Origin of the sequence: Anaerocolumna sp. MB42-C2 (genome assembly GCF_030913705.1) — a bacterium.
Classification (GTDB): domain Bacteria; phylum Bacillota; class Clostridia; order Lachnospirales; family Lachnospiraceae; genus Anaerocolumna.
Window position 1 is genome coordinate 2,672,843 of record NZ_CP133190.1, and the last position, 57,671, is coordinate 2,730,513.

At 38.1% G+C, this 57,671-nt stretch carries 47 protein-coding genes and 1 other annotated feature (2 of these 48 running past the window's edge); of the genes, 15 read left to right on the plus strand and 32 right to left on the minus strand.

The features are described 5' to 3' along the window. The 6 genes from thrS to sfsA form a co-directional block, all read right to left on the minus strand. On the minus strand, positions 1-1,909 hold the 5' portion of the coding sequence (thrS, locus tag RBU59_RS11695; protein WP_308148043.1) for a threonine--tRNA ligase. Its footprint begins 44 nt before the window's first position; 1,909 of the gene's 1,953 nt are visible here — the first part of the coding sequence; the start codon lies at positions 1,907-1,909; its stop codon lies off the left edge, out of view. A 208-nt stretch (positions 1,910-2,117) separates the two neighbouring features. Continuing rightward, positions 2,118-2,340 (minus strand) — a binding site (T-box leader). Positions 2,341-2,781: 441 nt separating this feature from the next. After that, a complete protein-coding gene (locus RBU59_RS11700) occupies positions 2,782-3,312 on the minus strand; it encodes a GNAT family N-acetyltransferase (protein WP_308148044.1) in 531 nt (176 codons plus the stop codon). Between the two features lie 15 nt (positions 3,313-3,327). Beyond that, positions 3,328-4,083, minus strand: coding sequence for a YdcF family protein (locus tag RBU59_RS11705; protein ID WP_308148045.1), 756 nt, complete (start codon positions 4,081-4,083; stop codon positions 3,328-3,330). A 15-nt stretch (positions 4,084-4,098) separates the two neighbouring features. Then, positions 4,099-5,319: a glycosyltransferase family 4 protein gene (locus tag RBU59_RS11710; protein WP_308148046.1), complete on the minus strand. Its 1,221-nt coding sequence runs from the start codon at positions 5,317-5,319 to the stop codon at positions 4,099-4,101. Between the two features lie 149 nt (positions 5,320-5,468). Further along, positions 5,469-5,861, minus strand: a complete 393-nt coding sequence (locus RBU59_RS11715) for a bacteriohemerythrin (RefSeq protein WP_308148047.1) — start codon at positions 5,859-5,861, stop codon at positions 5,469-5,471. Positions 5,862-6,030: 169 nt separating this feature from the next. Next, positions 6,031-6,714 (minus strand): DNA/RNA nuclease SfsA, encoded by a 684-nt coding sequence (gene sfsA / locus RBU59_RS11720; protein WP_308148048.1) that lies wholly within the window; start codon positions 6,712-6,714, stop codon positions 6,031-6,033. Positions 6,715-7,208: 494 nt separating this feature from the next. Between sfsA and RBU59_RS11725 the strand changes: the two genes are divergently transcribed. Continuing rightward, the gene (locus tag RBU59_RS11725; RefSeq protein ID WP_308148049.1) at positions 7,209-7,508 is read left to right on the plus strand and encodes a hypothetical protein; all 300 of its coding nucleotides are present in this window, start codon (positions 7,209-7,211) and stop codon (positions 7,506-7,508) included. Between the two features lie 132 nt (positions 7,509-7,640). Here RBU59_RS11725 and RBU59_RS11730 read toward each other — a convergent pair whose 3' ends face one another. The 5 genes from RBU59_RS11730 to RBU59_RS11750 all read right to left on the minus strand — a co-directional run bounded on the left by RBU59_RS11730 (position 7,641) and on the right by RBU59_RS11750 (position 15,709). Further along, a complete protein-coding gene (locus RBU59_RS11730; protein ID WP_308148050.1) occupies positions 7,641-8,600 on the minus strand; it encodes a hypothetical protein in 960 nt (319 codons plus the stop codon). A gap of 1 nt (position 8,601) precedes the next feature. After that, positions 8,602-9,117, minus strand: coding sequence for a sigma-70 family RNA polymerase sigma factor (locus RBU59_RS11735; protein ID WP_308148051.1), 516 nt, complete (start codon positions 9,115-9,117; stop codon positions 8,602-8,604). Between the two features lie 212 nt (positions 9,118-9,329). Continuing rightward, positions 9,330-11,084: an ABC transporter ATP-binding protein gene (locus tag RBU59_RS11740; protein ID WP_308148052.1), complete on the minus strand. Its 1,755-nt coding sequence runs from the start codon at positions 11,082-11,084 to the stop codon at positions 9,330-9,332. A 125-nt stretch (positions 11,085-11,209) separates the two neighbouring features. Then, on the minus strand, positions 11,210-12,184 hold the full coding sequence (pfkA, locus tag RBU59_RS11745) for a 6-phosphofructokinase (protein ID WP_308148053.1): 975 nt from the start codon (positions 12,182-12,184) through the stop codon (positions 11,210-11,212). A gap of 36 nt (positions 12,185-12,220) precedes the next feature. Next, a complete protein-coding gene (locus RBU59_RS11750) occupies positions 12,221-15,709 on the minus strand; it encodes a DNA polymerase III subunit alpha (RefSeq protein WP_308148054.1) in 3,489 nt (1,162 codons plus the stop codon). A gap of 337 nt (positions 15,710-16,046) precedes the next feature. Between RBU59_RS11750 and RBU59_RS11755 the strand changes: the two genes are divergently transcribed. Then, positions 16,047-17,102, plus strand: a complete 1,056-nt coding sequence (locus RBU59_RS11755) for a DUF1796 family putative cysteine peptidase (RefSeq protein WP_308148055.1) — start codon at positions 16,047-16,049, stop codon at positions 17,100-17,102. 107 nt (positions 17,103-17,209) lie between these two features. Here RBU59_RS11755 and RBU59_RS11760 read toward each other — a convergent pair whose 3' ends face one another. The 9 genes from RBU59_RS11760 to ftsH form a co-directional block, all read right to left on the minus strand. Next, complete coding sequence (locus tag RBU59_RS11760; protein WP_308148056.1) at positions 17,210-18,688, minus strand: polysaccharide deacetylase; 1,479 nt, start codon at positions 18,686-18,688, stop codon at positions 17,210-17,212. Positions 18,689-19,055: 367 nt separating this feature from the next. Then, positions 19,056-19,310: an HPr family phosphocarrier protein gene (locus RBU59_RS11765; protein WP_308148057.1), complete on the minus strand. Its 255-nt coding sequence runs from the start codon at positions 19,308-19,310 to the stop codon at positions 19,056-19,058. Then, positions 19,285-20,271, minus strand: coding sequence for a DNA-binding protein WhiA (gene whiA, locus RBU59_RS11770; protein ID WP_308148058.1), 987 nt, complete (start codon positions 20,269-20,271; stop codon positions 19,285-19,287). The genes RBU59_RS11765 and whiA overlap by 26 nt, the downstream gene beginning before the upstream one ends. A gap of 28 nt (positions 20,272-20,299) precedes the next feature. Further along, positions 20,300-21,169, minus strand: a complete 870-nt coding sequence (gene rapZ, locus RBU59_RS11775) for an RNase adapter RapZ (protein WP_308148059.1) — start codon at positions 21,167-21,169, stop codon at positions 20,300-20,302. Positions 21,170-21,186: 17 nt separating this feature from the next. Then, positions 21,187-22,104: a UDP-N-acetylmuramate dehydrogenase gene (gene murB, locus RBU59_RS11780; RefSeq protein WP_308148060.1), complete on the minus strand. Its 918-nt coding sequence runs from the start codon at positions 22,102-22,104 to the stop codon at positions 21,187-21,189. A 108-nt stretch (positions 22,105-22,212) separates the two neighbouring features. Continuing rightward, positions 22,213-23,154, minus strand: a complete 942-nt coding sequence (locus tag RBU59_RS11785) for an ROK family glucokinase (protein WP_308148061.1) — start codon at positions 23,152-23,154, stop codon at positions 22,213-22,215. A 101-nt stretch (positions 23,155-23,255) separates the two neighbouring features. Next, positions 23,256-24,197, minus strand: coding sequence for an HPr(Ser) kinase/phosphatase (hprK, locus tag RBU59_RS11790; protein WP_308148062.1), 942 nt, complete (start codon positions 24,195-24,197; stop codon positions 23,256-23,258). 175 nt (positions 24,198-24,372) lie between these two features. Next, positions 24,373-26,241: an excinuclease ABC subunit UvrC gene (gene uvrC / locus RBU59_RS11795; RefSeq protein WP_308148063.1), complete on the minus strand. Its 1,869-nt coding sequence runs from the start codon at positions 26,239-26,241 to the stop codon at positions 24,373-24,375. 148 nt (positions 26,242-26,389) lie between these two features. Then, on the minus strand, positions 26,390-28,327 hold the full coding sequence (gene ftsH, locus RBU59_RS11800) for an ATP-dependent zinc metalloprotease FtsH (protein ID WP_308148064.1): 1,938 nt from the start codon (positions 28,325-28,327) through the stop codon (positions 26,390-26,392). A gap of 541 nt (positions 28,328-28,868) precedes the next feature. On the opposite strand from ftsH, the gene RBU59_RS11805 reads away from it, so the two are divergent. Together RBU59_RS11805 and RBU59_RS11810 are read left to right on the plus strand one after the other, a co-directional pair. Then, positions 28,869-29,060 carry a hypothetical protein gene (locus RBU59_RS11805; RefSeq protein WP_308148065.1) on the plus strand — a complete coding sequence of 64 codons (192 nt, stop codon included), beginning with the start codon at positions 28,869-28,871 and terminating at the stop codon, positions 29,058-29,060. 243 nt (positions 29,061-29,303) lie between these two features. Then, positions 29,304-30,908 (plus strand): CTP synthase, encoded by a 1,605-nt coding sequence (locus RBU59_RS11810; protein ID WP_308148066.1) that lies wholly within the window; start codon positions 29,304-29,306, stop codon positions 30,906-30,908. A gap of 118 nt (positions 30,909-31,026) precedes the next feature. Here the strand turns inward: RBU59_RS11810 and RBU59_RS11815 are convergent, their stop codons facing one another. From RBU59_RS11815 to RBU59_RS11835, 5 genes are all read right to left on the minus strand, one after another. Then, the gene (locus RBU59_RS11815; RefSeq protein WP_308148067.1) at positions 31,027-33,579 is read right to left on the minus strand and encodes a glycoside hydrolase family 2 TIM barrel-domain containing protein; all 2,553 of its coding nucleotides are present in this window, start codon (positions 33,577-33,579) and stop codon (positions 31,027-31,029) included. 23 nt (positions 33,580-33,602) lie between these two features. Then, complete coding sequence (locus RBU59_RS11820) at positions 33,603-34,598, minus strand: LacI family DNA-binding transcriptional regulator (protein WP_308148579.1); 996 nt, start codon at positions 34,596-34,598, stop codon at positions 33,603-33,605. Positions 34,599-34,804: 206 nt separating this feature from the next. Continuing rightward, the gene (locus RBU59_RS11825; RefSeq protein ID WP_308148068.1) at positions 34,805-36,466 is read right to left on the minus strand and encodes an ABC transporter substrate-binding protein; all 1,662 of its coding nucleotides are present in this window, start codon (positions 36,464-36,466) and stop codon (positions 34,805-34,807) included. A gap of 83 nt (positions 36,467-36,549) precedes the next feature. Beyond that, entirely contained in the window at positions 36,550-37,458 is a 909-nt protein-coding gene (locus RBU59_RS11830) for a carbohydrate ABC transporter permease (RefSeq protein ID WP_308148069.1), read from the minus strand. An 18-nt stretch (positions 37,459-37,476) separates the two neighbouring features. Further along, on the minus strand, positions 37,477-38,421 hold the full coding sequence (locus RBU59_RS11835) for an ABC transporter permease (protein WP_308148070.1): 945 nt from the start codon (positions 38,419-38,421) through the stop codon (positions 37,477-37,479). An 822-nt stretch (positions 38,422-39,243) separates the two neighbouring features. Between RBU59_RS11835 and RBU59_RS11840 the strand changes: the two genes are divergently transcribed. After that, positions 39,244-40,866, plus strand: a complete 1,623-nt coding sequence (locus tag RBU59_RS11840) for a flagellin (protein ID WP_308148071.1) — start codon at positions 39,244-39,246, stop codon at positions 40,864-40,866. A gap of 129 nt (positions 40,867-40,995) precedes the next feature. Here RBU59_RS11840 and lspA read toward each other — a convergent pair whose 3' ends face one another. The 5 genes from lspA to RBU59_RS11865 all read right to left on the minus strand — a co-directional run bounded on the left by lspA (position 40,996) and on the right by RBU59_RS11865 (position 46,192). Then, positions 40,996-41,442 (minus strand): signal peptidase II, encoded by a 447-nt coding sequence (gene lspA / locus RBU59_RS11845; RefSeq protein ID WP_308148072.1) that lies wholly within the window; start codon positions 41,440-41,442, stop codon positions 40,996-40,998. Positions 41,443-41,628: 186 nt separating this feature from the next. Beyond that, positions 41,629-42,717: a hypothetical protein gene (locus RBU59_RS11850; RefSeq protein ID WP_308148073.1), complete on the minus strand. Its 1,089-nt coding sequence runs from the start codon at positions 42,715-42,717 to the stop codon at positions 41,629-41,631. Between the two features lie 478 nt (positions 42,718-43,195). After that, on the minus strand, positions 43,196-44,212 hold the full coding sequence (locus RBU59_RS11855) for a glycosyltransferase family 2 protein (RefSeq protein ID WP_308148074.1): 1,017 nt from the start codon (positions 44,210-44,212) through the stop codon (positions 43,196-43,198). 1,459 nt (positions 44,213-45,671) lie between these two features. Next, a complete protein-coding gene (locus RBU59_RS11860; protein ID WP_308148075.1) occupies positions 45,672-45,803 on the minus strand; it encodes a hypothetical protein in 132 nt (43 codons plus the stop codon). A gap of 155 nt (positions 45,804-45,958) precedes the next feature. After that, on the minus strand, positions 45,959-46,192 hold the full coding sequence (locus RBU59_RS11865) for a hypothetical protein (protein WP_308148076.1): 234 nt from the start codon (positions 46,190-46,192) through the stop codon (positions 45,959-45,961). Between the two features lie 1,235 nt (positions 46,193-47,427). Between RBU59_RS11865 and RBU59_RS11870 the strand changes: the two genes are divergently transcribed. The 10 genes from RBU59_RS11870 to tnpC all read left to right on the plus strand — a co-directional run bounded on the left by RBU59_RS11870 (position 47,428) and on the right by tnpC (position 56,369). Further along, complete coding sequence (locus tag RBU59_RS11870; RefSeq protein ID WP_308148077.1) at positions 47,428-48,579, plus strand: hypothetical protein; 1,152 nt, start codon at positions 47,428-47,430, stop codon at positions 48,577-48,579. 1,035 nt (positions 48,580-49,614) lie between these two features. Next, a complete protein-coding gene (tnpA, locus tag RBU59_RS11875; RefSeq protein ID WP_308148078.1) occupies positions 49,615-50,022 on the plus strand; it encodes an IS66 family insertion sequence element accessory protein TnpA in 408 nt (135 codons plus the stop codon). Beyond that, positions 50,012-50,239, plus strand: coding sequence for an IS66 family insertion sequence element accessory protein TnpB (gene tnpB, locus RBU59_RS11880; protein ID WP_308148079.1), 228 nt, complete (start codon positions 50,012-50,014; stop codon positions 50,237-50,239). Before tnpA ends, tnpB (RBU59_RS11880) begins: the two co-directional genes overlap by 11 nt. Positions 50,240-50,333: 94 nt before the next feature. Then, positions 50,334-51,689 carry a hypothetical protein gene (locus RBU59_RS11885; RefSeq protein WP_308148080.1) on the plus strand — a complete coding sequence of 452 codons (1,356 nt, stop codon included), beginning with the start codon at positions 50,334-50,336 and terminating at the stop codon, positions 51,687-51,689. Positions 51,690-51,720: 31 nt separating this feature from the next. Then, a complete protein-coding gene (locus RBU59_RS11890; RefSeq protein WP_308148081.1) occupies positions 51,721-52,266 on the plus strand; it encodes a tyrosine-type recombinase/integrase in 546 nt (181 codons plus the stop codon). Beyond that, positions 52,263-53,237 (plus strand): tyrosine-type recombinase/integrase, encoded by a 975-nt coding sequence (locus RBU59_RS11895; protein ID WP_308148082.1) that lies wholly within the window; start codon positions 52,263-52,265, stop codon positions 53,235-53,237. Before RBU59_RS11890 ends, RBU59_RS11895 begins: the two co-directional genes overlap by 4 nt. Further along, positions 53,234-54,268, plus strand: coding sequence for a tyrosine-type recombinase/integrase (locus RBU59_RS11900; RefSeq protein ID WP_308148083.1), 1,035 nt, complete (start codon positions 53,234-53,236; stop codon positions 54,266-54,268). The genes RBU59_RS11895 and RBU59_RS11900 overlap by 4 nt, the downstream gene beginning before the upstream one ends. 139 nt (positions 54,269-54,407) lie before the next feature. Further along, positions 54,408-54,563, plus strand: coding sequence for an IS66 family insertion sequence element accessory protein TnpB (gene tnpB, locus RBU59_RS28780; protein ID WP_442871711.1), 156 nt, complete (start codon positions 54,408-54,410; stop codon positions 54,561-54,563). Then, a complete protein-coding gene (locus tag RBU59_RS11905; protein ID WP_308148084.1) occupies positions 54,494-54,685 on the plus strand; it encodes a hypothetical protein in 192 nt (63 codons plus the stop codon). The genes tnpB (RBU59_RS28780) and RBU59_RS11905 overlap by 70 nt, the downstream gene beginning before the upstream one ends. A gap of 19 nt (positions 54,686-54,704) precedes the next feature. Beyond that, entirely contained in the window at positions 54,705-56,369 is a 1,665-nt protein-coding gene (gene tnpC, locus RBU59_RS11910; protein WP_308148085.1) for an IS66 family transposase, read from the plus strand. Between the two features lie 154 nt (positions 56,370-56,523). Here the strand turns inward: tnpC and RBU59_RS11915 are convergent, their stop codons facing one another. Next, on the minus strand, positions 56,524-57,498 hold the full coding sequence (locus tag RBU59_RS11915; RefSeq protein ID WP_308148086.1) for an NAD-dependent epimerase/dehydratase family protein: 975 nt from the start codon (positions 57,496-57,498) through the stop codon (positions 56,524-56,526). Next, positions 57,495-57,671 carry the final stretch of a non-hydrolyzing UDP-N-acetylglucosamine 2-epimerase gene (gene wecB, locus RBU59_RS11920; RefSeq protein ID WP_308148087.1) on the minus strand. The gene runs 921 nt beyond the window's last position, so the window shows 177 of its 1,098 coding nt (coding positions 922-1,098); its start codon lies beyond the right edge, outside the window — the gene reads right to left on this strand; the stop codon is at positions 57,495-57,497. Before wecB ends, RBU59_RS11915 begins: the two co-directional genes overlap by 4 nt.

Below are 57,671 nucleotides of genomic sequence, written 5' to 3' on the forward strand. Positions count from 1 at the left end.
CTTTGCAGATATCATTAATGAAAGTATCAAGAGGTTTCTGGCCTTCATCTCCAAGATAGCGGCTTCTTACAGATACTAAACCTTCTTCCTCTTCTTTCTGACCTATTACTAATAGATAAGGAACACGGTCAAGTCTTGCCTCACGAATCTTGTAGCCGATTTTTTCTGCGCGTTCGTCCACGCTGCTGCGGATACCGTTATCTTTTAACTCGCTTTCAATTTTCTTAGCATAATCATGATACTTTTCGGAAATAGGAAGAACTCTTACCTGTTCCGGGCATAACCAGGTTGGGAACAATCCGGCATATTTTTCAATCAGCCAGGCAAGGGTTCTTTCATAACATCCCAAACTGGTTCTGTGAATAATATAAGGGCGGACCTTATCACCGTTCTGATCAATATAATACATATCAAACTGTTCTGCTATAATTGCATCCCATTGAATCGTAATCATAGTATCTTCTTTACCATAGACGTTCTTAGCCTGGATATCTACTTTAGGTCCATAGAACGCTGCTTCTCCGTCTGCTTCCGTAAATGGAATATTCAGTTCTGTAAGGACATTACGGATTCTTCCCTGGGTTTCTTCCCAGATTTCTTCCGTACCGATATATTTTTCTTTATTGGTTGGATCCCATTTTGATAGGCGGTAAGTAACATCTTCTTCCAAACCTAATGTTTTAAGGCAGTATCTTGCTAAATCAATACAACCTTTAAATTCGTCATCCATCTGGTCCGGTCGTACAATCAGATGCCCTTCTGATATTGTAAACTGACGCACACGGGTTAATCCATGCATTTCTCCGGAATCCTCATTTCTGAAAAGAGTTGAGGTTTCACCATAACGTAACGGAAGGTCACGGTAGGATTTCTGGCTTGCCTTATACACATAATACTGGAATGGGCAAGTCATTGGACGCAGTGCAAATACTTCCTTATCCTTTTCTTCATCTCCAAGGACAAACATACCCTCTTTGTAATGATCCCAATGCCCTGAAATTTTATATAAATCACTCTTAGCAAACAGAGGGGTTTTGGTTCTGATATAACCTCTTTTTTCTTCCTCGTCTTCAATCCATCTCTGAAGGGTCTGGATGATTTTAACACCATTTGGCATTATTAATGGAAGTCCCTGTCCGATTACGTCAACTGTTGTAAATAACTCCATTTCACGGCCTAATTTATTATGATCACGTTTCTTGATATCTTCCAGGTGTTTAAGATATTCGTCCAAGTCTGCATTTTTGGTATATGCAGTACCATATACTCTGGTTAACATCTTATTTTTCTCACTGCCTCTCCAGTATGCTCCGGAAGAAGAGATTAATTTAACGGCTTTAATTCCTTTGGTACTCATTAAATGAGGACCGGCACAAAGATCTACAAAATCCCCTTGACGGTAGAAGGAAATAATGGAATCCTCAGGTAAGTCTCGGATTAATTCCACCTTATAAGGTTCCTCTCTGTCTTCCATAAATTTAATTGCTTCTTCTCTGGGCAGGGTAAAACGTTCCAGTTCTGCACCCTCTTTAATAATCTTTTTCATTTCTTTCTCTAATTCATCCAAAGCAGCCCTGTCAAAGGATTCTATATCAAAATCATAATAAAATCCGGTATCGATAGATGGACCGATTGCAAGTTTCGCATTAGGATACAGGCGCTTTACCGCTTCTGCCAGTACATGGGAGGTGGTGTGTCTATAAGCGGCTTTACCTGCCTCATCATTAAAAGTTAATATATTTAATTGACAGTCTTCTGAAACAACAGTTCTTAAATCCACAACTTTTCCGTTTATTTCTCCGGCACATGCCATTCTGGCAAGCCCTTCACTAATATCTTTCGCTATGTCAATTACGGACATGGCGCTTTCATAAAGCTTTTCTGATCCATCTTTTAATGTAATCTTCATTTTGATTTTCTCCTTTAAATAATTATATAATTTGATATATTTTAATTACTCTATTGTACCATCAGAAATCGTTGAATAGTGACACTCTACCTATGGCGTGTCATGCGCATACTACCTGGAAAGCTTTTTATTGCATAGTAAGTTCGGAGAACTTTCCTATGCAATAAAAAAAGCCCGTCACTTCCGAATTGCCTGATTAGCATATTTCGAAAGGGACGAGCACATATCTCGCGGTTCCACCCTTGTTGGAATTTTAATCAACTTAATTGTGCTAATTAAATTCCCATCTTCATTGGATTATAACGTAATCAACGGACCGGATTGGGGTCACTCAGAGGTAGTTTTCAGATGTCTTCCAATGAGATATTTTCAGCATATCATATCTCTCTCTGCAATATCGGGCATCTTACTCGTCTCATCACCGTATTATTATATCATTTGATATTTTTCATTATAGCATTGTAAAAATCTTTGTCAAGAGGGATTTTCTCTCAGGGTTGTATGTTTAGAACATCTAAAATAATCGCAGACCTTTTATAATCACTGTGAATGCTAATAATTAATAAAAGTATATGATTGCTTATTAAGATGCTAAAACTTATTATCAACCTATTCTATTATTTTGTTGGGTTTCAGATGGTTATCAGGTGGATTAAAAATAATTTTAAGAGAACATATGTTAATTGGTTAAAGTTAAATATTAAGTAATTAATCTAAGCACGTGGATATTAATACGAACAGTATTAATTAAAACTTAGATAGTAATATTAATTATTATGATATTAATTATGATTTTCAAGGATAAAGCTAATAACAATAAATTTTAAGGTACCATTTTATTTGGATGAGGATGATAAATCTAATATTATGTTTTATATAGGTTTCTCCATAATAAAATCATCCATTACAAATCCGTTACCAATATCGGCCACCTGGGTGCGGACTTTAATAAATCCCTTTGTTTCATATACTTTTATGGTATTATCATTAAACCGGTTAACCGTAAGCCATATTTTGTGGTAACCTTTTAACCGGCATAAATCATCGATAAATGCAAAAACCTTACTGGCTATTCCATATCCTCTATAATCCTTACTCAGATATAATTTACTTAAAAATAAACTTTGCTCCGTTTGTTCTTCTTTAAGCGCAAAGTAACCAATCAGATTCTTGTCCAGTGTTATCATATAATAAGTGTAACCGCCAGATTTAATTTGGCTTGTTATGGCCTGTTCAGATTGAAATTTATCTACCATATAATCAATTTGTTCCAAAGATAATATGGTAATAAAATGTTCATGCCAGATTTGAGTTGCAACTGCAGCTATTTTTTTAATATCTTCTTCTAAAGCCGCCACAGTAAAGGTAAGCTTATCGATTAATATTTCATTATCTGTTTTCATTCAAAATGCCCTCCCTTATATATTACCCACTAATTTATCCTTTACAATAGCAAAAAATTCCCTTACATAATAATTTAATACTAAAATATCTTTAGTAGGTGCTCCTAAGCATTTAACATTATCCAGCCCAAGTTTTTTGGCAATACTCACAGCCCGAAATACATGGAAACGATTTGTAACAATAACAATGCCATGACATCCCTTAGGCAGCAGTTCTTTGCTGTATAGCAGATTTTCATGGGTGTTGGTGGATTTATCCTCCATAAGGATACGTGATGAATTAATTTCTTTGCTGATAAGATACTCTTTCATCGCTTTTGCTTCTGTTATATCCTCACCATACCCCTGACCTCCGGATACAATTATCTTCGTATTTTTATTATCAACCAGATAATCATGAGCCGTATCCAGCCTGTTTTTTAACGCTTTAGATAAAGCGGTTCCCTTAACCTGGGCACCAAGTACGATAACATAATCCGCTCCGGAATCTGGCTGTTTACTCCCATAACAGATAATTACTCCCTCAACCAGCAGAAAAACAGCCATACCAAACAGGAACATAATTGAAACTCCATATTTGAGATACTTTGGGATTTCAAGCTTATGAGCAGAAATAAACCTTAGCATAAAATATATTATCATAGAGCCTATTGCGGCAATAATCCAGAACCATAAAAATGAGGTATTAATACCAGTATAGGATACAATTGCAATCGTGTATCCTATACTGAGTAATCCAATTATTAAAAATATAAAAGCCATTATGTTCATCAAATTCTCCAATTATCAGGTATGGAACAAATGGTTTATTTTTTTAGTTTCATAAGCTGCCCGCTGCTCGGATATAAAATCCCGCTGCATCACTTCTTCATATACCATTTCCACATTTTTTGCAAATTCTTCGGAAGAATACTTTCTCATTCTTAATTTTGCATTTTCTCCATAAGAGATTCCATTGTTATTAAAAAAGATAGCATCCAAACCTTTAAAAAGTTCATCCCGGTCTGTAAAATCATAACCATTCCAGCCAGGTTCCAGTATATCATCCAGACACTTATCCTTCTTAGCCACTACAGGCAGCCCTGCTGCCATAGCCTCAATATAAGTGAGACCCTGGGTTTCACTCTGAGAGGCACTTACAAATACATCTCCTAATTGATAATAAAGACCGATATTATCCCATGGTTTGGGTCCGGTGAATATTATTTTATCCATCATATTCATATCAGCCGTAAGCTGTTTTAAATGCTCCATTTCAGGACCGCCGCCGACAATCACAAATTTCACCTGATTTCTTTCTCTCATATATTCCGGCATCGCTTCAATAATTTCACCAATATTTTTCTCTTTTGAGATTCTTCCCAGATATAAAAGGACTTTATCGTCCGGTTTAATCCCAAATTCCTCTCTTAATTTTAATACATCTTCTTTTAGATGCAAATCGGGATTAAATTTTTTTAAGTTAACACCTGTAGGAATTACTGATATTTCCCTGAATACACTGTACTTTAACAGTAATTCCCTTACCTTTTCAGTTGGTACAATTACCTGCTCTGCAGTATTGCAGCATATTTTCGTAAATACTCTTACGAAGGCTTTCGCTCTTTTGTCCAACAGTTTCCTATGGGTTAAATAATGCGTATAATCTTCATAAATAGTATGATAGGTATGGACAGTAGGTATTTTCAATTCTTTTGCCATAATCCGTCCAAATATACCCAGTGAAAATTCGGTATGTGTATGTATTAAATCCAGATTCAGTTTTTTAATAAGCGAAGCTAATTTCGGCTGGTAAAACAGGCCTACTCTTCGTTCCGTAATTAAGATGCAGGGCAGACTGGGCACTCGAAAAACATTATGCTCAAATTCCGGTGCTCCCGGTGTAGTGGTTGTAAAAACATATACATTATGCCCGATTTCCTCCAATTCCGTTTTAAGCATATATACAGAATTTGCTACACCGTTAATTTCAGGATAATAAGTCTCTGTAAACAAACCAATATTCAATGATAATTCTCCTCTTTCCTATATATAATACCTGGCTCAATGGAATGCTGCAAATGATTCCAACTAATTACTTAAATAATTACCATTATATAATAACGAAAAATTCTTAAATTTTATATAATAAAAAATTTAAGAATTTATTAGTTTTCTCAAGCTTGTCCGATTAGTTTATCCTTTTCCAGGATGTGATGCACAAGCCAGTCATTTAAGAATTCCAGCAAATCAACCAGGGTGCCCGCCTGATTGTGGTCCATCTGATCAAAATTAATGGCTTCCAGCTTTTCAATAAAATCGTTATGTTCTATCTTGTGGGATAATAACTTTTTATATTGTATGCTCTGCATATAGGCTTCTTCATCTGAAAAATGTTTGATAGCATAATCTTTCAGACCTATAATGATACTGACTATATGATCAAACTTATCCGCTATAAAATCGTCTTTTAATACCTGATATGCCTCATCCGCCAGCCGGAATAATTCCTTATGTTCTTTATCAATCAGTTCAATGCCGGTATAATATTCGTCTTTCATTTCATACATAATTGCCTCCATTTCTGCGCACGTTATGCGCATCTGAAATTAATGCCGAGAAATAGACAGGTACAAATTATAAAGGTTAACAGTGAATTACTTTCACACTTTATACCCATGTACCCCCCACAGGCCATCCGCAGTATTACCACTTATCTACGGCGAAATGATTTGTTAGTTAACACAGATTAATCGGTACCTCGTTACGTATAACCATTTTATCAACTGTTACCTCACAATCCATTGCCATAATGTGCACACCCTCTTTTGATGCCTCACGTAAGGCTTCCCCAAATGCCGGATCGGTGGCATCGTTTGGTTTAAAGTATAATACGTCTTTCATTTGTATTACTAAGATAAGATATGCCTGGTACCCCTCTTTCCTGCACTGGCATAATTCTTTTATGTGTTTCACACCTCGTATTGTCGGTGCATCGGGAAATAATACTATGCCATTATTCTCTAACGTGACCCCCTTTACTTCCATATAAATCTTTTCCTGTTTGGTTTCCAGATAAAAGTCAAATCTGGAATTACCATAAGGCTTCTCCGGTTTCAGATAAGTAATATCATGAAATAAGCCACCCTTTTGCAGCCATTCGTAAACCGCCTTATTAGGCGCCTGTGAATCTATATTAATAATCCGTTCTCCTTTTTTCACCCCTATAAGTGAAAACATCGTTTTTCTGGCCGGATTATCTGATTTCTGCACATAAACCGTTACGCCCGGGATTAAAAGTTCTCTGCACCGCCCGGTGTTTTTGACATGGCAGGTATTTACACAACCGTCTATTTCTACAAATGCTATGAATCGATTGGGTCTTGATAAGAATATCCCAGTCAGCATATTTTTATATTTCATAATGTACCCCATGCTTTTCGCAAGTTAACTTTAGAAATTGCTTAAATAGAAAGTGAAAATTGCTTTTCATTTTCACCCCAACTCCTGTCAGGTTTAATGTCATTTTTCTGTAATATTTCAATTATATCATTTCTAAAATTTTGAATCAACTTATTTTCCATATATACGAAAAATAAATGATACAGTTCAGCCTATGTACCGGGAGGAGTTTTTTGTAAGTGCAGCAAATTATAAATCCCGGAAATCATAATTTCCGTGTATCATTGGCTGCATTTTAGCCTTATTGAGTCTGAACTGTAAAAAATAAATTATTTTGTAACACTATTATATTTTATTGTTTTTTTGGTAAAAATTTAGATAAGTTTTACTTTATTTTTTCACCCCTTTCCCTTATAATGGAATTGATAACTTATTTTAGTAAAGAATTTTATTTAAACTGTATAACAAATAACAGTAATTGCATATACTGTTTATCGAAAGGAAGTATGAATCGCATGAAGAAATTTGGAAAGTTTTTATTTGGTACAGTATCCGTTGCAACTGTTGCATGTGGTGCTTATTATTTGTACAAAAACTTAGTAAATAAGGACTCTTCTGATGATTTTGATGAATTTGAAGATGAATTCGAAGACTTCGATGCTGAAGACGAGGATACCACTGATCAAAATAAAAAAGATACCAGGGAATATGTTTCTATTAATATTACTTCAGAAGGATCTGACCAAGGTTCTTTTGAGGATAAAGTATCCGCAGCAGATACTGATTCTGAAGAAAAAGATGTTGCAGAAGATTAATATAGTCAACCCGGAAAAACCGCTCGTTCCTGTTAAGAATGAGCGGTTATCTTTATCTCTTTGTTGAAAAGCTTTTGTCGGGCGTACCGTAAGACATAAGATATATCTTTACCATTGGATTTTAATTTATTTTTATTCCTTACTCATTTTATAAAATTCTTCCATTTGTTTGATTAAAGTATCCATATTTTCTGTACTATATATAAATACTTGTGGTTCACCGCTTTTATTTTTCTGTTCTACCCGAATCGTATCCCCAATCATAATTGTATAAGCCAGCTGATTTGGTACTACAATTTCAGCTTTGTAAATCCAATCATCATTATTGCCGTTATCTTTTGTATTACTTTTTGTTAATGGGTAACCGTCCAGTATATTATAGAAGTCATTTACTTTTATACCAGTATCTTTTAATGATTCATCGGTTTCTTTTAATGGTTTACCGGTTATTTTTAAGGATTTGCCGGTATCACCATTTTTTGATAAGTTAAATGTTGTAACCGTATCATAGGTGATTGGATACATTACAGAAAAAAGATCTCCTCCATAGACAGAACCGGTGCCTCCGCCTGTTTTATTCGTACCTTCTTTATTCGTATCTTCTTTAAGCTCCGATGAAAATGTGGTAATATCAGCAGAATCAGCCACGTCACTTTCTTCGGCAGAGGAACCCGTAATTTCACTGCTTTTGGCACTATTATTTAAAGACGGCGTACCATCGGCTGCCGCACTGTATATTTCCATGGTTGCTGCTTCTTCTGAAGCTTTTTCGGTTGATCCGGCATCCATGTTGATTTGAGCATCTTCTTTATTTCCTGTAAACCCGTTTTGAAGTACATTAATTCCGACAATCAGTACGGCAATAGCTGCTGCTGCACTAACAAGTCTTCGAACTGGGAAATGCTTTATTTTCTTTAACTCTTTTGGCTGCTCTTTTTGTGGAGCGGAATTCTCGATTGCTTTTAGGGTTCTAGCGATTAAATCCTCCGATACTGTTACGTTATCCATGTCAAAAGAGGCATTCAGATGGTCTTTTATACGTAAATCATCTAAATCACCGGGAAGGCTATTATTTTTATTATTCTTATCCACCTTAAATCCTCCCTTCAAGGCAAAGCTTAAGTTTTTCTTTCGCTCGGGACAGTCGGCTTTTTGCTGTTCCTTCTGCAATGTGCAAAAGTCCTGCGGCTTCACTTATGGTCATATCTTGAAAATAGACACATAGCAAAACGTCTTTATATTTATCCGGCAGTTTCATAACTTCCTGGCGGATCAGCCGATTTTCATCCTGTTGTTCTACCGCTGTAAAATCATCTTCTCCTGCCATGGTATTTTCCTGGAATTCCGTAAAGGGTTTGACTCTTTGGTTCCATGCGCTTTTCAGATAATCTTTACAGGTATTGATAGTAATACGTATAATCCATGTCTTAATACTGCTGCCACCTTGAAAGGTCTCAAGTTTTTGATTTACTTTAATAAAAACATCTTGGAAAATATCTTCTGCCAAATGACTATCCTTTACATACATATATGCTGTTCGGAGTACGTCGTTTCCATATTCTCTCATCAATGTCTCAATGTCGTAAACCGATTCTTTGTCCTCGTACATTGATAACTTCCCCCTATATATTTACGCGGTAATATTTCGCTCCATCTCCTATTCTGTATCGATACAATTTAGTGAGCTGTCCGGTATCATGTAAGCAATAGTTTGAACCGGACAATGTACTCGTTCCGTTTTAATGATAGCCGCAGTATTATTATACTATCAACTATTAGACGATGGGAATGAAATATTGGTTCCAATAATAAACTGTTAATTTAAGCCAGATTTTGTTCTGTTCCCTGGGTTAATTTATACAAACCTGCATAGATTCCGTTCTGTTCTAAAAGCTGGGCATGCGTTCCTCTCTCTTTAATCCCGTCTTCCGTCAGGACGATGATGTTTTTAGCATTACGAATCGTTGAAAGTCTGTGGGCAATAACAAACGTAGTTCTGTTTTTTGCAAGTTTTTCCAAAGATTCCTGTACAACCTTTTCACTTTCATTATCAAGGGCAGAAGTCGCTTCATCAAAGATTAGTATGGGCGGATTTTTAAGAAATACTCTAGCGATACTAAGGCGCTGCTTCTGTCCGCCGGATAATTTGACTCCGCGCTGCCCGATATATGTATTGTATCCATCCGGAAGCTCCATTATAAATTCGTGTGCATTGGCATTTTTGGCGGCTTCTATAATTTCTTCATCCGTAGCTTCCAGTTTACCATATCGGATATTGTCCAGTACCGAACCGGTAAAAAGATATACGTCCTGTTGAACAATTCCTATATTTTTTCTCAAAGAACGTAATTTAATATTTTGAATATCCGTACCATCTAATAGAATCCTACCGGAGGTGGCTTCGTAAAACCTTGGAATAAGGCTGCAAATCGTTGTTTTACCTACACCGGAAGAACCGACTAAAGCCAAATAATCCCCTGCTTTCACTCTCAGGTTAATATTACGGAATACATCTGTTTTTGTATCATTATAACGAAATGATACGTCCTTAAATTCAATGTCTCCCTTAACCTCCTTAAGGGTAACGGCGTCTTTCTTATCAACAATATCCGGCTGGATCTCCATGATTTCCATAAACCGGTCAAACCCGGTGATCCCGTTTTGAAATTGTTCTGTAAAATTAATAAGTTTCCGAACAGGCTCAATGATATTATTGATATATAGTAAAAATGTCAGTAAATCACTTAGTGCTATAATATCATTTGCCATAAGGACTGCACCGCCTATGATTACTGCAACATTGATTAAACTGGTAAAAAAACCAAGACCGGAATGAAACGTTGCCATCTGCCAGTAGCTGTTACGCTTGCTCTCCACAAAACGTCGGTTTCCGTCATGGAATTTATCCATTTCTCTGTTTTCATTGGCGAAGGACTTAACGACTCGGATACCGGATAAATTATCTTCGATCTGGGCATTAATTTCTGCTATCCGCTCCCTGTTTTTACGGAATGCCTGATTCATTTTATTTTTCATGTGATAGGCAAAGATAAACATAATGGGAATAAAAGCAAAAACAATTAACGTGATGGGCAGATTTATATTAATTAATATAATAAAAGCACCCACAAATTTAATAATGGATATCACGATATCTTCCGGACCATGGTGGCATAATTCCGTAATATCAAACAGATCATTGGTAATTCTGGACATTAACTGGCCGGTTTTCTGATTATCATAAAAATTAAAGGATAACTTCTGATAATGTTCAAATATATCATTACGCATATCATATTCCATTTTGGCGCCCATAACATGCCCCTGATATGCAATATAAAAATTACATACCATTTCCAATAAGGCTAACCCAATCATAAGAAACGATAACTTAATGATGGTATGCATCACTGCATTGATTTCATAATTCACCAGCAGATCATTGGTTACATATCTGACTATTAACGGATATACCAGCGATATTCCCGCTGCTGTTAATGCAAAGAACATATCCGACAAAAACAAACCCATATATGGTTTATAATAGGATAAAAATTTTTTAAATTTATTACTCATCTTTTCCCCCTGTTTATAGCAATTTTAATAATTTAAAATATAAAAAGCCTGACCGTTAGAATTACACTTAGGTTTTAAGTGGTTTTTAAGTCAGGCTTTCGTTTATGAATCAATTGTATTATTAATTATCTGGACAATGTTTTAGACATGTCATATAAATATTGATCAATATCTTTAGTCATGGCAAGAGCTTCTTTTACATCGTAATCTACATATTTACCGTCTCTGTAACCTACTACGCGGTTAGTAGCTCCTTTGCATAATAATTCAACACCATAAGCACCCATAGCAGAAGCATGTACTCTATCGATGCAGGTAGGGCTTCCGCCTCTTTGGATATGACCGATAATAGTTGCTCTCGTTTCCATACCGGTAGCTGCCTCGATTCTCTTAGCCATATTATTAGAATCGCCGATACCCTCTGCATTAACGATAATGTAATGCTTCTTGCCGGATTTTCTTCTTTCAATGATCTTATCTATAATCTTTTGTTCATCATAATCATATCGTTCAGTAACTAAGATATCTTCCGCTCCGTTGGCAATACCGCACCATAAAGCGATATAACCGGCTTTTCTGCCCATAACTTCAATAATACTGCATCTTTCATGGGAAGTTGAAGTATCTCTTACCTTATCAATTGCTTCCATAGCCGTATTCACTGCCGTATCAAACCCAATTGTATAATCGGTACATGCAATATCCAAATCGATGGTTCCAGGTATCCCTACTGTATTAATTCCTCTTACGGCAAGATCGGCTGCACCACGGAAAGAACCGTCACCGCCGATTACCACCAGACCGTCAATGCCATGCTTTCTACAGATTTCAGCAGCTTTATCCTGACCTTCTGTAGTCATAAATTCCTTACTTCTGGCAGTATAAAGAATTGTACCACCTCTTTGTATAATATCAGAAACGCTTTTTGCATCCATATCAACTATATCTTCTTCTAATAGACCGCTGTATCCTCGTCTGATACCTTTAACTTTTAATCCGTTTGCTAAAGCGGTTCTAACAACTGCTCTGATCGCTGCGTTCATACCCGGTGCATCACCACCGCTTGTTAATATACCTATTGTTTTTACTTCATTTGCCATTACGTCCACCTCCAAGAAAACTAAATTGCTTATATTTTAATCTATTTTTCTAGCTTTTTCAATACTATTTTCAATTACTTTTATATTTGCTTCCGAATATATTTGTTTTAATTTATCAATCAGTTCTACTTCTGCCTTAATCCCCATACTTTTAGGCAGGTGTTTTATAGCTTTTTCACACTCCAGATAGATACATATACTATCCGTACCGTCATATTCGCTTAGTATGGTATATAACCTCTGTTCATCTTCTACAAATTTTTCTTTATTGGGATACTTTATCCATATAACTTTTGGTATACTGTCAAAAGGTATCATAGACTGACAGATTAATTTAGCGTTTTTTTCTTCTTCAACTGCTATTTTTCCCCTTACCAGTACTTTATTATCCTCCACAAGAAGCATTTTATATTTATCGTAGTCTTTCGGAAATATGATAATTTCAACTGCTCCCACCATATCTTCCAAGGTAATGAAAGCCATCATGGAATTGGTTCTTGTGGTTTTAATCGTTTTCCCGGTTATAATACCTCCAACAGTTGCCATCTCTCCATCATTTACCTTTGTTTCATTCGTCTCTTCATCAATGGTAAAATCCATGGTAGTTGCCGTTATATTTTTCTTAAGTAAATCTGTGTAAGCTTCCAGTGGATGACCGCTGACATATATACCCATAACCTCTTTCTCAAAGGAAAGTTTCTGCTCTACGGTATATTCTCCTACCTCCGGCAGATTGGTCTCATATTCCGTTTTCTCCTCTACCTCTGCAAAATCAAATAATGATATCTGACCGGTCAGATTCCGTTTCTTGGTTTGGGCCACATCATCAAGCACCTGAACATAGATCATCATTAATTGCTTTCTGGTACCTTGCAGGCTGTCAAAAGCACCGGATTTAATGAAGCTTTCCACCGTCCTTTTATTTACCTCTTTACCGGAAAGACGTTCCGCAAAATCTCTTAAGCTGGTAAACTTACCGTTACTTTCCCGTTCTTTTACTACTGCTTCAATCACAGGGCGTCCCAGACCTTTAATCGCGGATAATCCATAGCGGATTGCACCGTCCGATACGGAAAAAGTGCTGTCTCCTTCATTAATATCCGGAGGAAGTATTTTGATTCCCATCTGTCTGCAGGTAAAAATATATTCTGCCACTTTTCCTGGGTTGTCAATTACGGAAGTCATTAAGGCAGCCATAAATTCAACCGGATAATAGCATTTTAAAAATGCTGTCTGATAAGCTACCACTGCATAAGCAGCCGCATGGGACTTATTAAAAGCATATTTTGCAAAGTCTGTCATTTCATCGTATATATGGTTTGCGACCTCTTCCGATATCCCATTTTTAATACAGCCGGGAACCTTCTCTTCTTCGTTACCATATACGAAATTGTAACGTTCCTTTTCCATGACGGAGGCCTTCTTCTTGGACATGGCACGCCGCACTAGGTCACTTCTGCCATAACTGTATCCGGCCAGGTCACGAACGATCTGCATAACCTGCTCCTGATAAACGATACAGCCATAGGTCGGTGACAAAATGGGCTCCAGCTGCGGGCACTCATAGACAATATTACCTGCCTGATGTTTACCTTTGATATATTTAGGGATAAAATCCATAGGTCCCGGACGATAGAGTGCATTTCCTGCGATAATGTCCTCCAAATTACTTGGTTTTAATTCTTTCAGGAAGTTTTTCATACCTGAACTTTCAAACTGGAAGATACCGTCTGTTTTAGCGGAGGCAAATAAAGCATATACATTTTTATCATTGTAATCGATCTTATCGATATCTATTTTATCTTCCTCATTACGTTTTTTATTAATCAAACGGACCGCATTCTGAATAACGGTTAAGGTTCTAAGTCCTAAAAAGTCCATCTTAAGAAGTCCCAGTTCTTCCAAGGTCGTCATAGTAAACTGGGTGGTGACGGAATCATCGGAAGCCCGGGAAAGGGGTACATATTCCATGACGGGTGCCTTACTGATTACTACTCCGGCCGCATGCATGGAGGTATGCCTTGGCAATCCCTCCAAACGTTTGGACATATCAATTAAATATTTAATATCCTCATCATTTTCATATAGTGCCCTTAAATCCGCATTCTGCTTTAAAGCCTTTTCTATGGTAATTCCAAGCTCTGTGGGGATCATCTTGGCAACGGTATCAACTCTGGCATATCCTAAGTCCAAAGCACGTCCCACATCGCGGATAACAGCTCTGGCAGCCATGGTACCGAAAGTTACAATCTGAACCACCCGGTCTTTGCCGTATTTTTCAACAACATAATCAATTACTTCCTGTCTTCTCTCAAAACAGAAATCAATATCGATATCAGGCATAGTCAAACGTTCCGGATTCAAAAAACGCTCGAACAACAAGTTATATTTAATCGGATCAATATTGGTGATTCCCAGTGAGTAAGAGACAATACTTCCGGCAGCACTTCCTCTTCCCGGTCCAACCATAATTTCATGATCTCTGGCATATTTAATAAAATCACCAACGATTAAAAAATAATCTACAAATCCCATACTCCGGATGGTTTCGATTTCATAATCCAGACGGTCAATCAATTCCTTAGAGGGATCCGGATATCTTTTATATAAACCCTCATAACATAATTTTTTTAAATAGTCCAATGCCGAAATGCCTGCCGGCACATCGAATTTGGGAAGTTTATATTCTCCGAACTCTATTTCCACATGACAGCGCTCTGCTATCTTATGTGTATTTTCCAAAGCTTCTATAGCATAGGGGAAGATTTTTAACATCTCCTCCGGTGACTTTAAGAAATATTGTCCGCCCTCATAACGCATACGATTTTCATCTGTTACTTTCTTCTGAGTCTGGATACACAGCAGGATATCATGAGCAGCAGCATCACTTTCCAAAGTATAATGAACGTCGTTGGTGGCTACTAAAGAGATTCCGGTTTCTTTACTCATTCGCAGTAATCCCTGGTTTACGGTTTTTTGTTCCGGTATTCCATGATCCTGCAGTTCTAAAAAGAAATTATTCTCGCCGAATACTTCCCTAAGCGACAGAGCTGCTTTTTTTGCTTCCTCATAAAAACCCTTGCGGATATTACTGGCTATTTCACCGCCGAGGCAGGCACTTAAAGCAATAATACCCTCGCTGTACTCTTTCAAAACCTCATAATCAACTCTTGGTTTATAATAAAATCCCTCTAAAAAACCTTTGGATACAATCTTCATTAAGTTGGAATATCCTGTATTATTTTCGGCCAGCAAAACCAGATGATAATAGCGGTCGTCGGAGGAATTGGCTTCCCGGTCAAAACGTGATCCCGGCGCTACATAAACTTCGCACCCTATTACAGGTCGGATTCCCTCCGCCAGGCAGGCACGGTAGAAATCAATTACGCCATACATAACACCATGATCCGTAATTGCCATACTGTCCATACCTAATTCCTTAGCTCTGGCTACCATCTCTTTAATCTTGCCGGAACCATCTAATAAACTGTATTCTGTATGTAAATGCAAATGTGTAAAATTCATATTAATCCTTACCTTTCTGGTATATAAAACTATTATATTTATAGTTTTATAGAAAGAGTTTTTAGGTATATACTCTCTTGTATTATATCATATATATGTAAAATTTCATAATAAAAAATCGGTAGGTTTGTTTCAGTTACAATGATCATATAAAATATATTTTGGTAATATTTTGATAAAGTACTATTGTAAGTTGGTGGACTTTACTATACAATAACTGCATACTTAGATATTTTACTATTTTTCTACAATAAAGGTAAGACAGTTTTGATAAACTATTGATTTTATGGATTTAAATTTACTAATATTTTATTTATTACTTAGGAGGATGTATTAAATGTACGATTATTTTATATCTTTGGGCTGTTATTGCGGTATAGCCGCAAGTATGAGTGCTTTAGGATTGCGTTCACAAAGTGGGCCTTTTGATTGGTGTTCATCTGATTTTAATGGAGTTATCGATTGTATCAAAAATGAATTTGTTGATATGTTGGATGTTACAAATTTACAAATTATTAGAGATAAACCGCGTCATTTTCTTGATACAAAATATAATTTTTACTTTATGCATGAATTATCAGTATCGGAGACTTTAGAAGAGAAATATTCAGATATTTTATCAAAATATAAAAAAAGACAAATTACTTTTTTAGAAATGATTCATAAACCAACATGTTTTATTAGAGCTATAAGAAATGAAATAGAAATAGAATATATAAAAAATAATTCTGATACTATTATAAAAACTCTGCGAAAATATAATCAACGAAATAATATAATTTATATAGTAACTGAAAATCTTAAAGAACAGGCCTCTTTTCTGCATCCTTATATTATTAATAAATATAGCGGCGAGTCTAAAGAAGCTCTTATGGGTACATTTGAACAGCGTAATGATGATTTAAAAATATTTTGTTTAAATAATATAAATAAAACTACTCTTGTTAATAATTTATATTTCGAAAAAGAAAAGCAGGAAAAACAATTGAACGCCTTTAAATTACGTTATTCATTAATTAATCAATTGTTAACAATTAAAAATAATAACATCAGATTAAAGCTACCGGAAGATTATTATCAAAGTAATCAAAGAGAAATTATAATATATGGAGCTGGTAATATTGGAAAATCTATATATGAAGAAATCAAATCATATACGAATATAAAATGCTTTATAGATCAATTCAATTCAGATGTTTATTATGATAATATACCTATTATTAGTTTGAAAGATTTAAAACAATTAAATATAATGTCCTCTAATTTTGTAATTATCATAACTCCAATTTGGGATATAGAAAATATAAAAAAAACTATAAAATGTTTTTTAGGCGATATGGAATATAAAATAATATCCCTTCAAGATGTTTTAAATTTGTCAAACCAATTATAATTTAAATTGTTCTCATTCTAAAAAAGCAATTACATAATATACATTACTGCATATTATGCAATTGCTTTTTTATGTTATTTAATAGTTTATTTCATTTAAACCGTTAATTATTTTAATTCCGGCCTGGAGGGATCCACGATCTTACTCAGATCAAATAAGTCTTTTAATCTTTCCGGAAATTGCAGCATAGCCTGTCCATCCAGGGGTCGTCTGGTCATTCTGACATAATCATCATGGACCTGAATCCATGGATCTTTATATACACCGCAGAAATAATCAAATCCAAGTTTCTTAAGATATTTGAATTTATCACTGCTATAGTGACCCAAAGTAGTTTCTATATCAATTCCAAACGGGAAAATATAGATATCCGTCGGTCCGATCAGCTCGCCGACTTCTTTCATCCACCGGTCTGTATCCTTGACCGTAAAACTGTTGGTGGCTTTAAACATATCACGGTGTCCATAGCTGTGGGATGCAAATTCCCAGCCCCATTCTTTCATCACTTCAGCTATTTTTTTAACTGTTTCCCTATCCTGTTTATAAGTCGGTGAGGTCGGATCATTGGTTCGATACCCCATACTTCCTTCATAACCGGTCAAGGCGATAATACCTTTTGCACCTTTATAGGAGAAATCCGGATGTTCGGCAATAAAACTTTCCACTATGGGAACCATATCATAATCCCCTACGGAAACTGTACCATCATCCAATTTCATCTCCGTGGATGGTCTGCCGTTCTCATCAATAACGATTCGTGAGGCAAATCCATCATCGCTCATATATTCATAGTAGTTCACATCATCTTGTGAAAGTACAAATGGTTTTTTATCGGGAGGAAGCATAATATTACCGGGTTTAAATTTTGTTTTGCCGTCATCTCCTTTTCCCTTTTTTGCAACATCATGTATACTTACAAGTACATAACCATCATCATACATCTGCTGCATCATAGCTTTGAATTCCGATATGGTAGTCATGTAATAATTATATCCGTTCGCTTCATAGTCCCCATCAAATGCTTTTTTGGTATCTGCAATCAGACTGTGAAAGAAAATATGATTAATCTGGTCTACTGAGTCATAGGCTCCCAATGGCTCCAAGGTTTGTTTTGTAGCTTCATAACCTGCAATCGCATTAGTTAATTTTTCATAATCCTTATAATTAGCACCGAAACTTTTTATTAAATCGATGGCACCGTCATAGTCATAACCTAATGCCATTCTATCTGCTTTTGTTATTAAATCAGATATCTTTTTCTCCGCTGCTTTTTTCTCTTCCTCAATTCTCTGTGCTTCCTGCTGCTCCGGAGTCAGAGTAGGCTCTGCGGTATCTTTCGTATTATCTTTATTATTATCACCGGTTGTATTTAGACTACTTCCCGGTTTACCAGACTTATTCCCGCTGTTCTTATGAAATCCCGGAAGAACCAGGTAAGCATAACCTGCAATAACAATACATAAAACGATAGCTTCAATAATTAATAAATTCCGAAACTTTTTATTTTTAAACCTATTCGAATTATTTGTGTTCATAATAGAACCTGTGTTTTTCGGTTTTTGTTCAAATCCGCTTTTATCAGCCATCTTCATTTCTCCTATTTTTACCTCTACACTTTTGTTCCTATTTTCAATAAATTTAATATGATTTATTTCTATGTTATTATGTCAAATATTTTACAATTGTATCCTCATACTTATAATCCGTCAAATAATACATAAAAATAAAACTATAAATTCACAAAAAAATATCTTACAAAAATCAATAATTAATATGTACCAACTTCTATATTATAGCATATCCAATTTTTTATTTGTTTAATATTTTATTAATTTATATTTCAAATAAATTGCGATTTTAATTCTTTTTTATTAACTTGGAAGATTTAGAGGTCAAAATTTTCGGATAAAAAAATCTGCCTCATATGTCATTCCATGCGGCAGATTTTAAAAGTTATTTACTACTTAGATATTTTTCTATATTTTCCATTGCTACTTCTTCATCCGGACCATCAGCAGATACTACTACTTCTTCTCCTGCGGCCAATCCCAAGCTCATCATCCCCATAATGCTCTTGGCATTCACTTTCTTTTCATCACATTCTACGTAAATATTACTTTCATATTGACTTGCAACCTGAACCAGTAAAGCAACCGGCCTTGCTTCCAATCCTGTCGGGATTTTAATTAATATTTTCTTTGTTACCATAATTTACTTCCTCCTTCTGTTCCCTTAAGTTATCAGCTAAAATACTTAGTTTGCGCAACCTATGGTTTACGCCGGACTTACCGATCGGCGGACTAAGCAGCGCTCCTAATTCTTTTAATGAGCTTTCCGGATATTCAATCCGCAGAGTTGCAATTTCATAAAGCCCCTCTGTTAATTCACTGAAACCTATTTGATCTTTAATATATAGGATATCATCTATCTGTTTCGTTGCTGCCATAACTGTTTTATTAATATTTGCAGCTTCACAGTTTACCTGTCTGTTAATGGAATTTCTCATTTCTTTTAAAATCCGCACATTTTCCAGATTCATAAGGGCTACATGAGCTTCCATTATATTTAACAAATCTACGATTTGTGATCCTTCTTTTACATATACAACGAAGTATTTTTTACGGGTAACAATCTTTGCATCAATATCAAAGCTATTGATAATCTCTTGTATTTGTTTTGCCTTTGGTTCATTGGAGGCAACAATCTCAAAATGATATGTTTTTTCAGGATCACTCATAGACCCCGCAGCCAGAAAAGCGCCCCTTATAAAAGCTCTTTTACAGCAAACATTTTGAATTACCAAGTTATCCTTTATTGAAAGATTTTCACCTATTTCCTTATATTCATCTATTAATTTCGTTGCCTGTAGTATTTTTATTACAATATCATTATCCAATATTATTAAACTATACATAATACTGTTTTTCAAATTCGCATTTCGTCTAATTGAAATTTCTGTATTTATATTAAATGTTTTTTTGATTAAAGTAAAGTACTTTCTTGCAACGGTTATATTTTCCGTATGAATTTTTAAAATATACCGGTCATTCTCTGTAATAATGATACGACCGCATAAGCTGATTAATGCTGATAGTTCTGCAATCTGACAATGTCTGGCTGGGTTGATCTGTTTTGATAATTCATCCTTAACATCTTTGGAAAATGACATCGTTATTCACCTCACTGGAAAATGTGGTTTATAACCTTTTTGCATCCTTTTCAATGTCTCTATGTTCCACTTTTAATCCGTATTCTAATTTCTCAAGTCTTATCGTCAATTCATTGGCAAGGGTAACGGAACGGTGTTTGCCTCCGGTACAGCCAATACTGATAACCAGCTGATTTTTCCCCTCAAGAATGTAATTCGGTATTAAGAAAGTTATCATATCTTCCAATTTGTCCAAGAAAACTCCGGCCATATCAGAACTCATTACATAATCTCTCACCGGCTTATCATTACCGGTCTTGGTTTTCAGTAACGGATCATAGAAAGGATTTGGTAAAAATCTTACATCAAAAACCAAATCCGAATCCATTGGTATTCCATATTTAAATCCAAAGGATAAGATGGTTATAAAAAAGTTATTATATTTTTCGTTTTTAATATAGATTTTATCAATCTCTGATTTTAATTCACGTATGAGCAACTGACTGGTATCAATAATCACATCTGCTCTTTTTTTAATAAATTCCAATTTATCCCGTTCATCCTCAATGCCTTGCTCTACTCGGCCTGATCCGGATAATGGGTGGATTCTCCTGGTTTCTTTATACCGTTTGACCAGAACTTCCGTTTTCGCATCCAGGAATAAGATCTCATAATGACATCCATCCTTTTTCATTTGTTCCAATACTTCGTCTAATTCTTCCAATGCCTGTCCGCTTCGGATATCAACTCCTAATGCTACTTTATCAAATTTTTCAGTACCATTTATAGTGAGTTGGACAAACTTATAAATAAGTTGGATAGGAAGATTGTCAACACAGAAATATCCGGCATCCTCCAGCATTTTTAATGCTGAACTTTTACCTGCACCGGACATTCCTGTTACAATAACCATCCTCATAACAACCTCTCAATCCGCTAGAATTCACCTAAAAGTTTCACTTCCGGTTCTAACACTACTCCAAATTTATTATTAACGATTTCTATTACATCAGAAATTAAAGTTTTAACCTCACCGGCTGTTGCTCCGCCTGTATTAATGACAAAACCGCAATGTTTCTCCGAAACCTGTGCATTACCAACCTGATATCCTCTTAACCCGGAATCCATAATAAGCTTTCCGGCGTAGTATCCCTCCGGTCTTTTGAACGTACTCCCGGCACTGGGGTATTCAAGGGGTTGTTTCTCACGCCTTCTTGCATTAAGTTCCTTTATTTTGCTTAAAATATCTTCTTTAATACCCGGTTTAAAGCCAAACAAAGCTTCAAGTACAATATAATGGTTTTCCTGGATAATGGTAGTGCGATACCCCATCTTCAGTTCTTCTTTATTAAGTCTTAGGATATTGCCGTCCTTATCTAATAGAACAGCTTCTAATATAGTTTGTTTCATGTCGCCATCATAGGCACCGGCATTCATAGTTACCGCACCGCCGAGTGTTCCGGGAATCCCTGCCGCAAATTCAAAACCGGTCAGACTGTGCTCGGCAATTTCATTTGCTAGTTTAGATAATAAAACGCCGGCTTCAGCCCTTACCGTATATTTCTCTTCATCAATAAAAACTTTACCGAAAGACTTCCCTAGCTTTATTACGGTTCCCCGGTATCCCTTATCGCTGACTAAAAGGTTACTGCCATTACCCATAATATAATAAGGCATGTTTTCTGTCATACATAACTTTACCGCAGCCGCCACTTCCTGGGCACTTTCCGGTAAAACAAGAAACCGTGCAGGGCCGCCGATTAAAAAGGTAGTATGCCTGGCCAGAGGTTCTTCTATCATAATCTGTCTGTCGTCTAATATCATTCGTAATTTTTGATAAAATGCCTCATTCATATCTACTCCCATTACACCGCTAATTTGCGGTACTGCCTTTAATTAATCCTTATTTCTTACTGCTATATGCTATTTAGTATATGCTTTTACTTCCGTTTTATATGTTACTTATTTACCGATTATTAATTTGGCACTGCCGTAAATTCCGGCATCATTTCCTAATTCGGCAAGCTTAAAATCTTTGTTTTTTAATGCAAATAAAACATTATTTTCATAAAAATTCTTAGTTATATCCGTTAATATGGTTCCGGCTTTCGATACCCCTCCGCCGATAACAAATGCCTGGGGATCCACAACATGGGCAATATGGGATAAAGCCAGCGCCAAATACCTGCATAATTCTTCTACCAGTTCATTCGCCAGTTTATCTCCCTCTTTGGCATTATCAAAAATAGCTTTTGCGGATAGATGCTGTACCTCTCTGAGTTTAGAGGGTTCTTTGGATTTATCCAGGAGTCTTTTGGCTTCTTTCACAATACCGGTAGCAGATGCAAATTGTTCCAGACATCCCGGTCTTCCGCAATTACACTTATCCTCCTCAGCCGGATTAACCGTTAAATGGCCGATTTCACCGGCTGCCCCGTTACTTCCGGTTAAGATTTCACCGTTTAAAATAACGCCTCCGCCGACACCGGTACCTAAGGTTACCATAATTAAATTTTTATAACCCCGGCCGCCGCCTTGCCACATTTCGCCTAATGCAGCTACATTGGCATCATTTCCGACTCTGGTTTTAAAACCGGTCAGCTTTTCTGTTTCTTTTGCAACATTAAAGACACCCCAGCCTAAATTAACACAATTAATTACGGTGCCATCCTCTGTTACCGGTCCGGGTACTCCGATTCCGATACCAATAATATTTTCTCTTACAAGATTGTCATCAGCTATTTTTTTATTCACTGAAGCTGCAACATCTTCTAAGATATGGCTTCCGCTGTCTTCTCTTCTTGTGGGAATCTCCCATTTATCCAGCAGGTTGCCGTTTTCCGTAAATAACCCTAATTTAACTGAAGTCCCACCAATATCGATGCCAAAACATATTCTATCCATTTTTCTTGTCCTCTTTTATCTTTTATTTGTAATGTGGCTTTTCAACTATTGCAGTTCTTATGAACAACGTATTTTTGAAACACATTTATATTTCTTATTATTTACTCTTCCTCTTGTTTTGCTTTTTTCATTAAATTATTGGTAACCCGGTTATATAATTCCTGTGCGGCATTATATCCCATCTTCTTCTGTCTGTAATTAACTGCGGCTGATTCACAGATAATAGCCAGATTTCGGCCCGGTCTTATGGGAATCGAGTGACAAACAACCTTATTGCCGAGGAATTCGGTATATTGCTCTTCTAAACCTAAGCGGTCATACTCCTGATCCTTATTCCATTCTTCCAGTTTAATAACCAAATCAATGGATTGGGTATTCTTAACGCTCTCAACACCAAACAGTGTTTTAACATCAATAATACCAATACCTCTAAGTTCGATAAAATGTCTGGTAATATCCGGTGCAGTTCCGATTAAGGTATCATCACTGACTTTTTTTATTTCAACCACATCATCCGTTACCAAACGATGTCCTCTCTTAATTAACTCCAGGGCTGCTTCACTCTTACCGATTCCGCTTTCACCCATAATTAAGATACCCTCGCCATAAACATCAACTAAAACTCCATGTATTGATATTCTGGGAGCTAATTCCACATTGAGCCAGCGGATAACTTCTGCCATAAAGGAAGAGGTGGTTTTACCAGTCCGTAGTATGGGAACTCCCTTTTCCGTAGCCATCTGTATCAATTCCGGTGTTACTTCAATATTCCTGCAGAATACGATGCAGGGTACTTTGTAGTCCATAAGCCTTGACATAATCCCATGCCCATGGTCCTTTTCCATCTTCTGCATATATGCATATTCCACATGTCCGATAACCTGTACACGTTCGGAATCAAAGTAGTCAAAAAACCCCGCCAGCTGCAGAGCCGGACGATTAACATCCGGCTGGCATAATTTAATATGCCTTATATCTATATCCGGTGTAACATTTTCAAGATTCATTTTTTCAATTAGTTTTGATAATTGTACCGTATACATAATTACGTCCTTTCTCCATCACACCAATTTTGTATATAAAAACACTCTTTCGGGTATTTATTTCCAAAATATATTCTTAACCTAGACATATTCTAACACAGACCTTACTATGCTGTAAATAACTTTATCTTTTTAAAAATAAAACATGGATATTATGTTTTTACAGGTTTTACACTTAACTGCTCTGGTGAAAAAAATCATAAACCTGCTTAGCAGACCTGCTATTCATTGTTTCGACTGCAGCCAGCTCGTCTATGGTGGCTGCTTTAATAGCTTCCAAGGACTGATAATGCTTCATAAGTGCTCTTCTTCTGGCTGTTCCGACTCCTTCAATATCATCCAGTATAGAATGAACCTGTGTCTTACCCCGAAGCTGCCTGTGATATTCAATTGCAAACCGGTGTGTTTCATCCTGAATCCTTGTTATAAGTTTAAACGCTTCACTGCTATGATCTAACGGTATCTCTTCATTATTAAAAAGCAGTCCTCTTGTCCTGTGATTATCATCCTTAACCATACCACATACCGGTATATTCATCTTTAACTCGTTTAATACCTTTTCTGCAATATTTACCTGGCCTTTACCACCGTCCATCATAATCAGGTCCGGATACCGGTTAAAACTTCCGTATTCCGAACCCATATTCTTATCTTTTAATTCCTGCTCTTCTTTTAATCCATGGGTTAATCTCCTGGTAAGTACTTCCTGCATGGATGCATAATCATCCGGGCCTTTCACCCCTTTAATTTTAAATTTACGGTAATCATTCCGTTTGGGTTTGCCGTTTTCATATACCACCATGGAACCTACCGATTCAAAACCGCTGATATTGGAGATATCGAAAGCTTCGATACGGCAAAGTCCGGGAATATCTAACATTTCACCAATCTGGCTAAGGGCTCCCACTGTTTTGGCTTCTTCCCGTTTAATCTTTTCCGAGTCCTGCTGCAGAACCATGGAGGCATTTTTCCTTGCTAATTCAACAAGTCTTTCCTTTTCCCCTTTTACAGGTACTTTAATATATACTTTCTGTCCTCGCTTGGAGGTCAGCCATTCTTCAATAATCTCCTGATCCTCTAAAGCTTCACTTAATATAAGTTCCCTGGGTATGAAAGGTGTACCAGCATAAAACTGCTTCACAAAACTTGTCATAACACTGCTTTTTGTCTCATGCTCCACACCGGTTAAGTAAAAATGATCCCTGCCGATTAATTTACCGTTCCGGATAAAAAATACCTGCACCACAGCTTCATCTCCTGCAGTAGCGCTGGCAAGTATATCCCTGTCCAGAGACTCGTCGCTGGTTATTTTCTGTTTTTCCGAAACCTGTTTCACACTATTTAATAAATCTCTGTACTCTGCTGCCGTTTCATATTCCATATTTATGGCTGCATCATTCATTTTCTGCTCCAACTGTTTTGTAATTACAGAAAAATTACCGTTAAGGAACTCCAGAACCTGATTTACGGATTCTCTGTAATCCTCCTGAGAGATATACCCCTGGCAGGGTGCCTTACATTGCTTTATATGATAATACAGGCATGGCCTTTCTTTGCCGATATCTTTTGGCAGGTTACGGTTACAACTCCTTGTAAAATAAAGCTTTCGAATTAACTCGATTGTATCTTTTACTGATTTTGCACTGGTATAAGGTCCGAAATACTTTGCTTTATCTTTGCCCCTTTCCCTGGCAAATAATATCCTTGGGTATGCCTCCTGTACCGTTACCTTAATATAAGGATAATTTTTATCATCCTTAAGCATGGTATTGTATTTTGGCCGATGCTCTTTAATTAAATTACTTTCCAAAACCAAAGCTTCCAGTTCGGAATCCGTAATAATATATTCAAAATACTGTATTCTGGCAACCATCTGCTGGATCTTAGGAGTCAAATTCCGGCTGTTCTGAAAATACTGTCTGACCCGGTTCTTTAAACTGATTGCCTTACCGACATATATTATCGTATCAAACTTATCGTGCATAATATAAACCCCGGGTTTGGCAGGAAGTTTCTTTAATTCTTCTTCTATGTCAAAAAACATGGCATCTCCTTTATAATTATAATAAGTAATAAATTGCCTCATCTCCAGAATGTGGGTTTACATTTCATATAATTGAAATATAAACCCACACCATCTGCTACCTATAAAGTTTCATAATAACTACTTGTTTCCTCACTCAATATAAATGTTAAAGTATTGGCTGTGTCGGAATTTCAATTACCGGATTTTCACTCTCTGCCGGAATCTCTTCGGCAGGCAAACCTTTTACTTCATGGAAGATATCCATAAATTCTTTACCTGTAATTGTTTCTTTTTCTACAAGGAATGCTGCTATCTTATCCAATACTTCACGGTTATCGGCTAATAAGGCTTCCGCTTTCTTATAGCATTCTTTTAAGATTGTCATAACTTCCTTATCAATCTCTGCTGCCGTTGCATCACCGCAGTTTAACACAGCTCTTCCGTCCAGATACCGGTTTTCTATGGATTCTAATCCCATCAAACCAAATCTATCTGACATACCGTATTGGGTTACCATAGCTCTTGCGAGCTGGGTAGCTTTCTCAATGTCATTGGAAGCACCGGTGGTTATAGAATTGAATATTAACTGCTCTGCAGCACGGCCGCCATATAGAGTTACGATTCTTGTCAGTAATTCCTCTTTGCTCATAAGGTATTTCTCTTCTTCGGGAACCTGCATTACATATCCTAAGGAACCCATTGTTCTTGGTACGATAGTAATCTTTTGCACCGGTTCCGCTTTCTTCTCAAGTGCGGTTACTAACGCATGCCCTACTTCATGGTAAGCTACAATCTGCTTTTCTTCCTTATTAAGGATGCGGTCTTTTTTCTCTTTACCGGCCACTACTACTTCTACCGATTCAAATAAATCCTCCTGGGTTACAACGGTTCTGCCTTTTTTAACGGCAAGAATTGCCGCTTCATTTATCATATTAGCCAGATCTGAACCTACCGCACCGGATGTAGCTAAACCGATTGCCTCCAAATCAACGGAATCATGCATTAATACATCTTTTGCATGAACTTTTAATATATCGATACGTCCCTTTAAATCTGGTTTATCCACGATGACACGGCGGTCAAAACGTCCCGGACGAAGTAATGCTTTGTCTAATACCTCCGGACGGTTAGTTGCTGCAAGAATTACTAACCCTTTAGAAGTATCAAATCCATCCATCTCTGATAACAACTGATTTAAAGTCTGTTCTCTTTCATCATTGCCGCCGCCGTAATGAGAATCCCTGCTTTTACCGATGGCATCAACTTCGTCAATAAAGATAATACATGGTGCCATGGACTGTGCCTGCTTAAACAGATCCCTTACCCTGGAGGCACCAACACCAACAAACATTTCAACAAAATCGGATCCGGATAAAGAAAAGAACGGTACATTGGCTTCACCGGCTACTGCTTTAGCAAGCAAGGTCTTACCGGTTCCGGGAGGTCCTACTAATAAAGCACCTTTTGGCAGTTTAGCACCAATCCTCGTATATTTGCCGGGATTATGAAGGAAATCCACAAGTTCCGTAAGGGACTCTTTTGCTTCCTCCTGACCGGCTACATCCTTAAAAGTCACACCGGTTTGTTTTTCTACATAAACTTTTGCATTACTTTTTCCGACGCCGCCCATCATACCGCCGCCGTTTTTCGATATCATCCTGAATAAGAACCACATTACCAGATAAATCAGCACAAATGGTAATATCCAAACTACTATAATGTCCATTAAAGTTGTTCTGGTATCAACTATCTCCGTATTTATGGTGACTTTGTTACCATTTTTATCTTTGGCCTTCAAGAGACGGTCTGCTAATTTTGTATCATTAATACCCCCTGTATAATAGGATATTTTATAAAGCTCATTCGGCTGTGTAAGCGGCTCTATCACTATTTTATCTGACTGTATACGAACAGATTTAACTTCCCCTTTATCTAACATATCTATAAATTTATCATAGGAAATCTCAATGTTGCTTCCGGCTTTCAGCTGATTCGACATATAAGTAAATAATGCCAGTGTAACGATCGCAGCAATTAAAATATAGAAAAAAGTCTTCTTATTATTCATTCCGCGTTTGTTATTATTTAATTTTTTATTATCCATACCCTACCTCCTTCGTATTATTTTAATATTAATGATAGGACTAAAATTAATCATATCTATTTGCAAGTCATGCTAACAGCTGATCACATATATTTAAACATAATGAAATATTGTCAAAGCGGATATTCAAAAATTCCGCTGCGCCACTTGCTTGATAACTTAAACCTGTCACGCAGGTATCCCAGTCGGATCATGAATTCCGACCGAATCAAGTAAATACAGGACCCACAAGCTTATGTAAAAAGCGAGAGTCTTACTTGTAAGTTAAAATTGGGGATAAATAAAGATTTTATAATGATACAATTCATTATAATGTTACTCTAATTATAAATCAATACATATGTCATGAATTTTTTGTGTCGGAAATAAAAAAAATATTAATTTTTTTAAAATTATACTGGATTTATTTATAAGATGATAGTATAATAGCTTGTGATTGTTTAAAAATATACTTTTAAGATTAAGTTTAAAAATTTAGAGCGTTTTTATCTCCATCCTGATTTTGTGCCTCAAAACACATAAACAGGATTTAGAAATTTAAATGATAGTACGAAGATCAAACAGGCTTTATCCTTATCTAAAATGCCTTAAACCGGTGGTATTCGGATTTCCACCGATTGTATTAGGGCTTTTTTCATTATTTAACCTCACGAATGGAAGCAGTTGTGGGGCTAAAGACAGGCATCTAAGTGGATTGCGAATAACTGCTTTTACTGTTACCAGGCGGCAGTGAATTACGTATATCTGCTTTTTTATGGAGCAGAAGCACAGTTACTAATAAATATGCCGATAATGACGAATAATTATTTATATCTATTGGTAACGAATCTCTGTTGCATTACCTGTTATTGAAGATTTTAAATTCTTATATTATATTGAAACAATTAAGTAAATTATATTAATTAAAGAATCTATGCTGTACCCGCAAAACTATTAACTATCAATATATATTATAATCAAAGGAGGAATCATAAGAATGGGAGTTAAGTATGTATTTGTAACCGGAGGAGTAGTATCAGGCTTGGGAAAAGGTATCACCGCTGCCTCCTTGGGAAGATTGCTAAAAGAGCGAGGATACCATGTAACAATGCAAAAGTTTGATCCCTATATTAACATAGACCCCGGTACCATGAATCCAATTCAACATGGTGAAGTTTTCGTAACGGATGACGGTGCTGAAACCGACCTTGATTTAGGTCATTATGAGCGTTTTATTGATGAAAGCTTAACAAAACAGTCCAATGTTACAACAGGTAAAATATATTGGTCCGTTTTATCCAAAGAAAGACGCGGAGATTTTGGCGGCGGAACCGTTCAGGTCATTCCTCATATCACCAATGAAATCAAAAACCGTTTCTATCATAATGACGGATGTGAAGATACCCAGATTGCCATTATTGAAGTAGGCGGTACTGTGGGTGATATTGAAAGTCAGCCATTTCTTGAAGCAATTCGTCAATTCCAACATGATGTCGGACATGAAAATGCTATCCTTATCCATGTAACCTTAATCCCTTATTTAAAAGCTTCCGGGGAAATGAAAACAAAACCTACCCAGGCCAGTGTGAAAGAGCTTCAGGGAATGGGTATCCGCCCGGATATCATCGTATGCAGAACCGAACTCCCCTTAGAACCCGGTATCAAAGAAAAAATCGCACTATTCTGTAACGTTCCCAGTAATCATGTCATTCAAAATCTTGATGTTGAGACATTATACGAAGCACCACTTGCAATGGAAAAGGAACACCTGGCCAATATCGCCTGTGAGTGCCTGGCTCTTGAATGTCCTACTCCGGATCTCACTGCATGGGAGAAGATGGTAGAAGCATTAAAACATCCCGCAAAAGAAGTTACCGTTGCTTTGGTCGGTAAATATACACAGTTACACGATGCTTATATCAGCGTGGTGGAATCTTTAAAACATGGTGCTGTTGCCCACAATGCAGCAATTAATATTAAATGGATTCCTTCCGAAACTTTAACGGATGAAAATGCAGCCGGAATCCTCTCTGATGTCAGCGGAATCTTAGTTCCGGGAGGATTCGGCGACAGAGGTATCGAGGGTAAAATCTCAGCAATTAAATATGCCCGTGAAAATAATATTCCTTTCCTTGGCCTTTGTTTAGGAATGCAGTTAGCCATCGTTGAATTTTCCCGCAATGTAATTGGTTTTCAAGATGCCCATAGTGTGGAACTTGATCCAGGTACTACACATCCGGTTATCCATCTTATGCCGGAACAGGACGGAATTGAAGACATCGGCGGAACCTTAAGGTTAGGTTCCTACCCTTGCGTTTTGGATGAAACTTCTAAAGCTTATACGTTATATGGTGAGAAAGTGATTCATGAAAGACATAGACACCGTTATGAAGTAAATAATTATTACCGTGAAGATTTTGTCCGGGGCGGCATTAAATTATCCGGTTTATCTCCTGACGGACGTATTGTGGAAATGATGGAATTAGCCGATCATCCATGGTTTGTGGCAACACAGGCCCATCCGGAATTTAAGTCCAGACCTAACAGACCTCATCCGTTATTTAAAGGCTTTGTTGGTGCGGCGTTGGAATATCAGAAATAAATAATACTGCATCTATTTTTGTCAAGACTCCAGTCAAAAAACAGTAGAAACATAAATGTTAAGTTTCTACTGTTTTTTTATCCGCAATTATCACCTTTATTACCATCTGACAGTTACGTCAGGATACTATTATAATGGGAAAGCTGTCTCCTGTCAGACCTTCCGCCCGGACATATACGGTGCACTGTTTTGTCCCTGCAAGTACAGAACAGTTCTCTGCTGTGCTGCACCTGACCAGACCAGCTTCATCTGTTTCTCCTGATGACTGTATAATAGCCAGAGCCCGTCCATGGAATGCATGGATACGGTTTTTCTTCATACTCTCCATCTCCTCCGGATTGCCGTTATCCACCGCTATCACACAAGCCGGACCGTCTACTGTGAAGATAAGTTCCGTATCTGCCTGCACACACAGATTACCCTGGCTGTCCAAAAGCTCTGCCTCTATTTGGGCAATATCCAGGCCGTCTCCCTTCATCTGTTGCCGGTAACAGGACAACCGTACTGCCGCAGGTGCTCCGGCTGTTCTCACCACATGACGGGCAGCCTCCTTATCGTCCACATATCCTACAAGCTTTATGCACCCAGGTTCATAGGGCACATCCCAGCTTAAAAATAAATCATTCGTATTGATTGGTATAGGGTTCTTATCATAATGTCCGTACTTCTTAGTCATTCCATAAGCCGGATAAGTATAAGCCTTTCTGCCATAAGATTTTCCGTTCAGGAAAAGCTCTGCACTGTTACAGCTGGTATAGCCCAATACCTGCAAAATTGAACCTTCTTTTACATTGAGGTTCCAGTGGGGAAGCAGATGTACCATAGGTTCAGAGCGTTTCCAGATACTCTGATAGAAATAGAAACTGTCCTTTTCAAACCCGCAGGTATCCAACACTCCTGCACAGGAGGAATGCAACGGCCAGTGGGCTTCTCCCAGATAATCGACCCCAGTCCACATGAAGTCTCCCGCCACATAATCATGGGTCATAGTAAAACGCAGCAGCCTGCCGATTTCCACCGGAGCACTGTAATATGGCCTCTTCCACCAGCCCGCCCTTTCCTGCAGGGTCATAAGATATTCTCCCCGGATTCCGCCGAGGCCGCTGTTTTCCGTACCGAGCACACATCTGTTCGGATAGGCGCGTTTGTCATCATCATAGAGAGTTTCCTGCCTGGTACGCCATCTGTCCACATAATTGTAACCCACCACATCCAGCTCATTTAAGAACTCTTCTGTTGCCGCATGCGGCTCAGCGCAAACCTGATCGTTCGCCTGGGTCACAGCCCGCTCCGGGTCTAATTCTTTACAAATACTTTTTAAATGCCTTGCAGTCAGATAACCCTCCGGGACTGTCTGTTCCGGCACCTCATTGCCAATGCTCCAGATAATGATGCTTGGATGATTCCTGTCACGCAGAAGCATGGTGCGTATGTCCTCCTCATGACAGCTATCGAACCACTCTGAATAACCTCTACTTTCATGGGTATTGCTGCCCAGTTCCTTCCCCTTCAGGATACGCCATTCGTCAAAGGCCTCATCCATCACCATCAACCCCAGCCGGTCACACAAATCCAAAAGTGCAGGATCCGGCGGATTATGGGACATCCTAACGGCATTTGCACCCATTTTTTTCAGTTTCTCAAGTCTTCTCTCCCATATCTGCGGATGGACCGCCGCACCCATACAACCGCCGTCATGATGGATACATACACCGTTTAATTTCACCCTTACGCTATTTAGCAAAAATCCCTGTTTGCTGTCGAACCGGGCATTCTGAAACCCTGTCACGGTATGTACCTCATCCTGTAGTACTCCGTCAGCATAGACCCTGGTAATTACTTCATACAGTGCCGGATTATCCACATTCCACAACGTAGGAGAAGAAAGTTCAAGTTCCTGGTGAAAAGTATGTACCAGCCCGCTGCAGTTTTCTCCTGACCGTCTTCCGGCTTCCTGAATTTCGTTTATCTCCTCTTTTATCTGTTCCTGTATACAAAGTTTACCGTCCGGCCCATATATACTGGTTCCCACCGTAATTGACTTGACTGTACCGGCACTGTTATCCCTCACAGGAGTGCTTTGTTCACACACCAGTGTTTCCACAGCAAGACGCACCTTTTCCTTAGTTACCTCGAGGTTATGTACCCATACACCGTAGGGAGCAACATGAAGATCTCTTACCCCGCATATCCATACATCCCTTGTAATTCCGGAACCGGAATACCACCGGGAGCTGGGCTGAGCAGAGTTATCTACCCTTACATCCACCACATTCTCACCGCCGTCCCGGTATAGCAACTCTGTGATATCCCATTCAAAAGGTGTATAGCCATAAACATGACGCCCCAGATAATGTCCGTTTATCCAAACCTGAGTCAACATATACGCTCCGTCAAATTGCAGCACTACCCTGCCACCAATCAAAACGTCAGGGTTAACCTGAAAATATTTTCTGTACCATCCTATTCCCGTCTCTGCATAACCGCCCGAGCCGCAGGAAGCTGCGTGTTCCTCAAAGGGATACTCAAGACTCCAGTCATGGGGCAGCTTCACCGGTCTGTAGGCGGCCGTGTCACTTTCCCCTGGTCTCCTGTCTTCTTCTCCGTGATAAAAGAACCAGTTCAGATTGAAATTTTCTCTCTGTCTTACTTTCTTCGCTGTTAAATACATTTTCCCTACCTCTCCTATCTTTCTTATACAGAATACATTTTCCCTATTGATTTACGCAACAGAATCTCATAACCCGGATTAGTCTTGGCATTGTAAGCCTCTCCCTTAAGCCAGTTAATCAGCTGCTTGCTAACCATATTACCAACCTGTCTTCCAGAGACATTGATTGAAGTGACCGCAGGTGAGAAGCAGTCCAAATTCGTACTGTTATGCAGGGATGCAATGGAAATATCCCTGGGAATCCGGTACCCTTCTGCCTGCAGTCTTGACATAATTCTTGTACAGATTACATCATCTCCGCACATGATACACTCTATTTTTCTAGCAAACATATCACTGATGATACTATCTATCAGCTCCATATTTACAAAGTTTGGATAAAACATCTGTTGTTCCCTGGGCAGTCCATGCTTATCAAAGGCATCATAACAGCCCTGACACCGACACCTATTTACATGATAGGCCGAGTCCCCCACCACCGTTGCGAAACGGCGGTATCCCTGGCCAATCAACAGAGATACCAGGCTTTCCGAAGCCGCCCTGTTATCAATATCCACCTGAATCACTTCTTCATAATTACAGGTGCCAGCCAGACCTGTGGGAAAATGATTCTCAACAAGATACTTTAAAAGCTTGTCATCCTCAATATTGCGCAACAGGATCAGTCCATCCACTTCATTTTTCTCCACAAGTGCCTGAATACCGGATATATCACCTGGTGCACCAATTGTAATCAGTACACTATACTTGAGCATTGACGCCACTTCACTGACTCCCAGCAGGCATTCATAAAAGAAAGGAATACTTGTAGTATACGCATCCGTAGGAATTACTACTGCAATGTTTTTTGTTTTGGAATGCTCTGCTGCCTGTTTATTCCCCTGCCATTTCCCATGCTTTTGGGCGTAGGAGCGTATTTTTATCCTGGTAGTTTCCCCAATTCTTCCCTTTCCGGATAATGCCCGGGAAACAGTGCTCTTGGATACTCCCAGATTTTTTGCAATCTCATCGTATGTTATATTTCTTCCTCCTCTTTAATAAAGATCCTGCCAGCTTTTCATTCTAACGCAACTCGGCCGCTTAAGCGACCGCAAATATTACCTGAAACAGGGAAATGTAAGGATTTCGTTTCACCGGCAGAATTCTTATATTTCGATAGAAAACTGCAGAGTAGTTTTCTTGTCCATAGAAGAGGGGCAGAATGCCTGCCCCTATAATCTGCCTGTTAACGGGTTGCCAACCAGACATCATACTGTTTATAAAATTCATCGTATATCTCCTGCAAACCGGAATCCTTGCATTTCTTTAGCATCTCATTTAATGAGGCGTCAACGTCATCCACCAGACCAAGTTCAAGCGAGGGAACATAATCCGTAAGGACAGTCGTTACAGCAGCGACATTGGATTTAACTTTCGTATCATCAAATACAAAGGTGATGGTGGGGTTCATAACCACACGATCCTGCCATGAATCGGTGATGGCTTTCTCACGCTCAGGTACACCTGCTTCAGTCAAATTACCGTTCTTGATTGCCCATGAAGCGGAGATTGCGGATGCCGCAAAATCAGTGGCCTTATCCAGCTCTGTATATTGGCCTTTAGCATCCATACTGTAATGCTCGCCTTCAACACCAAGAATAAGGAGTCTGTTCAAATAAGTATCGAATTTCATCATATCAAGAACCATAGCGGCACGCTCAGGATTTTTGGAACCTGCTGCGATTGCCATATCATTGTTGGAATATGCCTCTGCACCTACCAGATGGTCAGTGGTGAGATCATACGCCATACATTTTACGCCAGCCGTCTTCTCTGCCTGCTCCATATAGGTGAATACGGAAGCATTCCATGCGATGGAAGCACCCTGCAAATTGCCGAAAGCATCATCATCTGTTACTGTGTTGGTCAGAGCACTGCGGCTCCAGCATCCTGCATCAGCCATTTCTTTCATATCCTTGGCGAAATTGCGGAAGCTGTCATACTCATAAGCCAGCTTGATATCCTCCTTAGCCGGGATACCGCCATTATATTGATACATCATATCCAGATAGCTGCTGTCCAAAGCCAGGAAAGTGTCGGACTGCTGACGGTATACATCCCACAGTTCATTATTATCGGTAGCTGCTGCCAGTGCATAGATACCACTGCTTGGGGTTTCTTTTTCAGCAATGGTGAGCATGAACTTCTTGTAATCATCCCAAGTCTTAAGCTCAGACATTCCGTATTTCTCCATCAGATCCTGACGTACTGCTACAATCTTACCCATAGGCGTAGCAACATTAGAGGGAACTGCAACTGTTTTTCCGGCAATATTGGTTTCACTCCAGCTCTCAGCTGCCTGATATTTTTTGGTTAGGGGCATATAGTTTGTGATAAAATCATCTTTTAGTTCATAGAAAGAACCCTTTGCTGCTTCATTATACATATAACACCAGGGGGCTGTAAAAATCAGATCTACGTCCTCACCGCCTGCTAACACCAGTGAATACATGGTCTGATAATCACTCCAGCTCATGAATGTTACTGCAAGCTGTGTGTTATAGGGTTTTAAATATTCATTGACCTTCAAAAGCACCTCGTCCCAAGCTTTAGGGGTATCGCCGATGAGATACATGTTAACGGTATAGTCCTTACTCAAATCAGTATTCGAATAGAAATCCGGTGATGCAGCAATAGTGCCTGCACTTACGGATTCCGGCAGGCCATCCAGAGAAACTGACGGCGTTTCCGATGCTGTTGCCTCACTCCCTGTTTTTGCAGACTCCGTGACTTTTGCAGTACCGGAGCTGTTGTCCGTAGTAGTTGTTGAAGAGCGGCCGCATCCAGCAAGCATTGTAACCAACAGACATAGAATTAAAATGATTGATACTAGTTTGTTCTTTTTCATTTATTCTCTCTCCTTCTTATTTATGTTCTGAAGCAATTATTGCTTCGGATACACTAACATTAACCTGACACCGAAGAGCTCTCTCACCCTTTGACTGAGCCAATCGTAAGCCCCTTGACAAAATAGCGCTGTACAAAAGGATACAGTAGTACGATAGGTCCGGTAGCAATGACCGTCATGGCCATCTTCATACTCTCCAGGGGGACGGACGGAAGTGCGATACCCGACTTCTCCGCCACGAGTCTCATAGCTTCTGCACTTCCCAGTATTCTTTGCAGATAATACTGCAAGGTAAACATATTTTCATTTGTAATATACAGCATACAATTGTACCAGTCGTTCCAGTAGGCCAGTGCGGAGAACAGGCTTAAGGTTGCCAGCAGCGGCTTACTCAATGGCAGAATCAGACGGGTGAAGATCACAAAATCATTTGCTCCGTCCATCTTGGCTGATTCACTGATTGCATTGGGGATACCATTCATAAAAGACTTGGCGATTATCATATTCCATACGGAGAACATTAACGGCAGCAGAACTCCCAGGTAAGAATTCTTAAAATTCAGATAACGGACGCACATCATATACCAGGGCACCAGTCCTCCATTAAACAATGTGGTGAAGAAAAAGAAAAATGAGAGCTTATTCCGCCAAGGGAAATCCTTACGTGACAGCACATACCCTGTCATAGATGCCACAAATACGGATAGTACTGTGCCAGCAGCGGTAACACCGATCGTAGTTCCATAAGCCTTTAATATCGAAAGCGGATTTTTCAGACACAGGAGATAGCTCTGTACACTGAATTCGGTAAGTATCAGAGGATATCCGTTACGAATCAGAGAAGATTCCGGTGTAAAGGATGCCACAATGATCAGATAAAAGGGAATTACACAAATCAGGGCAAATAAACCAATCATTACATAACCTAACACATTTACTGCAAGGGTATCCTTACTCATACGCCTGCCATGATTTATCTTTCTATTTGACATAACATTGCTCTCCTTCCATTAATACAGGGAATAATCCGGGTTCATTTTCTTGACGAGCTTGTTGCAGATCGTAATTGTTACAAAACAGAGTACAGATTGATACAAACCTGCGGCGGCTGATACGCCGATATCGCTGTTAGTAATCAACAACCGGAACACATAAGTATCTATGACATCCGTCACAGGCTGGAGCAGCGCACTGCTCTTTACTGTCTGGTAGAACAGACCGAAGTCGCCTCTGAAAATATTGCCGATACCTAACAACACCAGTATCATCATGGTAGGTATCAGGGAAGGAATTGTGATATATCTGATTTTCTGCCAAACGCTGGCTCCATCTATGGAAGATGCTTCAAACATCTCCTGGTCCAGTCCGGTTATGGCAGCCAGATATACAACGGACCCATATCCAGTCTGCTTCCATATCTTCAAGAAAATCAAGATGATAATCCATGCTCCGGGAGTATTATATAAATCGAAAGAATTCATTCCCAGCATATTCAGAATGTGGTTGAATACACCCCTCTCATAATTGAATATATTATACATAATTGCGCCAGCTACAACCCAGCTGATGAAATATGGCAGGAACATAAAGGATTGGGCTATTTTCTTGAATTGTCTGCCAAACAACTCATTTAGCAATATTGCGCTGCCCATCTCAAAAATTACACCCAATATAAGGAATGCAATATTGTACAACAGTGTATTACGTGTTACCTGTCCCAACTTTCCCGCTACCAGCAGCGCCTTAAAATTATTAAGCCCTGTCCACGGAGACCCATAGATGCCGCCGGAATACTGATAATTCTTAAATGCCAGCACAATACCCGTCATAGGTATATATGAGAAAATAATCACATATAAAAGCGCCGGAGACAGCATAGCCAGCAACATCCAATGTTTTCTTACGGTTTTAAAGAATGGCACCTTATACCGATTGTTATTTGTTACTTTCCTCATTTTTTCTTCCTTTCTTTATATTTTTTGTGTAACTTCTCATCCTCCCTTTCTCACTTCGCTACCGCCGTCAAAGCGGTTTTTCGGAAAATGTGCATTTTTAACAGTTATTCTTATCTACAGCTGATCCTATAGTGCATTTATTACCTAAATAGCTCTTTTTTTATAATACTCTTATAACATTTTTAATTCAATTTGCATAATTCCAAATATATTTTATTCTGCATTGTATAATTCCGCCAAAATATTCCATATTTTTGAGCAACCTTGAGCAACAAATCTGCCCATGTTACTGCACTATATTGCGCAACAAAAAAAACAGCAAAAAGCTGCTTTTAACGACCACTAACTCAGATACAATTTCTTTCCATAAAAAGAAAATAGGAGAAACATAAAGGTTAAGTTTCTCCTGTTTTTTTGTTATTATCTTTATTAACACTCTTCTATAATCATAATATAGGAATCCTTAGGGAAATATTACTTTATATATTTGCTAATATTTTCAGCTTTCTCCATTTTTATGGCACTTCTTTTACAAAGTAAAATGATACAAATTATCAAATAATCAAAGAAAAGCTGCAGCACTCATTTGAACTAATATGTACTAAATATTTTTGTATCACATCTTGAAATAACAGATATTACCTGTTAAAATAAATTTGTATTAGCTTGGGGACAAAGTCTCAATGCTCCCAACTCATTATACTAATCTTACAGATTACTTATAAATGCAGGTACTCCAAAGAAACGGGCTTTATTCTATTTTACTTATTATAAAAACTATAATTTTTATATAAATATCAAGTAATTACGGAGGGACAAACATTGGTAATTACACATAATATGCTAAGCCAGTATACCTATGGCCAATTGCAGAAAACTAATAACAAAAAAGCCGGTGTTATGGAAAAACTTTCATCAGGTTATCGTATCAACCGGTCTGCGGATGATGCCGCAGGTTTATCGATCCGCGAAAAAATGAGAGCACAAATCCGCGGATTGGATACCGCCGGGACAAACGTCCAAGACGGTATCTCTTTAGTTCAGATTGCCGATGGTGCGCTGTCTGAGTTGCAAAGCATTGTACAGAGACAGCGGGAACTTTGTGTACAGGCAGCAAACGGTACCTATACACAAGAAGACCGGGAATACATGCAGACAGAAATTGACATGTTAAATGAAGAGATAAATTCCATTGCCAATGACACGCATTTTAATCAGGTTCCTCTTCTTAATATTACGGATTATCCAGGTGTTTCTTCCAGTATGACGGGTTCTGGAAATCTCCTGAAGCTAAATGTCTCAAGCGACGGTACATTTTCCTTTCGCACAGATAAAGGTTATCTGCCAAACGCTCTGGACGATAATAAAATATTAAATTTTGGTTCAGGTCAGACTTCCTACCCTCAGGTTAATATAGACGGAACATGTTATCTGCTGCGTTCCGGACAGTCAGGCGTTGCAGTGACAGCCCCTACTATTTATGATGCCGGAACCAATTCTTACAAAACAGAATATACGGTAAATGGAAACATAAAAGTAACCCAGTCTATTACCATTACCGATATGAATGATCTAAATGCATCGGACCCTGCAACCGATAATATGTATGAAATCAGGTACAAGGTGGAAAATACAGGTACGGATACCCATTCAATCGGTATCTTGTTCAATATGGATACTATGCTTGGGGATGATGACTTTGCACCTTTTCGTGTAAACGGATCGAATCTTACTAATGAAAAAGTATATAATTCCGGTAATATACCAAGCGAATTCACTGTATATAACAACAAGTCCAATCCATATCTTAAAGCCTATGGTATACTGACCGGGGCCGGTGTTCTTAAAGATCCCGATCAGTTCGGAGTAGGTACCTGGCTTCAGGTAGATAAATGGAATTGGACGCCAGACGGCAGTATTGGTGACAGCGCTTATAGTTTATGGTGGAATCCGGTCGATGTAGCCGGAGGCGGTGATAGATCCGTCAATACTTTTTATGGAGTATCCAAACCAACTGCTGAAGAAATCAGCGAGGGGTTAAACTATATAGGACAGGGCCTCAATCTTCAAATCGGAGCTGATTCCGGACAACTTTTTCAAATTGTACGTAAAAGTGTTACCGCAGAGAGTATTGGTACTTATGCGATCTATACGGATCCTGCAGAACGGGCTATGCAATCAATTACCAAAGCGGATTCGGCACTGAATATGTTATCCGGAGAACGAAGTAAATACGGAGCTTACCAGAATGTTTTAGAGCATATATCAAATAATGTGTTGAATTATTCCGAGAATCTAGCTGCGGCAGAATCTCGGATATCTGATGAAGATATGACGGACGGCATTATTGAAAACGCTAAGTTGTCAATTTTACAGCAGGCTTCCCAGGCAATGCTTGCCCAGGCGAACCAGATACCCCAAACCGTATTGGAACTACTAAAATAAGAGAATAAATAAATCAAATAGCCATGAATTAACAATAAGCCGACTGGACTGGCTTACTTTAATTCATGGCTATATCCTTGTTTATTTATTGATAATATCATTCATCGTAATCATTTTATTTGTCACTTTTTAGTCTTTTTTAAATATTGATAATAAGGTAATAAGTGCGGATCCAAGAAAGATACAGATATCCGAAATATTAAATATTATCTTTTTAAGGAACTTAAAACTAAAATAGTCAACTACATATCCTCTGATCAAACGGTCGTGTACGTTGCTTAATGCACCGCCTAATATAAGGGCTAATGCAAATTTCAAGACACGATTCCCTTTTTTAGGCAGAAGCATCGCAAAAAGGAATATAAGAACCCCCACCAGAGCAACGGTTATCTTCTTTACCAGCTCTGCCTTATCCTCCATAAAGTTTAGCATTGCCCCTTTATTATGATAGCGCTCCAAAATGATATTGCCATTTAATATTTCTTCTTTTTTATACATTTCCTTATTTTCTTCAATATACTTCTTAACTATATATTCAGTTATGAAAATCAACACTGCAATAAGAATATAGATCATTATACTCCTCCACCCGGTTTTGTTTTTTGTTTGAATTTTAAGTTAAAGACTTGATTGCTACATGGTAAAAATCGAATTATCTTAATTATTTATCATTATAATGAAAATTATCAGATTTATCAATATGATTAATGTTAAATTTAAATAAAAGAATTCCCCATAAAAAACTAAAAAACTCTCCAACAGTTAAACCTGTTGCTTTTCATTCAACTTCATTTCATATACAAATTGCAGTTTTCGATAATAATCCATCTCAATTAGATCCGTGGGTTTTACTTCTCCATCACTTTTTTCAAAATATGAAATTCCTGCAAAAGAAAGCATTTTATAGACAAACTGGGAACAGAACATAATATTGGGTTTGTGTGAATATTTTAATACTAACCCCATTAGATTATAGGCACTTCCGTCCCGGTTGATTTCCTTCACTTTCTCCAATATGCTTGTTTTCTGTTCCTTAGTACAGGGTAGTTTATATACAAGAATAGAGGCATCCTCTTTCTTATTGAAAAAATCAAGCATTTCGTAATTAAGCCCCGGTGGATATACCCGCTCCCCTCCATTATAGCTGATTATGGTCTTTAGTTCTGGATCAAAGGATAAGGATGCGTGATTATATTGCTTTCTTGTAAATGTAGAGATAATTTCACTGGCCGGGCTCCCGGTGTTAGACAGAATAATATATATATGCCTGTCTTCAATCCATTTCCCTGCCTCTTCAAAGTATTCGCCCGTCAATACACCTTTGTTAATATATTGAAAAGAACTATGGCGGTGAAGGTCCTCTTTGATTTCTTTAAGATTCTCTGCTGAAAATGCTTTGCCGGCTTTTGTTACCGTATCCATAACATTGATAATTTTATCCTTGCCAGCTCTCATATCAGCAAAACTTATATTTGATACCTCTTGAGCTGACGGCAGATAAAAACTGGTATATTTATTAATCGTTACAAACCGTTCGACCAAAAACGGAAACCATATTACTGCAGCGGCAAAAAGTCTGCCGATAAACCTATGTATATACGAATAACCCGGTTGAAATGTCACCAGGGATATAAAGGTTATTTGTAATGACATGATAACGATATATAATAGAATTAAGTACTTTTTCATCTTGCTTTCGGTCGGTACCATTATCGTACGTATCATCATCAACAGACAGGTGAATATATAAGCAAGAACTGTAAATACAAAACTACCGCCTATTATAATATTAATGATTAAAAGGATAATGATAACCTTAAGAGTTATTGTATATCTTTTTAAATCTTTCATTTGTTTCTCCTAAATAATATTTGTATTGTATTTTATTTAGCCGTTTAGAGACTTATTTCGTATTATACCTCATTCATTATACAATACAATTCTTTGTAATAACAAGATAACCTCTCATATTATTTTAAATGTATTTTACTGTTTATGTTATCGTTTACTCCCCTGCAAAAAGCAGCAGTTCCGTGAACAAAAACAGACTTCGTAATGCAAACAAAACGCGGAGGCAGCGTTCCTACGCTGCAATTCTCCGGTTTTCTGTGACAATACACTCACCAAAAACACGTCGCGTTGTTGCCTGTGAACAGTAACTACTGTTTATATAGGTACCGCTTATACGATATATATAATAAAACGCCGTATGTGAGAGAATGTCTTCACAATCGGCGTAATTATTTTGATTTTAATAAAAATTCCATAAGTTACCCTTCATACATTACTAAAAACAATAAAAATATAGTGATTGATAAGTGAAAAAATCTCAACTTGGCAGCCAGGCATCAGCAAGCTCTTTGTATGAAACTGTCTGTTCATTCATTTCTAACTTGGCATAACATTCTGAAAGGCGCAACAGCGGATAATCACCGGAATAATGTATATTTAGGTCGCATTCTGTCTCATACGCAGCATTATAATACCAGATGATTGCTTCTTTATAATCACCTTTTTCAAAAAAATATTCCCCTACTTCATAACAGATCTCAGCACTGGGTTTCCCTCCCGCCATGTTTTTTAAGGAGTATTTAAACATTTGAGAATCATTTTTTCTTAAACGTCCGCACTTAGTCAACACACAATGAATTACTTTTAAACTTTCATAAGGCAGATTCTCTTCTGCCTGTTCTTCAAAATAGGTCTCCGCTTCTAAAAAATCACTTTCCGTACCGGCTATAAATAATTCTCTAGCATACAGATTCAACAATTTTTCGGATATTTTTTCACCTCGTTTAATTACTGACTGAAAGGTCTTAAAATCCCTGCCGGCATGATTATCTTCGGGTAAATGTATTATAGTTATATCGCTATCATATATCACGGGTTGTAATGCCACTGATTCGTGAATTGGATCAACCCATGTAAAATGTCTGATTCGTTTATAAAGTTTTGGTCTATACTCGGTGTCAAAATTATATGTAGTATTAAAAGCAAGCTGATTGGAATACAACATCTGTACGATCTCAATCTCCGGTAGTAAGGCCTTCTTTAAATCCAAAAATTTTTTTCTGTTATCCTCATCAATCACTTCATCCGCATCCGCCACGTAGATATAATCCATTGCTGCCTTTGAAAAAGAGTAATTTCTGGCTGCCGAAAAGTCATCCACCCATTTAAAATCATATATCTTTTCAGTGTATAATTTAGCTAGTTCTTTTGTACTATCATTTGATCCGGTATCAATAATAATAATTTCATCCACAATACCTTTTAGACTCTCCAGACATCTGGAAATTACTTTTTCTTCATTTTTTACAATCATACATGCACTAATTGTAATCATTTTACAAGTCTCCTTTGTAAAAAATAAATATAACGTTTTATTATACTACAACCAAGAACGGTATACCATTGACATATTACCGTTTTTTCTGAAAATTATTTGTAGAATAATTCGACACTATAATTGCAATTTTTATAATTTTATGTCAAATTTTGTATGCATTATTGACATAATTTTGTGGTGAAAATTGTCGTTTTACCAATATTGTATAATAGATTATGTCGTGATATACTTAACGTATAGAAAATTTCTATGAAATCTATTTTTTCTATATGGGTTGGATGTATGGCACTAAATTGACGAAAATGGATAACTGGTTCTTTCATAAACCAATTACGCTATTATCAAATTGCATTCAGTTCTCTGTACTTTCTACCAGGAGATTTTAGAGCTATGACTCTAAAATCTCCTATCTATTTGTAATTGCTTTTATTTGACTTCTTATTACCTTTAAAAATGGTATAACCTCCTTATCAAATATTTCGGTAATAATTAATATTTCTAAACAATAAATGATCTAAAATTGGAACTATCATTAATAGTAAGCTACAAAATCCATAATAAATTGATAATTACCGGGTTTTTCCCGGTATTAGAAATCCTGCAAATTTCATTTTAATCCACAAAGATTATCTTTAATAACAGTTTGCCATTCTTCAGATGCGACTATGACATATGAATCTATTACACCCGACTCTGCAATTGATTCCGGTATCACCCGAAAGGATAACTGCATAATTCATTTTAAACCCCACTTTTTTTCTGTTCGCCTGAGCATCTTTGTCAACTAAATGCATTGTTGCCTCACCTTTCTTAAAATATCAACATAAGGTTTATCTTTTCCAAAAAGTACTGTCGTTCCAAGCACAAAACCTTCCCCCCTTTGGAGCATATGTCTGTTATTTATCCAATCCACATGCTCCATTTATATAAACTTCTATATCACGATATTCTCTTACTTCCAGGAACTTGTCTAGCTTCTGACCTATGTACGGAAATATGCCTGACCGGCATTCCAGGATTAACACTCATAACTAACACTCGCTTTTGCCAAAAAAAGAAGTCCATTTACAAACTCAAAAGAAATACCAGGATTTACTGCAATTCCTGGTATAATCCCAGCATTAATAATTGTCTGTAGAGTTGTTGATGATTAATATTTTTCTTCCGGATGCACATAAATAGCATCAACACCTGCACCAATAAATTCTTTTATATAGCTCATTTGACGCTTAATGCTGGTCTATTAAAATACTTTACATTCAATACTCTCATATTTCTTTAATTCTAGTACCAACTGACACATCTTGATTGCTTCCGGCCTTGTTCAAAAACTAATAAAACTCTCATAATCATCTTATGCCTTAAGCGTTTTAATTGATATATATGAAATACTGAAATTACCCTTTAATTCCAATAATTCTGCATTTCAAAATCATATTCCCATATGGTAAAATATTTACTTAATCATACGCCATAGATCCTGTTTCATATACAAACAGCCTGCTACTCCTATTTCTTTAACCGAATCTGCATTTCGTTCTTCTTTTGGAGCTATATTGGACAATTTATCTATTAACTGTTCACGCAATTCCAACCTAAGGCATTATAATAACCCTGTTGATAAATAACATAATATTCTTTTTCAACCTTCATTATATCAATCTGCATTAATTCCTGCAAGTTCGAAGTGTTTTTTTGTTTTTTCGTGCTCTTCTTTTCTAACCTCATAACCGTTAACACGATCTATATATCATTCTCAAATTTAATAATTTTAGTATATAGAGAATCAGTATTTTCATTTTCATCTGGAATTTTACCTAAAGTATTAACGTTACGTGCCTCAATATCCATTTCAAATAAACTGTTAAGATTCCCTGGTATAAACAAAATTCTCTTATTTTCGTAAGTACAATCATTTAAATATACAGTTTTGTTTTCTTTATTAGGTGTTTCAAGCAGCACCTGTTTATTTTGCATTATTATAGGTTTTCCTTGTACTCCACATAAATACTCTAATGAACTATCATTTCCATAATACATATCTGTATATGTAAGTGCTCTATATAACAGTGCGTTACCATTACAGATACCAACTATGAAGCCGAAAATCCCTCGAAATCAAGAGGTTTCTCTGTAGTCTACTATTTTTTAAGCCATAAACTTTCCCGATTATGTGAGTTACAAACAATCATTTTTTGCACTCGCTTTATAATTAATTTCCGTGTTCGAATAAATAGTTGACAAGTTCGGAATAAAAAGTTTCCCTGTTAAAAAATCTGAAAATTCAAATTTATTTGTTTACTATTCTGAAATTTCATGATACAATAAGATAGATTAATTATAATTAAAACGCTTGACAAACTGCCGTTTGTGGTTAAAATATACGAATGGCACAGCCTTATATAACAGAAAGTTGGTAAGAGTATGGCGAAAGCGAAAAATATGAAAGGGATACGGCTTTGAAAGCTTATTGAGTCCGTTCCGTTTTCGATATTTTCAGATTTGGGTTAGAGTGCCCATTTTGCGAATAAGAATTTGACTACGCTCATACTAGAATTACTCGGTGAGAAAATGTCGAACTCAATCGGTGCGATTACCAACGTTGTCTCGCAGGATTACAAGAAACTAACAGGCGCAAGAGAAACATCGCTGACTTAAGGTGCTTAACCGAGAACGGCCATGTGGTTATTTTGGAGATGCAGTTTTGGCATGACGAGGCAATGGTCGAGCGACTCAGGATTTGCAAAGCTTATCAATCGCTATGACACCGTTGTAACCGACTCGGACTTTCTCAAGGCGTACGGAAGTTGGTACACAAGCACGATGCGCGAAGAAAGCAGAATGGCAGGTGCTTATAATAACGGTTATGGGACTTCCACCGTCGAAAGATGTGATAATCGAAAAGCAAGCGGAGGAACTCGCCGAACTTCGCGCCTGCCCCGCAAAATACGAATCCCAACAATGACTCGCAAAATTGATGACGCAGGGTGTATTACTGCTCTACGTTACCAAATACAAAAAAATAGCAAAACAGCATCAAAATGTGCTAACTTTGTGACTACTTTATAAATAACACAGAAAATATTGCTTTTCAACATTTAACGACAATATCGCAATAATAGGCAACTTCATTCCATATCCCAAACGTAGGGCTTAAACGTTCTGTGTATTTTGGAGTAAAACGAAATTTAAAGAAAAGAAAGTGACTATCAATGAGAAAATTCCAACGAGAACAAATCCTCGAATTATTACAAACGCTCCGCGAGGCAAACCTTGAACTAAAAAAGCAGACTTCGCCGGAAGTGGCTAAGTCGCTCTTTGGCGATGTTAAAGAATTCACCACATCGGTTGTCGCGTTCATAGATACCAACGCCGGCGTGAGAACGCAAGCGGCGGAACTGTTGTTGACATATTCCAAGACGATTGCTTCCGCGCTTGTCGCAGATAATCCGAACGAATTTTTGTCACAACTGCAAAGACAACTCCCACCTATTGAAGCGGCAGTTAGGAAACTCAAAGTTGATAAGATTGAAATTGCATTCTTTCCATATAATCTTTCAATGTGGGACAGTCTTGAAAGTATCTATTTTGCCGCAAAATCCGACCCAAACTGCGATGTTTACTGCGTTCCCATTCCTTGGTTTGAGCGAGACAAAAATGGCAGAATTATCAATGCACATTTTGACGGCGACCAATATCCGAAAAATATTGAAATTTCTGACTGGCAAAAATATGATGTCGAGGCTCGTCATCCCGATGTGATTTTTATCCATAATCCATATGATGCAGGTAACTATGTCACCACAGTTCACCCGGATTTTTACAGCAAACGACTGCGGAATTTAACGGATTTGCTCGTATATGTACCATATTTTGTTACTGGCGAAACCATTCCCGAACACTTCGCAAGTTGTAACGCTTGCCTTTATGCACACAAAGTAATCGTAGAGAACGAAAAAGTACTCAAAACATATATTTCTGCGTACAAGAAAGAAGTCGGTAATCATTTCGGCAAGCCCGAGGAAAAGTTCGTCTCACTCGGCTCACCGAAATATGATGCTATGGCGCATACTGCGGAGGAATATGAACTTTCGCAAGAATGGCATAACGTACTCTACAATGCGGACGGTAGCAAGAAAAAAGTAGTTTTTTACAACACGAGCATTTCCGCCGCTTTAACGGACTCCGAAACCTATCTAGACAAACTCCGCTCCGTCATCGAAACATTCAAGCACCTTGACGATTCCGTCTTATGGTGGAGACCACACCCGCTTTTATCGGCGACATTCAAATCAATGCGACCTAAATTGTCGGTGGAGTATGAGCAGATTGTATCGGATTACAAGCAGTATTGTCAGCAATAAACTAAAGGCGCGTATCCTTTCAACCACGCACCTTGCTCTAATTACCGCCAGTTCAACACCCCCCACCATAACCTCGCTGCCGTCCTTGAACCTGAACACGAGCCGTCCGTCATCGTAAACTATGACGATGTCCATCGTAGCAATCCACAGCGTCATTTCGAACTGTGACAGTGGATTTTCGCAATTTTTGACCCACCACACAAACCTCGCGAGGCGTTCCCTTTGGGTTATTCTCTCACGCAATTCGCGATCAAGTGTGGCGAGTTTGCGTTGCCATTCGGAGAGTTTTTCGCTTACTTGCTGATATTTTTCTTTGTAGTCCGTCTGACATTGTGCCGTGCGAGCATTCATATAAATTATCTTTAAGTTAGTTTTCAATTTTGACATTCATTCTTTGAGCCTCGATTATGTCACTTTGAAACTTGCTGTCGCTGATCAAAAACTTGATTGTGCTTTCAAATCTGCTATCAGCGTCCCCCTGTTTTTAAGCAGTTTCGATAGATCAAGTAACATCCGATCGTTCCTTGATAGAACCACGTTCTTTCTTCCGTGTTGTTTTGGGCAGTAATGAATACTTATCCTGCCGTCATATCATATCGATTAATAAAGTATGAAGTCTTTCATACTCTCTCAAATAATACAGAGACCTTGAATATCAACCGGCTTATGGTTTTGTACCCGCCGTCTGCCTGCATAATCGCATAATCCGCGTGTTTTCAGAGGCATCCGTTCAAATATATATATCCCTCATAATTGGTATCTCCTTATTCTGTTAATATCCCGTAGTGTACGAGTTCCAAATGCTCCATGATGAACCTTCGTTCGCCTTAGCGTTTACAATCATCCACTTGGCGATTTTGTTATGCTTGTCGTCACGCAAAGAGATGACGGTGTTCTTTTGGACTTTCTTGACATCGCCGTAACTGGTACATAACCTGTCCCTTTTTTCAAACCTCTTTTTATGACATGATTAAGCTATAAATTTATGTGTTAGGTTGTACAACCTAATGCGACTTAATCAGGAGGTTTACACACATGAATGCTCAATCGTTGAAACACCAGCTTTCATTGCAAAAATGGACGGGAATCGTTAAGGCGCGTTCCCAGTCTGGACTTAAGGTGATTGATTTCTGCCGGCAAGAAGGAATCAGTAAAGATGCCTATTACTACTGGCTGAGCCAGATCCGCAAAACAGCAATCGAATCTATGCAGGCAGAGACAACAGATGTGGCTAAACTCGTTAAACTTGTGCCACCTGTTCCAACTACAGTTGGAGCAATTTCGCCTGTTTGCAGTCAGACAAAGGATTTCCGAATCAGTTCCGAGTCTTCCTTTGTCCCACAGCTGACCATCCAGTTTGGAAGTGTAAATGTCTCTGTCAGTGAACATACTTCAAAAGAGCTGCTCTCCTCAGTCATGGAGGTAATCCTGCATGCTCAATGATGCATCCGGTTTTAAAAACATCTATATCGCACCCGGCTGCACAGACTTAAGACGTGGCATTGATGGGCTGGCTGCTATTATAAAGAACCAGTTTGATCTTAACCCTTATGAGATAGGAAACATCTATCTTTTCTGCGGTAAAAGAGCAGACCGAATGAAAGCGTTGGTTTACGAAGGGTTATCCGAAGATTTTTGTTATCCGCACACTTTTTCATAAATCCGTTTACAATCACAGCTGTTAACGGACATGATAGAAAAATATGCGGATAAAAATATATGGTGTTATTATCTTCTAAAAGGAGGTAAATACCATGAATCAATTTAAACAAAATGTTACTGCTGTTTTATCCCGCTTACGAGAGGTAAATTACACGGATAGAAATGTCCGAATGCATGAACTCTTTTACAAAAAATTGGGAGCGTACCTTGTACAGACAGGAACCCCCTATTCTTCAACATTGGGTGAGGTATATATCCAAAACCTGCTGGAATCTAAACGCAGACATTTATACTTTGAAAAAAGTGCTGTTGCAAAACTAGATGATATATACAAGTTCGGTGAAATAAAAGGAATTGATTTGAGTATTACCAGCTTGGGGCGAACAGCTTCACTTACACCTCAGTGGTTGGAGCAGGTAGCTGAATATTTGAAGAAAGTTTCAGCAGAGTATTCCGATTCACAACTTTACAACATAAAGCGCAGAATCATTCGTTTTCTTAAATATATGTATCAGCGAAACAAGAATGAGCCCGGAAGCTTTTCCTATGATGATATCCTAGCGTTCCATGAAAGTCTTTCTTATATGAAAGATGTTTCTCGTACAGTCGAAGAATCCTCTGTTAAAGGTTTTCTTGAATACCTTGGGAAAATAGGAATGATACATTTTGGACTATCTCTATATCTGGGTTCATTAGAAGCTGGATGCCAAAATATCTATGAGTTTCATCTGGAATTATGTATGACAGAGATAAAAACAGCTGGCACTGGTGAGAATAACCAAACTGTTTTTTCTGATATGTTACGTTGTGCTGCTACTGATATAGTTGAGATGCATCGGAGCAAAGGCTACGCAGAAGGATACATCGATATCTTGTTACGCGCTTCAAATATACTTTACTTGTTCTTTGATATCAATAGTTTCATTTTCAATCCGGAGGTAGCAAAAACATGGATTAAATCTGAAAATGTGCAGAAAAACTTAGGCAACAGTTCCAGCCAGTCAGTAAAGCGGATGATAGACTTATTGGAAGTGTATTTTTCCGGTAGAACAGTTAACCTCAAGGTTTCTCATATAAGGGGACTATCCGGGTTTAATTCTCTTCCTGAATGGTGCAGAATTCCACTTGATGCGTTTGCAAATGAACGACGCAAGGAAAAACTTGATGAAGATACAGTTTATAACTATATCTATTCATGTACTCGCTTCTGTAATTATCTTGTTTCAAATAAATTAGAGAGTTTTAGCAAAGTTAACGGTGATGTTATTACAGCATTTAATCTTTTTGATAAACATGATTCTAGAGAAGGTAAAAATAGTTGCAATCACAGAATTCGAAAGTTTTTGAAATTTCTTTTTAGAAAAGGGCTTGTTTCACAACCAATGCTTTACGCTGCTTTGGGTACGTCTGGCATGATAGACGAAAAAAAATATCATCATTCTAAATGATGAAGAAGTCGAATCCATCAGAGATTATGTTGTGAAAGCCAGTTCACCAATAGAGCTAAGAAACAGTGCAATGCTGCTTCTTGGTATTGAAATGGGAATGCGTGGTTGTGATATAGTTAAGCTTAAACTAAGAGATATCGATTGGAAAAATCAGACGGTACGATTTACTCAGGATAAGACAGATGTTGAAACAATCCTGCATATGCCTGCTGCTGTTGGCAATTCCATATATCGCTATATTAGGGATGTAAGACCAAAACAGACAGTAGATAATCATGTTTTTCTTCGAATAGGGGCACCTTATTGCTCTTTGACTCGAAATGCCTGTTATTCAGCACTGAAAAGAGCTGTGCCTTACCGAAGTGTTAAAGGATCTGGATTTCACGTTACTCGAAAGACCTTTGCAACATCCAGGCTGAAAGAAGGTGTTGAACCAGACAGAATCATGGATGCAATGGGACAACGAAATAGAAATAGCCTTACCCCGTATCTGTCACTTGATCCTGAAAGAATGCGGCTGTGTTCCCTAAGCCTTCAAAGTCTAGGCTTACTGTGGAGAGGCGGTGACTGGGTATGATAAAAAAAATATATTCCAGCGAACTATCAGTTTATATAAATGGCCTGATTGATGAAAAAAGGGCTCTCGGATATAAATATAATACAGAAGCCTATGTTCTTGCCAGATTTGATAGATACTGGGTGGAACAGGGATATACATCCCCAGAAATCACAATAGACAGACTGGAAAAATGGCTGTCTCCATCAAAAAAAGAAAGTGTTTCTTCCGTGAGTCAGAGGGTATATACGGTAAAACAGTTGGCATTATATATGAATGCCCGAAATATATCGGCATATATCCCTTTAAATAAAGAAAAACGTCACAAACCTGTAATTCATATCTTAGATTCAGGTGAAATAAAGGAGCTTTTTTCTGTCATAGATCAGTATAGACCAGCACGACCAACCGCAGAGACGTTAAGAATGGTTGCAGAATATAAGGTCATTTTCCGCCTTATACTTACTACTGGCTTACGACGCACTGAAGCTACATCCATTAGACTAGAGGATGTTGATGTGGAGTCAGGAAAGATTGGAATCCTTGGTGCAAAAGGTGCAAAAGATCGTACAGTTTACCTTGCGGATGATATGAAAAAAATGCTTGCGGAATATATCCAATCAATGGAGTCTATTATGGATGATTCTTTAGAATGGCTGTTTCCCGGTATAGATAAAAAGAATCATATTTCTTCTGGAGGCTTAGGTATAAAGTTTCATGATTTCTGGAAAAAAACAGGATGCAAGTCATCCAATGAAAAAAATCCAACGATACATTCCCTTCGGCATACCTATGTTGTGATGCGGATGAACGTCTGGATGGAACAAGGGATTGATTTCCGTATTATGATGCCATATCTTAGTAAAAGCTTGGGACACAAATCACCAAATGAGACGTATTATTACTATCATCAGGTAGCGGATGCGTTTCAGGTTATACAGAAGAAGGATACAATGGCATCAGCTGTAATACCGGAGGTGAGGGTCAGATGAGAAAAAAAGATAGAATTCTGTTTTTTTCTCTTACCAGAGATTTTCTGGAAATTTATCTGCCTCAGGATACTCCTAGTGAGAAAACGATAAAAACATACAGAGATGCATTAACAGTATTCAGACGATATATAAACGACGAAAAGGGATATTCTATTAAGAATTTCACATTTGCTCAATGTACATTCGACCTTGTATTGGATTACAGAAACTGGTTAGTTGATATAGAGAAAAAACAACGAAGCATCGTTAATAATCGAATCTCTGTCATAAAGGCTTACATTCGTTATGCTGCAGCCAAGGACATTACTTTACAACAGATATATCTGAACGTTTCTGATGTACCATTCTTGAGATTGCCAAAAAAGGTACAACCTATCATAGAAGATACGGAAATGCTGAAAGCACTTCTTGATTCACCTCCGAATACAAAGACAGGATGTCGGGATACAATGATACTGTCATTACTTTATGATACGATGATTAGAGCAGAGGAATTGCTACGACTTGATATTGGAGACCTTATACTGAATTCTGTAACTCCATATCTAATGATTCACGGAAAAGGTAATAAAGAAAGAATTGCACCAATTTCTAGAGAGGTATTGCCATTAATTAATGCATACATGCAGGAATATCATGAGATTGATCAAACTGAAGTTCTAACACCATTTATTTATACTTTTCAGTATGGTGAAATGCATCGTATGTCTGAAAGAAACCTGGAGAGAATCGTAAAAAAATATGCAGATATCATACGGAAAACCTATCCTGAACTTCCAAAATCTATATCGCCTCATACTTTCCGCAGGACGCGTGGTACTGGACTTTACAGGGATGGCGTTGCAATAGAGGCTATTGCAACAATTATGGGACATGCAAGCATACAGACTACAAAAGACCATTACGCATTCCCATCACTTGAGCAAAAGCGGGATGCAATAGAAAAAGGAAGTGGTTTTGTTGTGCTTAAAGAAGAAAAGGAATGGCCTGATAACGAGGATGAGTTAGCCAAACTTTGTGGAATTAGATAAAATTTTATCCGCATATTTTTCAAGAAGAAATGCTTTGAGAGAGATGCATAAACGAATTCATGAAAAGTGTGCGGATAACAAAAATCTTCGGATAAACCTTCTTTTCTGAATATTCGGAAAAGAAGGTGATGGTTTTGTCCTGGCATACAAGCGTCTTGCTGACGGTCGGTTCCTTTGGCCAAGGAATGAAGCAGAGGTACTTCATATCTCGGAACAACAGTACCGATGGCTGATGGATGGTCTGGCTATCGAACAGAAAAAGCGGATTCATACGGTAACACCTACTCTGATCTAAGAGTGGATTACATACAGTTTTATGGTACCCTGACAGCTGAATATGGGGACAAAAATATTGAAACAAAAGTGCTTCAAATACGTATAAACACTGGTAAAATCAACGTTTTTGTGGTACAATGAAGTCATGGAAAATACGTTGATGAACAGGGAAAAACTGAATAACGTACCGCATGAATTTCTGGTTGAAATGTATATGCAGCTGCAAAGATCATTCGACATCATAAACGATCAGTTGGAAACTGTCCAAGGTCAGAATACAGAACTTATGAAGCAGTTGAAAAACCTTCAGGATAAAGTAGATATCCTTACCGAATATCGTTTTGGCCGCAAATCAGAAAAGAATCTTTCTGATCCAGGTCAGCTTACGCTCAATCTTGAAACCGGTGAAGTCTTCAATGAAGCAGAACAGTTAGCGGATGAACATCCTCTTTCTGAAGAGCCGGACATCGAAGAAGTGATCGTCCGTCGGAGGAAAAGCAAAGGTAAGCGTGCCGAGGACATCAAGGATGTCGAGCGCATCGTGGAACCTACCATTACCATTCCTGACGAGGAGCTTGCTGTCCTCTTCCCATCCGGTTACCGGATGCTTCCGGATGAAGTATATACAGATCTTGAGTTTATTCCGGCTAAGTTTGTTGCTCATGAACATCATTATGCCGTATATGCAGGAAAAGGCGATAAGAGTCTTGTCGTACGTGCATCCAGGGACTACAAAGCACTGCGGATCCTTGACAACAGTCTTCTGACCAGTTCCTTGATGGCAGGCATTATTGATGACAAGTATGTGAACCATATGCCTGCGAACCGGATCCATGAAGATTTTCTCCGAAAAGGAGTCGAGATATCCAGGCAACGGTTGGCTCACTGGTGTATCTACATTGCAGAACGATATCTCTCCCATATGTATGAGCGAATGAAGCAGGAGCTTCGGAAAGCCAGGCTTCTTCATAGTGATGAGACACCATTTGTGCTCCGTCACCATGAAAATGAGGAGCAGCGTAGCAAGGATTACATGTGGGTATACCATACCGATCAGAAGTATGGATCACCATCCATCTATGTTTATGATTATCCACTGAATGGTTCAAGAAATGTTGATGCTATATCAAAATTTCTAGCTGGCTTTAACGGGATACTCGTCACGGATGGATATCAGGTATATCATTCCCTGGAGAAAAAGGATCCGGACCGCTTTACGGTGGCAGGCTGTTGGGTTCATGCAAGACGTAAGTTTGCCGAGTACCTGAAATCGAACAAAGCAAACGTCAGGGACACCATAGCATTGGAAGCAGTTCAAAGAATCTCATCCATATATGATGCAGATAAATCTGCAAAGGATAAGTCCGAGGAAGAACATTTACAACATCGAAAAGAGAAAGTAAAGCCTCTTGTAGATGCTTATTTTGCGTGGGTAAAAACCATTGCAACAAGCGGAAACATTGATAAAGGTAATGCCGTATACCGTGCATCATCCTATTCCATCAATCAGGAAAAGTTTCTTCGGGAGTTCTTAAACAATCCGATCATTCCACTTGATAACAACGATGCCGAGCGGAGTATCCGGAGCTTCTGTATCGGAAAACATAACTGGTATGTCATTGATACTCCAAAGGGAGCGACCAGCAGTGCCATGCTTTACAGTATTGCTGAAACAGCAAAGGCAAACAATCTAAAGACCTTTGAATACCTGAAATATCTTCTGGATCAACTGGTGTTTCATTCGAATGACAGATCCGATGATTACCTGGATGATCTTGTCCCGTGGTCAGATAAACTACCTGACAGCTGTAGGAAAACTAAATAAATAACTCAGCCGCCGCTTGGCGGCTTTTTTTGGAATGGTACATATGGTGAACCAGTTACACATCGCCGAACTTCATCATACCATGCCGTGGTGCTTTCAGTGGAATAGCTATTGCGGTATATGTCGTTACTTGTAACATTCCCCTTTGAATTGGTTAAATTTCTCCCCACTCGGAGAGCATTCGCTCATAGCAATCAATCAGTCCGTATTTCGGTTTCCATCCGAGTTTGCTGATTTTATCTATGTCCAGTTTATAGCCTGTCTCCGGTGCATAGCCTAATTTTACGGTATCGGGCGGTATGTCTATGATAATATTCACACCGTATTTGTCCGCCAAAAGTTCAGCCATATCTCGGATTGTCATACATGTTTCAGGGTTGGAAACATTATAAGCTTGCCCGTTTTCACCTTTCAAAAGCAAGGTAAACAGTGCGGTAACCGTGTCGGCGATGTAGCAGTAATTGCCGCGAGACTTGCCTTCCGTGTGCAGAATTATGTCAGTTTTGTTTTGAACTGATTTTGCGAATTGTGCAAAAACTCTCGTGTCGGTTTTAGGTGTTCCAGCACCGAAAGTCTGTGCAAGCCTTGCAATTTTAACAGGTACTTTGAACTGATAATGATACAAATTGCATAGCAACTCGCCGAGGCGTTTACTTTCGGGGTAGCAACTTCTCGGATTAGATAAATCAACAAACCCAAGCATATCCTCCGTAATCTCGCCATCAATTTGCCCGTAAACTTCCATTGACGACAAATTCACCACGCTTTTGCACCCGTAAATTCGGGCTAATTCAAGCACGTTGCGAGTGCCGTCAATTGACGTTTTTATGACTTCAAGCGGTTTGCTTACCATATTCGCGGAACTCGTAATCGCCGCACAGTGAAAAATATAGTCGGCGTGTTCGGTGATTTGGAGCGGCTGACAAATATCGCCGTGCGTTTTTCTCGTGTGGGCGATGATGTTTATATTGAGGTTATATTTCTCGTTCAGCGCAGTTAAAGCACGGACTATAGCACTGCCGATAAGCCCGCCTGAACCGGTTATGAGGACGGTTGAGTTGGCGAGGGTCTGCCAAAGCAACGGTACGCCCGTGATGTGTTCGTTGTCTTGATGAAGATAGTTTATCATAATGAATTCTCCAATATATCAGCAATCCGCTTACTTGCGTAACCATCGCCAAATGGATTAGCCGCCTTACTCATTTTTGTATATTCCTCGCTGCTTTCAAGTAACAGGTTGAAATTTTCGTAAATAGCATTTTCATCCGTCCCCACTAATTTCAGCGTTCCCGCTTCAATTCC

What these genes read in the sequence shown, in the direction of transcription:
- RBU59_RS11815 (WP_308148067.1), bottom strand. Translation starts at nt 33,579, where the DNA reads ATGTATTTAACAGCGAAGAAAGTAAGACAGAGAGAAAATTTCAATCTG.
- RBU59_RS11785 (WP_308148061.1), bottom strand. Translation starts at nt 23,154, where the DNA reads ATGGATAGAATATGTTTTGGCATCGATATTGGTGGGACTTCAGTTAAA.
- RBU59_RS11825 (WP_308148068.1), bottom strand. Translation starts at nt 36,466, where the DNA reads ATGAAAAAGAACAAACTAGTATCAATCATTTTAATTCTATGTCTGTTG.
- RBU59_RS11740 (WP_308148052.1), bottom strand. Translation starts at nt 11,084, where the DNA reads ATGAGTAATAAATTTAAAAAATTTTTATCCTATTATAAACCATATATG.
- RBU59_RS11885 (WP_308148080.1), top strand. Translation starts at nt 50,334, where the DNA reads ATGAATCAATTTAAACAAAATGTTACTGCTGTTTTATCCCGCTTACGA.
- RBU59_RS11850 (WP_308148073.1), bottom strand. Translation starts at nt 42,717, where the DNA reads ATGAAAGATTTAAAAAGATATACAATAACTCTTAAGGTTATCATTATC.
- RBU59_RS11765 (WP_308148057.1), bottom strand. Translation starts at nt 19,310, where the DNA reads ATGGTAACAAAGAAAATATTAATTAAAATCCCGACAGGATTGGAAGCA.
- RBU59_RS11835 (WP_308148070.1), bottom strand. Translation starts at nt 38,421, where the DNA reads ATGAGGAAAGTAACAAATAACAATCGGTATAAGGTGCCATTCTTTAAA.
- tnpA (WP_308148078.1), top strand. Translation starts at nt 49,615, where the DNA reads ATGAATGCTCAATCGTTGAAACACCAGCTTTCATTGCAAAAATGGACG.
- RBU59_RS11805 (WP_308148065.1), top strand. Translation starts at nt 28,869, where the DNA reads ATGATAGTACGAAGATCAAACAGGCTTTATCCTTATCTAAAATGCCTT.
- RBU59_RS11755 (WP_308148055.1), top strand. Translation starts at nt 16,047, where the DNA reads ATGTACGATTATTTTATATCTTTGGGCTGTTATTGCGGTATAGCCGCA.
- RBU59_RS11705 (WP_308148045.1), bottom strand. Translation starts at nt 4,083, where the DNA reads ATGAACATAATGGCTTTTATATTTTTAATAATTGGATTACTCAGTATA.
- RBU59_RS11855 (WP_308148074.1), bottom strand. Translation starts at nt 44,212, where the DNA reads ATGATTACAATTAGTGCATGTATGATTGTAAAAAATGAAGAAAAAGTA.
- tnpC (WP_308148085.1), top strand. Translation starts at nt 54,705, where the DNA reads ATGAACAGGGAAAAACTGAATAACGTACCGCATGAATTTCTGGTTGAA.
- RBU59_RS11715 (WP_308148047.1), bottom strand. Translation starts at nt 5,861, where the DNA reads ATGTATGAAATGAAAGACGAATATTATACCGGCATTGAACTGATTGAT.
- rapZ (WP_308148059.1), bottom strand. Translation starts at nt 21,169, where the DNA reads ATGAGGATGGTTATTGTAACAGGAATGTCCGGTGCAGGTAAAAGTTCA.
- RBU59_RS11760 (WP_308148056.1), bottom strand. Translation starts at nt 18,688, where the DNA reads ATGGCTGATAAAAGCGGATTTGAACAAAAACCGAAAAACACAGGTTCT.
- RBU59_RS11830 (WP_308148069.1), bottom strand. Translation starts at nt 37,458, where the DNA reads ATGTCAAATAGAAAGATAAATCATGGCAGGCGTATGAGTAAGGATACC.
- murB (WP_308148060.1), bottom strand. Translation starts at nt 22,104, where the DNA reads ATGAATGAGGCATTTTATCAAAAATTACGAATGATATTAGACGACAGA.
- RBU59_RS11865 (WP_308148076.1), bottom strand. Translation starts at nt 46,192, where the DNA reads ATGCAAAATAAACAGGTGCTGCTTGAAACACCTAATAAAGAAAACAAA.
- RBU59_RS11900 (WP_308148083.1), top strand. Translation starts at nt 53,234, where the DNA reads ATGAGAAAAAAAGATAGAATTCTGTTTTTTTCTCTTACCAGAGATTTT.
- RBU59_RS11915 (WP_308148086.1), bottom strand. Translation starts at nt 57,498, where the DNA reads ATGATAAACTATCTTCATCAAGACAACGAACACATCACGGGCGTACCG.
- RBU59_RS11905 (WP_308148084.1), top strand. Translation starts at nt 54,494, where the DNA reads ATGGCTGATGGATGGTCTGGCTATCGAACAGAAAAAGCGGATTCATAC.
- RBU59_RS11870 (WP_308148077.1), top strand. Translation starts at nt 47,428, where the DNA reads ATGAGAAAATTCCAACGAGAACAAATCCTCGAATTATTACAAACGCTC.
- RBU59_RS11895 (WP_308148082.1), top strand. Translation starts at nt 52,263, where the DNA reads ATGATAAAAAAAATATATTCCAGCGAACTATCAGTTTATATAAATGGC.
- uvrC (WP_308148063.1), bottom strand. Translation starts at nt 26,241, where the DNA reads ATGTTTTTTGACATAGAAGAAGAATTAAAGAAACTTCCTGCCAAACCC.
- sfsA (WP_308148048.1), bottom strand. Translation starts at nt 6,714, where the DNA reads ATGAAATATAAAAATATGCTGACTGGGATATTCTTATCAAGACCCAAT.
- lspA (WP_308148072.1), bottom strand. Translation starts at nt 41,442, where the DNA reads ATGATCTATATTCTTATTGCAGTGTTGATTTTCATAACTGAATATATA.
- hprK (WP_308148062.1), bottom strand. Translation starts at nt 24,197, where the DNA reads ATGTATACGGTACAATTATCAAAACTAATTGAAAAAATGAATCTTGAA.
- RBU59_RS11735 (WP_308148051.1), bottom strand. Translation starts at nt 9,117, where the DNA reads ATGTACGAGGACAAAGAATCGGTTTACGACATTGAGACATTGATGAGA.
- ftsH (WP_308148064.1), bottom strand. Translation starts at nt 28,327, where the DNA reads ATGGATAATAAAAAATTAAATAATAACAAACGCGGAATGAATAATAAG.
- tnpB (WP_308148079.1), top strand. Translation starts at nt 50,012, where the DNA reads ATGCTCAATGATGCATCCGGTTTTAAAAACATCTATATCGCACCCGGC.
- RBU59_RS11750 (WP_308148054.1), bottom strand. Translation starts at nt 15,709, where the DNA reads ATGAATTTTACACATTTGCATTTACATACAGAATACAGTTTATTAGAT.
- whiA (WP_308148058.1), bottom strand. Translation starts at nt 20,271, where the DNA reads ATGTCATTTTCCAAAGATGTTAAGGATGAATTATCAAAACAGATCAAC.
- RBU59_RS11725 (WP_308148049.1), top strand. Translation starts at nt 7,209, where the DNA reads ATGAAGAAATTTGGAAAGTTTTTATTTGGTACAGTATCCGTTGCAACT.
- RBU59_RS11700 (WP_308148044.1), bottom strand. Translation starts at nt 3,312, where the DNA reads ATGAAAACAGATAATGAAATATTAATCGATAAGCTTACCTTTACTGTG.
- pfkA (WP_308148053.1), bottom strand. Translation starts at nt 12,184, where the DNA reads ATGGCAAATGAAGTAAAAACAATAGGTATATTAACAAGCGGTGGTGAT.
- RBU59_RS11810 (WP_308148066.1), top strand. Translation starts at nt 29,304, where the DNA reads ATGGGAGTTAAGTATGTATTTGTAACCGGAGGAGTAGTATCAGGCTTG.